This is a genomic window from Nocardia beijingensis NBRC 16342 (assembly GCF_001612785.1).
GTDB classification, from domain to species: domain Bacteria; phylum Actinomycetota; class Actinomycetes; order Mycobacteriales; family Mycobacteriaceae; genus Nocardia; species Nocardia beijingensis.
Genome location: NZ_BDBC01000020.1, coordinates 115,344 through 172,053, shown reverse-complemented (window position 1 = coordinate 172,053; position 56,710 = coordinate 115,344). Strand labels below are relative to the sequence as shown.

Sequence of the window (56,710 nt, the reverse complement as noted above, 5' to 3'; positions counted from 1 at the left end):
ACATCGTGGCCGACCGGCACGAGAAGATCATCATGGACTCCTCCACCTACGGCGTCGCGGTCAACTCGCCCGACGGGTACAAGACGCCGGTGGACTTCGCGACGCGCCTGTCCTACAGCGGCATCTTCTTCCACTCCGCGCCGTGGTCGGTGGGAGCCCAGGGGTACAGCAACACCAGTCACGGCTGCCTGAACCTCAGCCCGGCGAACGCGCAGTGGGTCTTCCAGAACGCCAAGCGCGGTGACATCACGATCGTGAAGAACACCGTGGGCGGCACCCTGTCCGGTGTGGACGGCTTGGGTGACTGGAACATCCCGTGGCCGGTCTGGAAGGCGGGTAACGCCGAGGACAACCGCTGAGCCGAAGCGAACGCCGAACGGGCCGCCGGAGCGAATCCGGCGGCCCGTTCGGCGTTCATGGTGCGGTCACGGCAGCATGTTGCAACCCAGGTGGGCGTCGCCCAGGATCGCGATAGCGCTGCCGGTGGCGGCGCACAGCAGCTTGCCGCCCGCCGAACCGGTGCCGGAGGAGCCGGTGGTGGCCAGGCCGCCCGCCGATCCGCTGGACGCCGAACCGGAGTCGGGCAGCGGGGGCAGTCCGATGCCCGCGACCGCGGTCCCGCTGGATCCGGTGACGAGGGTGGCGCCGACGAAGGCTGCGATTACCGCGGAACGCATCACGAGGTGTGTCTTTCTGGTCGAACCGGGAAGGCGCCCCAGCGACACCGTCCCACGTGCGCCGCAGTCTACGGATGAGCGGCGGATTCTGGATCGGATTTGTTTCACATTGCGGTGGGGCGCGGTGGAATGGGTTGGGGCGGTGCGAAAGTCATCGTGGCTCGGTGCCGCGGCAGCATTGGTGGTTGCCCGGCGAGCGCCGCCTGCGCATACGGCTGCGATCGGCCTGCTGGCGGGCGTTGCGGGTGGCCTGGGACATACCCTCGGAAAGCCGCTCGGCGCTGCGATCATACGCATGGCGTCGATCAGTCGTCCTGTGCCGACGACCATTTCGCGCCGTCGCCGACGCTGGGAGGATTCCGCGAAGCTTCCGCTGTGGCGGATGAACAGATTTAGGAAGAAGAGGCTGGTCCGGTGTGCGAACCGCCCTGGAGGACGGTTCGCACACCGCGACACCTGGGGTGAGCGACGGGACTCGAACCCGCGACAGCCAGGATCACAACCTGGTGCTCTACCAACTGAACTACGCTCACCATCGCCGGTGAAGAACCGGCGGGCTAGATATTAGCGTGTCGACCCGCCCTCTCCCTAATCGGCGTCCGGCGAGCTGTTGACCTGCGCCGATTCGGAGCGCTGCGCGGCGCTCTCGGACACCTCCGCGGCGATGGCGGCGATTTCGGTGGTAGAAGGGCCGGGCGGCGCGACGAACGCGGTGCGCCGGTAGTACTGCAGTTCCCGGATGGACTCCTGGATGTCGGCCAGGGCGCGATGGCTCAGCCCCTTCTCCGGCTGACCGAAGTAGATGCGCGGGTACCAGCGGCGGCACAACTCCTTGATCGAGCTCACGTCGACCATCCGGTAGTGCAGGTGGGCGTCCAGCAGCGGCATGTCCCTGGCGATGAAACCGCGGTCGGTGGCGATCGAGTTGCCGGCCAAGGGCACGGTGCGCGGGGTGGGGATGTACTGGCGGATGTAGTCGAGCACGCGCTGCTCGGCCTCTTCGAGGGTGACGGTGGAGCGGCGGACCTCATCGGTCAGCCCGGACCGCGCGTGCATCTCGGCGACCACGGCGGGCATCGCGGCCAGCGCGTCGTCGTCGGCGTGGATGACGATGTCCACGCCCTCACCGAGGATGTTGAGATCGCTGTCGGTCACGAGGGCGGCCACTTCGATCAGCTTGTCGCTGTCCAAGCGCAAGCCGGTCATCTCGCAATCCATCCACACCATGTATTTGTCGGACACCCGTGCAACATTAGCCGGGCGAAGGGCCGATGCCCGCGGTACGGCACGGCAACCCTGAAGCCGCCGAGGTGTCCAGGAACCCGACCGGTGGGGATACAGTTTCCTCCAGGTCTGAACCCGGCGTTTTCGGTGCCACAGCAAACAGCGAGTGAAGCATTCCGGTCGAGCCAGGACGGAGACGTGCGATGACCACTCCGCAGGAGAAGGCGGCCGCGGCGCGCAAAGCGGCGGACGAGGCGGCGCGGATCGCGGCGGAGGCGGCAGCCGCGGCGGAGGCCGCGGAACGCGAACTGGCCGAGCAGACGGCGGGCGGAGCCGGTGCGGCGGGGCGAGACGAACCGTCCGGAGGCCAGGCCGCCGCCCGGCAGATCGCCGCGGGCTACGCGTTCGAGGGCGCTGCACTGGACTTGGGCACCGTCGTGGTCGACGGGACGGTGGATCCCGGCGCGCGCATCCGTATCCCGATGCGGATGATGAACCGGCACGGTCTGGTCGCGGGGGCCACGGGCACGGGGAAGACGAAAACCCTTCAAAGCATCGCGGAGCAACTGTCGAGCGCCGGAGTTCCGGTGGTGCTGGCCGATGTCAAAGGCGACCTGTCGGGTTTGGCCGAGCCCGGCCGGACGAGCGAACGACTAACTACGCGCATCGCCGAGACCGGCGGGGACTGGGAGCCGGCCGGCTTCCCCACCGAGTTCGTCTCGCTGGGCACGACCGGGGCCGCGCTTCCGATCCGCGCGACGATCAGTTCGTTCGGTCCGGTGCTGCTGAGCAAGGTGCTCGGGCTGAACGAGACGCAGGAATCCACCCTGGGCCTGATCTTCCACTGGGCGGACCACAACGGCTTGGCGCTGCTGGATCTGAAGGATCTGCGCGCCGTGATCACCCATCTGACCAGCCCGGAGGGCAAGGAGGACCTGAAGGGCATCGGCGGTGTCTCCGTGGCTACGGCGAGCGTGATCCTGCGCGCACTGGCGAACCTGGAGGCCGACGGCGGCGACACGTTCTTCGGCGAGCCCGAGCTCGACCCGGCCGACCTGGTGCGGATGGTGGACGGGAAAGGGGTGATCACGCTCTTCGAGCTGGGCGCGGAGGCGGCGCGGCCGGTGATGTTCTCCACCTTCCTGATGTGGGTGCTGGCCGACCTGTTCCAGACCCTGCCGGAGGTCGGCGACGTGGACCGGCCCGTGCTGGTCTTCCTCTTCGACGAGGCGCACCTGTTGTTCTCCGACGCGTCCAAGGCGTTCCTGGATCAGGTGGAACAGACCGTCAAACTGATCCGGTCCAAGGGGGTCGGCGTGTTCTTCTGCACCCAGTTGCCCACCGACATCCCGAATCCGGTGCTGTCCCAGCTCGGCGCACGCATCCAGCACGCGCTGCGCGCGTTCACTCCGGACGATCAGAAGGCGCTGGCCAAGACCGTCCGCACCTACCCGACGACCGATGTCTACGACCTGGAACAGGCACTGACCTCGCTCGGCACCGGTGAGGCGATCGTGACGGTGCTCTCCGAGCAGGGCGCGCCGACGCCGGTGGCGTGGACCAGGATGCGGCCGCCCCGGTCGCTGATGGACACCATCGGCGCGGACGCGATCCGGTCGCGGGCGCTGTCCAGCCCGCTGGCTTCGAAGTACGCCCAGACCATCGACCGCGAGTCGGCCTACGAGCTGCTGGCCGCGAAGGTGGCCGGGGCAGCGCGGGAGCCGGAACCGGCGCCCGTCCCCGGCCGTAGCGCGACCCGCTCGGAGGAGGAGTCCGCCGCCGAGCGGATCATGCGGAATCCCGCGGTGCGCGGCTTCCTTCGCTCGGCAGCCACCGCGGCGGGACGTGAGATCACGCGCAGTCTGTTCGGCACCAGGCGCCGCTGAGCGGCCGGCCGGATCAGCGCCCGACCTCGCGGGCGAGCAGGTCGGCCGTCGTCTCCCTGCGCAGCAGTTCGCGGGCTCGGCCGTGGCGAACGGCGACGATCGGCGGACGCCCGACGCTGTTGTAGGTCGAGGCCAGGCTGTGGTGATAGGCGCCGGTGCACGGCACCGCCAGCAGTTCGCCGGGACGCAGGTCGGCGGGTAGTCGTACGTCGGCGGCGAGGATGTCGCCCGCCTCGCAGAAGCGACCGGCGACGGTCGCGGTCATCTGCGGACCGCACGGGTGACGGTTGGCGACAACGACGTCGTAGCGCGCGCCGTACAGCGCTACGCGCGGGTTGTCGCTCATCCCGCCGTCCACGGTGACGTAGGTGTGGCCGCCTTCGACGTGTTTGACCGACAGCACCCGGTACAGCGTCACCCCGGCTCGGGCGACGATCGCGCGGCCCGGCTCCAACGCGAGCACCGGGCGCGGGAAGTGATGGCGGGCGCAGCCGGCGTCGAGGGCGTCCTCCAGGATGTCGGCGAGTTCGGCGAGGTTCATTTCGGCGTCACCACCGCGATAGGCCACCGCGTGGCCGCCGCCCAGATCCAGCTGGGTCAAGACGACGCCGTGGTCCTGCCGCACCTGCGCCATCGCGGCGACCATGCGCCGCACCGCCTCGCCGTAGTGGTCGGGGTGGTGGATCTGCGAGCCCAGATGGCAGTGGAAGCCGGCCAGGGCGAGGTTCGGCCTGCGCAGCACCCGGTCGATCGCCTCCGCGGCCGAATCGCTGCCGAGCGGAAAGCCGAACTTCTGGTCGCGCACGCCGGTGCGCACCGCCGGATGACCGTGGACATCGATGCCGGGCGAGAGTCGCAGCAGCACCTGCTGCGGCGTCGTGGCCAGGGCGGACAGCAGCGTGATCTCGGTGTGCGAGTCGATCACGATGCGGCCGACCCCGCCGCGCACGGCGGCGGCCAGTTCGTCGAACGACTTCCCGTTACCGTGCAGGACGATGCGCGCCGGGTCCACACCGGCCGCCAGCGCGACGGCCAGTTCGCCCGCCGAGCACACGTCCACCGAAAGACCCTCGTGGGTAACCCAATCCAGCACCGCCCGGATCATCAGGGCCTTGCCCGCGTAGATGATCTCGGCCTCCGGGAAGGCCTTGCGATAGGCCCGGCAGCGCGACCGCACCTCCTGCTCGTCCAGGACATAGGTGGGCGTCCCGTACTGGTCGGCGATATCGGCGAGGGCGACGCCGCCGAGGGTGATCCCGCCGTCGGCGTCGTAATGCGTCTCCCGCGGCCAGACCGCGGCATCCAGGCGTGCGGGTGCTCCCGAACGCAGGGACGGGATGATGTCGAGCAGCGTCACGATGTTCTCCTGGGTCGCCCCCGCTTTCTCGAATTGCGGGGCCGATGCCAGGACTACGCCGGATACCGGGCCGGTGGGCACGCCGTTTGCGGATCCTTGACCACCGGGCGCCGCTTCTTGACAGCTCGCTGACGCGGTGGGCTCAGCTGCCGAGTTTCCGGTAGAACGCGCCCGCGATGGGAGCGGTGACCGCGCGCGGAGCGTACTGGCCTGCCACGCTCATTCCCTTGCTGATCAGGCCGGGGACCACACGCATCTTGTTGCGGGCGAGCGCGTCGATGGACACCTTGGCGGTGTACTCCGAGGACACCCACATGAAGTCGGGCACCATCCGGTCGACGATGGAGGCCTCGGCGGGGTCCGGGATCTCGGTGCGGACCGGACCGGGCGCCAGCAAGGTGACGTGCACCCCGGAACCTTTCAGCTCACCGCGCAGCGATTCGGAGAAGGTGTTGGCGAACGCCTTGCTCGCCGCGTAGGTGGCGTTGTTGGGGATCGGCATGTTGCCCGCGGCCGAGCCGCTGATCAGGATGCCGCCGCTGCCGCGGGCGAGCATGCCGGGCAGCACCGCCAGCGTCAGGTCGTGCACGGCGACGGCGTTGAGTTCCATCTGCGCGCGCTCGTAGGCCGGGTCGAGTTCGGCGATCGCGCCGAAGGTCGCGATACCCGCGTTGTTGCACAGAACGGCGATCTCGCGGGTCGCCAGTTCTTTCACCAGCTCACCGCGCTGGTCGCGGTCGGCCAGATCGACCGCGCGCACCTCGGCGGTGATGCCGTGGGCCAGGGTCAGCCGCTGCGCGAGCTCGGTGAGCAACTCCTCGCGGCGGGCGACGAGGATCAGCGAGTAGCCGCGGGCGGCGAGTTCGGCGGCGAGCGCGGTGCCGATGCCGGAGGAGGCGCCGGTGACGACCGCGCGGTTCTCGGAGGTGGGGGAGGGCAGGCTCACTCGATGCAGCCTAGGCGACGTGGCGCGGTGGTCCGCCGCACGATCCCCGGCTCGGCATCCGTGCCGTGGCCGAGGCGGCCGGGCGGATGGCCCGGCCGCCGCCCGCTCACAGCCGCGCGGCCAAGCGGGTGCCCTGGTCGATGGCTCGTTTGGCGTCCAGTTCGGCGGCCAGTTCGGCGCCGCCGATGAGGTGCGGGCTCATCCCGGCGGCGCGCAGCGGGGCCTCCAGGTCGCGCACGGATTCCTGGCCCGCGCAGACGACGACGTTGTCGACCGGGATCAGCTGGGGCCGTTGCCGTTTCTCGCCGAAGCTGATGTGCAAACCACTGTCGTCGATGCGTTCGTAGTTGACGCCGCCGATCTGCTCGACGCCCTTGGCCTTCAGCGCGGCGCGGTGCACCCATCCGGAGGTCTTGCCCAGGTCCTTGCCGAACGGCGTCGACTTGCGTTGCAGCAGAACGACTTCGCGCGCCGCCGGCGCGGGCCGGGGCGTGGTGAGCTGTCCGGGGACCTGCTCGTCGTCGGAGGTGACGCCCCACTCCTCCTTCCACTCGTCCAGTTTGAGCGTGGGATGGCCTTCCACGGTGAGGAATTCGCTCACGTCGTAGCCGATGCCGCCCGCGCCGATCACGGCGACGCGCTTGCCGACCGGCTTCTCCTCCCGCACCAGCTCGGCGTACGACAACACCATGGGGTGGTCGATGCCGGGGATGTCGGGGATCCGCGGTCGCACGCCGGTGGCGAGCACGATCTCGTCGTAGCCGCCCGCGATGAGCTCGTCCGCGCCGACGCGCTTGTTCAGATGCACCGTGACGCCGGTGAGCTCGAGCATCCGGGTGTAGTACCGGATCGACTCGCTGAACTCCTCTTTGCCGGGGATGCGGCGGGCGATGTCGAACTGGCCGCCGATCTTGTCGTCGGCCTCGAACAACTCGACGCGGTGGCCGCGTTCGGCGAGGTTCACCGCCGCGGAAAGCCCGGCCGGACCCGCGCCGACCACGGCGACGCGCTTGCTGCGGCGGGTCGGCAGCAGCTTCAGCTCGGTCTCGTGCCCGGCGCGCGGATTGAGCAGGCACGACACGGTCTTGTGCTGGAAGGCGTGGTCGAGGCAGGCCTGGTTGCACGCGATGCAGGTGTTGATCTCGTCGACGCGATCCTGCGCGGCCTTGTTCACCCATTCCGGGTCGGTGAGGAAGGGACGGGCCAGCGAGACCAACTGCGCGTCACCGCGGGTGAGGATCTCCTCGGCGACCTCGGGCATGTTGATCCGATTGGACGCGCACACCGGGATGGTCACCCGCGCGGAGATCTTGGCGGTGAATTCGACGAAGGCGGCGCGGGGCACCGAGGTGACGATGGTCGGCACCCGAGCCTCGTGCCAGCCGATGTCGGTGTTCAGGATGTTCGCCCCGGCGGCTTCCAGTTCGGTGGCCAAGGCGACGATCTCGTCGAAGGTCTGTCCCTTCTCCACCAGTTCGGCCATCGACAACCGGAAGACGATGATGAAGTCCGGGCCGACCGCGGCGCGGGTGCGGCGCACGATCTCCACCGCGATCCGGCGCCGGTTCTCCGGGGAGCCGCCCCACGCGTCGGTGCGCTTGTTGGTGCGCGGCGCGAGGAACTGGTTGATGAAATAACCTTCACCGCCCATGATCTCGCAGCCGTCGTACCCGGCGAACTGGGCGAGTTTCGCGCAGCGGGCGTAGTCGTCGATGGTGCGCTCGATGCCTTTCGCCGACAGCGCGCGCGGCCGGAACGGGTTGATCGGGGCCTTGATCGATGACGCCGACACGCTGCCGGGCATGTACGAGTAGCGACCGGCGTGCAGGATCTGGATGGCGATCTTGCCGCCGTGCTCGTGCACCGCCCTGGTGATCGTCCGGTGCCGGTACGCCTCGGTCTTGTTGGTCAGCTTCGCGCCGAACGGCAACAGCCAGCCCGCGCGATTCGGCGCGTAGCCGCCGGTGATGATCAGGCCCGCGCCGCCGCGGGCGCGTTCGGCGAAGTAGGCGGCCAGCTTGTTGGTGTCCCAGGCGCGGTCCTCCAGCCCGGTGTGCATCGACCCCATCACCACGCGATTGCGCAGGGTGGTGAAGCCGAGATCCAGCGGCTCGAGCAAATGGGGGAAGGAACTCATGGGTGTGGTCGCCTTTCTCCGTCCGCGTGCGGGGCTGTCGCGCGCGGGTGCAGTGCTTGCAGAACTTCGTCGCACCATTCGACGAATCCCGCCTCGACGCGGACGCCCGCGCGCAGGACGAGGTACTGGTGCAGGGCCGTCCCGGCGAGCCGGCCGGGGTCGGGGAAGTCGCGCTTCTCGATGCGCCGGTACAGCTCGAGCCGCTGGGCGTGCTGGTCGCGGTGGCGGGCCACCTCGGCGCGCAACGCGGTGACGTCGCCGTAGGCCGCGGCGCGGATCTTCACGGCGAGTTCGTTGCGCGGAGTGGCGGTATCGCTCGGCGCGGCGATCCAGCGCGCGAGTTCGGCGCGTCCGGTCTCGCTCACCGAGTAGACCTTCTTGTCCGGCCTGCCCTCCTGGACCACGGTTTCGCCGTCGACCCAGCCGGACTCTTCCATGCGCTTGAGGACGCGATAGATCTGCTGGTGGGTGGCGTTCCAGAAGTAACCGATGGATTTGTCGAAGCGGCGCGCCAGCTCATAACCCGAGCCGGCGCGCTCGGTCAGCGATACCAGCAACGCGTGCTCGAGTGCCATGCGGTGAGGATAGCCGTGACACTCGGTACTATGCAACTGGGTGCATAAGGATGTGATCGGTCCCGATTTCGGCCGGACTCGCGGCGGCCCGCGCATTAAGCTGCGCGGCATGACCGAGGTGAACGCCAGGGCGACCGTCGGGCAGGCCGCCGGGCGCGGGCAGGTGGTGGCGTGGGGGCTGTGGGATTGGGGGTCTTCGGCATTCAACGCCGTGATCCTGACTTTCGTCTTCTCGGTGTATCTCACCGACAAGGTCGGTGACGATCTGCCCGGCGGTGTCTCCGCCAGCGCGTGGCTGGGGTGGGCGCTCGGCATCGCGGGCCTGATCGTGGCGTTGACCGCGCCGGTCAGCGGACAGCGCTTCGACGCCTCGGCCAAACGCAAGGGCTCGCTCGGTGCGCTGACCGCGCTGACCATCGCGGCGATGACGCTGATGTTCTTCGTGCACGACGACTACCACGACCTGTGGTTCGGCCTGGTGCTGCTGGCGTTCGCGTCGGCCTGCTTCGAACTGGCGAACGTGCCGTACAACGCGATGCTGCGGCAGGTGTCCACGCCGCTGACCGTCGGCCGGGTCTCCGGATTCGGCTGGGCGATGGGCTATTTCGGCGGCATCTTCCTGCTGCTGATCTGCTACTTCGGCTTCATCGCCGGCGAGGGCGACAACCGCGGGCTGCTCGGCGTGCCCACCGACGAGGGGCTCAACATCCGCCTGGTCGCGGTGCTGGCCGCCGTCTGGTTCGCCGCCTTCGCGCTTCCGGTGCTGTTCGCGGTGCCCGAGCTGCCGCGCACCGACGCCGATCCCGGCGCGGCGAGTGCGGGCTTCCTCGGCTCGTACCGGGTGCTGTGGCGCGATCTGCGCGAACTGTGGCGCGTCGACCGGCGCACGGTCGGCTTCCTGGTGGCCAGCGCCGTTTTCCGGGACGGCCTCGCCGGGGTGTTCACTTTCGGCGCGGTCCTGGCGGTGCGGGTGTACGGGATCGCCGACTCGGATGTGTTGCTGTTCGGCATCGCCGCCAATGTCGTTGCGGCGCTGGGCGCGATCGTCGCGGGGCGCTTCGACGACCGGGCCGGGCCGAAGGTCGTCATCGTGGTGTCCCTGGCCGCCATGCTGGTGTGCGGGCTGGCGCTGCTCGTGGTGTCCGGACCGCTGATGTTCTGGATCTTCGGGTTGCTGCTCACCGTCTTCGTCGGTCCGGCGCAGGCGGCGGCGCGCTCGTTCCTGACCCGCCTCGCGCCGCCGGGCCGCGAGGGGCAGCTCTTCGGCTTGTACACGACCACAGGGCGGGCGGTGTCGTTCCTCGCGCCGAGTCTGTTCGGCCTGTTCGTCTGGCTGTTCGGCACGGACCGGGCGGGCATCGTCGGCCTGCTGGTGGTGCTCGCGGCCGGGCTCGCGGTGCTGCTGCCGGTGCGGTCGCCGGATCCGGTCGCCGCGGCGCGCGACGACGTCGAGCAGGCGCGGCCCGTCGAGTGAGCTAGCGCCGCTTCGGTGGCCGCCAGCCGCCCATGCCGAGCGCGATCAACCGCATCTGCTGGACGGTGCGATCGATGATCGCTTGCTCGTCGCGCGGTGCGGCCGACACGTAGGCAGCGATTCCGTCGGTCACCGTGGTGACCATCAGGTCGGCGGCGATCTCCAGGTCTCGCGGCGTCCAGGAGTCCAAAACCCGGATCCGGGACAGATCGGCGACCAGTTCGCGCACGATCAGCTGGATCTCCCTGGCGATGGCCGTGCGCAGCGCGGCGGACCCGCCGTGGCGCTCCCTGGTGAGGAAGCCGAACAGTTCCCGTTTGGGGCCGACTTGCGTGAACACGAAGCGCACCGTGTCCGACAGGCCCGCGTCGGCATTGCGGCGGACTTCCCGCAGCGCCAGCCGCAGCGCCGTGACGCCGTCGTCGACCAGGGTGGCGCCCAGGTCCTCCAGCGACGCGAAGTGCCGGTAGAAGGCCGTGGGCACGATGCCCGCCGAGCGGGCGATCTCCCGCAGGCTGAGCGCGGCGAATCCGCGCTCGGCGGCCAGCGCGAGGGTGCCGTCCAGGAGGGCCTGCCTGGTCCGCTCCTTGCGTTCGCCTCGGGTCGCTGCCTGCTCACTCATCCCGGTGAGCATACATCCGTTCACCATTCGACCTATCTCCAGATGTAGTTCGAGTCACATGTTTCACCGGTTGACACCTAGCCCCGGTCATCGGTCACACTAGTTGAGTGTACAGACGTGCACTGAAATTCGGTCGCACGTCGTCAGCCCGACAAGAGGCACGGAGAACTAATGGTGGATCTCATCAACCTGGTGCAGACCCTGACCTCGCCACACCCGCTGGATCGCTATCTGGAGCTGGTCCGCCCCACCCTCACGGTGCGGGACATGCGGGCCGAAATCACTCACGTGCGCCGCTCGGCGCCGGGTTCGGTCACGCTCACGCTGCGCCCGACCCGGCAGTGGAAGGGCCACGTCGCCGGACAGTACGTCCAGATCGGCGTGGTGATCGATGGCGTGCGGCACACGCGGTGCTATTCGCCGGTGAACCCGGAAGGCGATCGGGATCGCAGCATCCAGCTGACCGTGAAAGCGCATCCGGACGGCTTGGTGTCGCAATACCTCTACCGCAACGCCGTCCCCGGCATGGTGGTCGACCTGACGCCCGCCGACGGCGTGTTCCGGTTGCCGCGGCCGCGGCCGCGGCGCGTGCTGCTGATCAGCGGCGGTAGCGGCATCACGCCGGTGCTGTCCATGCTGCGCACGCTCGCCGCGGAGGAGCATCCTGGCGAGGTCGTCTTCCTGCACTACGCGAAATCGCCCGACGCGCTGCCGCATCGAGCGGAGCTGGACGCGATCGCGCGACGGCACCCGAACTTCCGCGTCGAACTGCGCTATCCGCGCCGCACGCAGGACCTGCCGCCGAAGGTGGATCCCGATGCGCCGTGGGTGGACATCGCCCAGCCGAAGGGCGACGGATATTTCGACTACGACGAACTGGAGCGCGTCGCGCCGTGGTTCGCCGACGCGGAAACCTTCGTCTGCGGCCCACCGGCGCTGATGGACGCGGTGCGCACGATCTACGAGGCCGAGCAACTCGCGGACCGGCTGCACTCCGAGGAGTTCACACTGTCGCTCGCGCCGGTGGACGCCGCCGACGCGCACGGCACCGTCAGCTTCTCGGCCAGCGGCGTGAGCGCGCCGAACAACGGCGCCACGCTGCTCGAGCAGGCCGAATCCGCCGGCCTCAGTCCCGAGTACGGCTGCCGCATGGGGATCTGCTTCTCCTGCACCGCGGTGCGCCGCTCCGGCTGCACGCGCAACCTGCGCACCGGCGAGACCGACACCGACCCCGACCAGCCGATCCAGCTGTGCATCAGCGCACCGGTCGGCGACGTCGACATCGACATCTGATTCACGAAGGGGAGCGAATCATGACCATCCTGACCGAAACCGAGAACGGACCGCTGGTCCTGAGCCCGGACCAGATCGAAGAGCTCGGCCGCGAACTCGACGAGCTGCGCGCCGCGATCGTCGCCGACCTCGGCGAACGCGACCGGGAATACCTCTACTCGATCATCAAGGCGCAGCGCGGATTCGAGATCGCCGGGCGCGGCCTGATGTATCTGGGCTTCCTTCCGCCCTTCTGGCTGGCCGCGGTGGCGGCGCTGAGTGTGTCGAAGATCCTGGACAACATGGAGATCGGCCACAACGTGATGCACGGCCAGTACGACTGGATGCGTGAGCCCGGCCTGAATTCCCGTGTCTTCGAATGGGACACCGTCTGCCCGGCCGACCAGTGGAAGCACTCGCACAACTACCTGCACCACACCTACACCAATATCCACAACAAGGACCGCGACATCGGCTACTCCATCCTGCGCATGGACGAGGCGCAGGAGTGGAACGTGCTGCGGCTCGGTCAGCCGCTGTACGCCTTCGTGCTCATGATGCTGTTCGAGTGGGGCGTCATGGGCCACGACCTCGAGGTCGAGAACATCCTGGCGGGGAAGAAGAAGTGGCCGGAGGTCAAGCGGCTGCTGCTCGGCCAGTGGCGCAAGGCCGGCAAGCAGGTGCTCAAGGACTACCTGGTGTTCCCCGCGCTGACCGGGCCGCTGTTCTTCCACACCTTGGCCGGTAACGTCACCGCCAACCTGGTGCGCAACGTGTGGGCCTTCGCCATCATCTTCTGCGGTCACTTCCCGACCGGCGTACAGACGTTCACCGAGGAGGAGACCGCGGACGAGACCCGCGGCGAGTGGTACATCCGGCAGATGCTCGGCTCGGCCAACATCACCGGCAGCAAGCTGTTCCACATCATGTCCGGGAATTTGTCGCATCAGATCGAGCACCATCTGTTTCCCGACCTGCCCGCCAGCCGTTATCCGGAGATGGCGCCGACCGTGCGCGCATTGTGTGAAAAGTACGGTTTGCCGTACAACACCGGCCCGCTCGGTAAGCAGATCGGCTCGGTGTGGAAGAAGATTTTCAAGCTGGCACTGCCGCCGCGCTGGGTCGAGAGCGAGCCGTCGCCCGGTGTTATCGTGATGCGTCAGCGAAAGGCGAGCGAAGCGGGCGTGTGAATGATCGGGAAATTCGAGAGCCGCAAGGATCTCATTCAGGAATTGACGTCCTCCGGCGCCAAGCACGTCGGCAATATCGCCAACATCATCACGGGGACCGTCTCCGAGGTCACCAGGGAGATCGGTGAGTGGATCACCGACGCCATCGAGATGAACGAGGCGGCGGCCGCGGCGCGCAAGGACGCGCAGGCGCAGCGGGATCTCGATCGTGACCTCGGCGACGAGGCCGAGGTCACGGTGCCGAAACCGCGGGCGGACGCGACGGAGGCGTTTCTCGACGCCGAGGTGGTCGAGCCCGAGGTGGACGAGCCGCGCTGATCACCACACCGGCAGCCTGCGCCGGTGCTGGAGGACGTCGGTGATCAGATCCTGATACCCGTCGAGCAGTTCGGCGAGCCTGGACCATTGCAGGTGGGCTTCCCCGCCCGCCTGCGCCGGGTGCGGCCCGCTCGTGATCTCCTCGTCCAAAGAGTGACGAGCGGCAACCCATTTGGCCGCGATTCGGTCGATGACCGCGCCGAGCGTCTCGGTGTGCAGGGAAGCACCTTCCCGGTGCTGCACGTTCGCGGCCACCCAGGCGTCGATCCGCGCGATCCATTCCGCGCGGCAGCCGTCGATGTTCTCCACTTGCTGGGTGCACGCCGCGACGCGGGTGCTGGATGCCTCCGGGGCGTGTGCCCGCTCCAGCGCCCGCTGCCGTCGCTCATGGCAGTCGACGAGTTTCCGCGCGGCGTGCAGCACGCTGTGCCGGTGCTGGTCGTCGCCTGGTTCGCGAATCGCGCGAAGGAGTGCGGACGGCGGCGGAAGCTCTTCGGCTCCGAAACTGCGCTGAGCGTATTGGGTGGGCATGACATACCTCTGCGACACGATGAATCCTGGATACGCCAGGGCCGAGGGGGATTTCGGGGAGGGGCGCCCCTCGGCTCCGGCGCAGTCCCGCACCCGGCTGCCATCCCACGTTCCACCGGCACGGCAGAGAAACCGGGAATTCCGCGACGATGCGAGAGAAGACGGTCCGAGAAATCGGGACACTTTCAGGAAAGCGCGGTAGCGGAAGCCACGCAACACTCTGGTCTGCGAATCCGAAAGCTGCCGGGAAATCGTTATGTTCCGTTACGGATAGGTCAACCGGCCACGCGCGGGGCCTGGCGTTCCGAGAATTGGCGAGCGTATGGGCAGCAACCGATTCCGCGTGAGCGCTGCGCGCCGCTGCCCGATCGGCTAGCCTCGGTATTCGTGCCCGCCTACGTGTCATCGCCGGAGCTGACATTCGGCTTCATGTTCGCACTGGAAGACCCTGAGCGAATCGCGGAGGTCGTGCGTAATCTGATCGTCCGCAAAACCGTCTCGGTCTTCCGGCTCGCCCGGCTCTCCGACGACGACGGCCCGCCGGAGCGCTACGTGGTCAACTGGGCGGTCATCCCGCAGATCTCGATCACCACCGCCGCGCCGGACGAAGAGGAACTGCGCACCACCCGCACCATGCTGGTCAACGCGTTTCTCAGCGAGGACGGCGAGGTCAGCCTGTATTCGGCGCAATCGAGCGGCCCGGCCTGAGGCCGGCCGTCCCGGATGACGCGCATCCGGGACGGCCGAACCGTTCAGCCGATCGGGACGGGAGCGTCGAGCCGTCCGGACCGGGCGAGTGAGAACAGCCCGCCCGCCGCGACAGCGCCGACGGCGACGAGCGCGGCCCACGCCAGTGCGGTCATCCCGGCTTCGCGCGTGCGGTCGAGCAGCGCTCCGATGCCCAGATTCCCGAGGAGGATGCCGATGCCGACGATGGTGTTGTAGAGGCCGTAGTGCGTCGCCACCAGACGGTTGCCCGACAGCGCGACCACGGTGTCCATCTCGAACGGAAACACCGCTGCCGCACCGATTCCCAGTACGGCGGCGGTGGCGAGCAGCGCGCCGATCGCGGGCCACACGCCGATGCCGGTGCCGGGGATCAGCACCAGCGGAACGAACGCGGACGCGAGGATCGCCATGCCCATTGCCAGGCTGTGCGCGCGGCCCCACCGCTGCCCGAACCAGCGGGTGATGCGCAGTTGCCCGGCGATCGCGATCAGCCCGGACAGCACGAACACCGCCGTCATCAGCATCGTCGCCGAGTCGCCCGCGATCCGCGCGGCGTGCACGGGCAACGCCAGGTAGACCTGGAAGGCCAGGACCGATGAGCTGATCATCGCCGCGGCGAACAGCAGGAACGGGCGGTTGGCCAGTACTACGCGCCAATCATCCAGCACCGAAGTGGTTTTCGGTTCGGCCCGGTGCTGCGGGAGCGCGCGCAATTGGGCGAGCGTCAGCACGCCGAACACCACGGCGGCGCCCGTGGCGGTCGCGCGGAAGTCGACGGCCATCAGCGCGAGTCCCGCGATCGGGCCGAACAGGATGCCCGCCTGGTAGAAGACGTTGAACACGGCGAACGCCTCCACCCGGCGCTCACCCGAATCCACCGCCAGATACGCGCGGACCGCGGGGTTGAACAGCGCGCCCGCGAAACCGGTCGCGGCCGAGGCCACCAGGAGCGCGGGCAGTGTGTCCGCGACCGCGAGCAGCGCGAAACCGCCGGTGCGCAGCAGACATCCGGCCACGATGAGCGGTTTGTAGCCGAGTCGGTCGGCCAGCGTGCCGCCGACGAGGAACATGCCCTGCTGGGCGAAGTTGCGGATGCCGAGGACCAGCCCCACCGCCCACGCGGCGAGCCCGAGCGGACCGGCCAGGTAACCGGCCAGGTAGGGCATCAGCATGTAGAAACCGGTGTTGATGGCGAACTGATTGACCATCAGCATGCGGCTGGGCCGGTTGAAGCCGCGGAAGGTGGTGATCAGGCCGGTCATCGCGTCCGCTCCCGCCCGGCGCCACGCGGATCGACCACCGTCGTGCATCGGGTCCACGAGACCGCGACGGCATCGCCGGGATGTGCGATGTGCCGCGGTGCGGCGGGCGGTGCGACGCCGAGCAGGCCGTGCTCGCGGCAGTAGTCGTCGTTGTACACCGTGTCGAAGTAGCGCAGCGGACCGTCGGGGAAGACCGCGGCGATCCGTGTGGCCGGATCGCCGGTGCGGGCCAGCCAGCCCGCGACCAGGGCTACCGCGCCGACGCTCCAACCGCCGCTGGCGTGGTGGGTCGCGGCGAGCCTGCGGCAAGCCCACACCGCCTCCGCGGGCGCGACCCAGTGGACCTCGTCGAACGCCGAATAATCGACGTTGTCCGGATGGATACTCGAACCCAGCCCGCGCATCAGCCGCGGCCCCGCGGGCTGTCCGAAGATCGTGGACGCCACGGTGTCGACGCCGACCAGGCGCAGGTGCGGGAAGTATCGGCGCAGCGTGCGCGTGATTCCCGCGGAATGGCCGCCCGTGCCGACCGAACAGACCAGGACGTCGATCCGCCCCAGCTGGGCGACCAGCTCGAGCGCCAGGGTCTGATAGGCGTCGCGGTTGTCGGGATTGCGGTACTGGTCCGGGCACCACGCCCGGGGTTCGCGCGCCAGCAGTTCGGCGACGCGGTCACGGCGCGCCTGCTGCCAGCCGCCGGTCGGGTGCGGCTCGGTGACCAGTTCCACCCGCGCGCCGTAGGCCGCGAGCATGCGATGCATGAGCGGTTCCATCCCGGGATCGGTGACCAGCGTGACCGGGTGGTGGTACACCATGCCCGCCAGCGCGAGGCCCAAACCCAGAGTGCCGCTGGTGGATTCGATGATCGGTGCGCCCGGAGCGAGGTCGCCGCGCGCGATGGCGCGTTCGACCATGTGCAGCGCGGGCCGGTCCTTCATCCCGCCGGGGTTGGCGCCCTCCAGTTTGGCCCAGAAGCCGCGACCGTCCGGTCGCGTCGCGCCGTCGAGCGGTTCGGTGATCCAGAGCACCGGAGTGTTGCCCACCATGGTGGCCGGACGCGGACAGCGCTGGGCCACCGTCAGGAGACTCGCCGGGCTGGCGAGCGGGGACGTCTCGCGTGGAGCTGGATCGGGCACAGCCGGGTTCTGCAGCGCAGAAGTCATGGGGAATCGTCGATTCTGTGCGGTCGCCGTGCGGCGACGGTGTGAGTGCGGACTTCGCACGAACACCGGCCGGGCCCCGGCAGGCTCCGGCCTGACGCTGACCGATCAGTTCCGATCGATGCCGAATCGAGTGAGTCTGTCTCTGCCCGGATACACCGGGAGGGTCGCGACCGGGGGTGCGCGCACACCGCCCTGGAGCGCGGACACGGGCGTCACCAGCAACACCGACACGGCCGCGAGCAGCACCAACAGCAGCAGCGAGACAGCGCGCGGCAGGGCGGCGAGCACCCCGTCGGCGGGCACGTGCCGGTCCGGCTCGGCGACGTGCTGATGCCGGTCGGCGAGGATCGCCGGGGAGACGGTGGAGACCATGCCCGGCCCGGACGCTTCGATGTGGGCGTGTGAGGCGACGACGTGGCCGAAGACGTGGCACTGGGGCACCGCCATGGCGACCACCCACACGGTGTACGCGAGTACCACGATCACCCGGATCACCGGTAGCCGCAGCGCGCCGAACGTCACGCCTTCCGATGGTACAAGTCCGTCCGCACCGGGATCGGCGGGTGGGATCGGCGCCGCGAGTGGCATCGGCTGCGGCGCAACGCGCCTCGTTTGCCGAAGACCGCCGTGCACCCCGATTCGTTGGCGTGTCGGTATCGGATGGTGCCGTTCGCGGGCGGCCGGATACGCGACAATCAGGACATCTATTGGTTGTGGCATGGATCACAGCAACCAAAGGAGCGTTGCTCATGGAACTCGAGAAGCCCGCCGCGCCGCCCAGCCCGATTCGTGTTCGAGGCGATCTGGACCCCGCGCTGTCCCGATGGCTGTGGCTGGTCAAATGGCTGCTGGCGATTCCGCACTACGTTGTGTTGTTCTTCCTGCACATCGCGTACGCGGTGCTGACGGTGGTCGCCTTCGTCGCCATCCTGATCACCGGCAGATACCCGCGTCGGCTGTTCGACTTCAACGTCGGCGTCATGCGCTGGGGATGGCGGGTGACCTTCTACGCGCTCTCGGTGCTCGGCACCGACAAGTACCCGCCGTTCAGCCTGCGACCGGACGGGGACTACCCGGCCGACTTGGAGATCGACTATCCGGAGACGTTGCATCGTGGTCTGGTGCTGGTGAAGTGGTGGTTGCTGGCGATTCCGCACTATCTGATCGTCGCCGCGGTGGTGAGCGGCGGCATCGCGGTCGCCGGGAGCGATGGTGACGACTGGGGCGGCGGCTCCCTCTCGTTGCTGAGCATCCTGCTGATCGTCGCGTTGATCGCGTTGTTGTTCACGGCGCGCTACCCGCAGGGGCTCTACGACTTCGTGATGGGCGTCAACCGCTGGATCATCCGGGTGCAGGCCTACGCCGGTCTGATGCGGGACGAGTACCCGCCCTTCCGGCTCGACCAAGGCGCTCGCGAGTCCGACTGAACCGGATATCGCCATCGAATTCGCCCGCCGAGGTCAGCGGGCGGATTCGTATATCCGCCGGACCACGTCCTCGATCTCGGGTTCTTCGATCGACAGGTCCCGCACTTCGGCGCGGTCGGACACCGCGGCGAGCAACTGCGCGGCCGTGATCTGCTCCGGATCGAAGGCCAGTCGCTGCCGCATGCCGTCGCCTTCGCTGCCGAGCAACTGGGCCGAGGGTAGATCGTCGAGGTCGGGCGACGGTTCGGCCAGGTCGACCACCAGCACCCGGCGCGCCCCGACGGTGGCCGCCAAGCCGGTCAGCGACCCGTCGTACACCAAACGGCCGTGGTCGACGACGAGCACACGCTCGCAGAGCCTTTCGATGTCGCCCATATCGTGGGTGGTGAGCAGCAGGGTGGTGCCGCGCTCGGCCCGCTCGGCGCGCAGGAACTCGCGCAATCGCTGTTTGGACAGCACATCGAGGCCGATCGTCGGCTCGTCCAGGATCACCAGCTCGGGCGAATGCAGCAGTGCCGCGGCGACTTCCGCGCGCATGCGCTGGCCCAGCGACAGCTGGCGCACGGGTGTGTCGAGCGTATCGGCCATTTCCAGCTGCTCGATCAGCTCGTGCGCGCGCTTGCGCGCCGCCTCTGGCTCCAACCGGTGGATCGCGCCGAGTATCGAGAACGATTCGCGCAGGGGCAGATCCCACCACAGCTGGGAGCGCTGGCCGAATACGACGCCGATCCGCCCGGCCAGTTCACGTCGCTGCCGCACCGGGTCCAGCCCGCAGGTGCGCACGGCGCCGGAGGTGGGCACCAGGATGCCGGTGAGCATCTTGATCGTGGTGGACTTGCCCGCACCGTTGGCGCCGATGTAGCCGACGGCGGCGCCCCGCTCGATCCGGACGGTCATCCCGTCGACCGCGGTGAGCGTCTCGCGGCGCCTGCGCCAGCGGCGGCCGTCCTTGCGATACAGGACGAACTGTCTGGTGAGACCATCCATCTCGATGATCGCCTCCGGGCTGCCGATCCGGTCGGTGTTCATCCGCCGCCTCCCTGGTAGTGCCGAGTGCCCGAGCGCCACAAACCCAGCGCCAGCAGCCAGACCCACAGCGCCGCCACCGGCGTGAGCCAGGCCAGCCAGGTGGGCAGCAGCGGCGGCCCTGGCAGGTCGAGCAGCGCGAGGGTGGGCAGGTAGGCGGTGAACGAGACCGGGATCGCGAACCCGAACAGCAGTCGCATGGGTGTGGGGAACACCGACGCGGGTTGCGTCGCAGCGAACGAGCCGCCGTAGGTGAAACTGTTGGTGAGTTCGGAACCGTCGATCAGATAGAACTGCAACCCCGCCGCGCAGACGAATACCCCACCGAACAGCGCGATACCTCCGACGAGCGTAAGTGTCAGCAGCGCGGTGGTTTCCGGGGTCCAGGCGATGTCGTTGCGCGCCGCACCGGCCGCGAGCGCGGCGATCGAGACCGAGGCCCGCGCGAACCGGCGCAGGGAGATGTCGCTGGTGATCAGTTGCAGCAGCAGCGGTTGCGGTCGCAGGTGGTATGCGTCGAGCTGGCCCATCCTGATCAGCACCGGCAGCGTGTCGAGATGGCCGAACAGCACTTGGGACAGCGCGAAACTCGTGTTGCTCAGACCGAACAACAGCAGCGCGGCGTCCAGGTCGAGCCCGCCGAGGACACGCGCGGTGCGGAAGATCAGCCACACTTCGGCCAATTCGACCAAGCCGACCAGGAACGCGCTCAAAAGCTCACTGGCGAAGGACAATCGGTAACTGCGCTGCGCCCGCAGCCGCGAGCGCAGAACGGCGACGTAGGGCGTCGACCACGACCCGGAGCGCGCGGTGGCGTCAACCACCCTGCACCTCCAGCCTGCGGCGGCCCGCGATCAGCAGCACGCGCCCCGCGATCGCGGTCACCACCACCCAGAACACCTGGACGCCGACGACCGACAGCGCCTCCGCGCCGGTGATCCGGCCCGAGAGCACGTCGATCGGGGATTGCAGCATCGATGGAAAGGGACTGGCCGCCGCGATGGCGGCCAGCCACGACGGGAACATGTGCACCGGCACGAACAGTCCGGCCAGGAACGTGCCTCCGGTGTAGTACAGCACCCGGATGCCACGGGTCTCCACGACCCAGAATCCGATCAGCACCACGAGGAACCGGAACAGGAACGAAACCACCACGGCCAGCACGACACTGACCGCTCCGAGCAGGTAGGGACCCGGCGTGACCGGCATCGCCAGCCCGAAGGTGAGCGTGCCCACCAGCACGCTCGGCACTCCGCGCGGCAGGAAAGTGCACGCCGCGCGCCCCAGATCGTCGGCGAGATAACCGCATTGGATGTCGACCGGGCGCAGGAAATCGATGGCGATGTCGCCGTTCTTCACCCGATCGTCCAGCGGCCCCAGCGGCCCCATGAACTGCAACGCGCCGAGCAGGCCCTGGGAGAGCCACACGTAGGCGCCCACGCTGCCACGGTCGTACCCGCCGAAGTCGCCAGCGGCGTCCACCGCCGCGGCGAGGACGGCCGCGCGGACGAACCCGAACACACAGTTGGTGAACAAGCCCGCGAACATGGCCGCCTTGTATTGCCACTGTCTGCGGAATCCGGCGCCCACGAGCGATGCGTACAGGGCGACGGCGCTGCTGAATCGTTCCTCGACGGCACGCTGTCCGCCCCCCTCCGGTCTGCCGCGCACAAGGAGTCGACTTTACCGGCCCCACGGGGATCGGGAAAGGCTTCGGCGCGGTTTGGGCAAAAGCCCACATCCGGGGCCCTCCGGTGTTAGAAACACTATCACTTCAGATTGTGGAGCGCTCGCGCACGACGAGTAAGGAACGCCGATGACCGTCGCCGAGATGACCGTTTTCGAGGCACTCGAATCGAACGTGCGCGGGTACTGTCGCTGCTGGCCCGCCGTCTTCGACACCGCCAGCGGGGCGTGGTTGCGCGACGAGACCGGCAAGGAATACCTGGATTTCTTCGCCGGGGCGGGCTCTCTCAACTACGGCCACAACAATCCCGTGCTCAAGCGGGCATTGCTGGACTACATCGCCGGGGACGGGATCACCCACGGGCTGGACATGTCGACCATCGCCAAGCGGCGACTGCTGGAAGCCTTGCGCGACAACGTCCTCACCCCGCGCGGGCTGGACTGGAAGGTGCAGTTCCCCGGGCCGACCGGAGCCAACGCGGTGGAAGCCGCGTTGAAGCTCGCGCGCAAGGTGACCGGGCGGCAGGCCGTGCTGTGCTTCACCAACGCGTTTCACGGGATGTCGCTGGGCGCGCTGGCGGTCACCGGGAACGCCGCCAAGCGGTCGGGCGCAGGGGTGCCGCTCGGGCACGCGATGCCGATGCCTTATGACGGGTATCTCGGTGACGCCGACGGCCTGCTCTGGATGCGGAAGGCGCTGGACGATCCGTCGTCGGGATTGGACAAGCCCGCGGCGGTGATCGTGGAGACGGTGCAGGGGGAAGGCGGCATCAAGGTGGCAAGGGCGGAGTGGTTGCGTGGGCTGGCCGAGCTGTGTTCGGCCCGCGGCATCCTGCTGATCGTCGACGACGTGCAGATGGGCTGCGGGCGTACGGGGCCGTTTTTCTCTTTCGAGACCGCCGGGATCACGCCCGATATCGTGACGTTGTCCAAGTCGATCGGCGGCTATGGTCTGCCGATGGCATTGGTGCTGTTCCGGCCGGAACTCGATCAGTGGGCGCCGGGGGAGCACAACGGTACTTTCCGGGGTAACAACGCGGCGTTCGTCACCGGGCGGGTCGCGCTCGAGCACTACTGGTCGGATTCCGCACTGGAACTCGCGACCGTGGCCAAAGGGGAGCGGATCGCGGAAGCATTGCGTGCGGTCGTCTCGGCCTTCCCCGGCGTCTCGACGCGGGGGCGGGGCCTGGTGCACGGCGTCGTGTTCGAGGACACCTCGCTGGCGGAGAAGGTCGGCCGGGCCGCTTTCGATCGTGGCTTGCTGGTGGAGACGTCCGGTTCGATGGACGAGGTGATCAAGGTGATGCCGCCCCTGACGATCGCCGACGACGAGATCGACCACGGCATCCGCCTGCTCGCCGCAGCGATGGAAGCCGTTTGCCGGTAGACGTTTTCCGGCATGTTGCGGAAGTATCTCAGCGCGGCTGTGGTGGCGGTGAGGGGCGAGTAATCGCGCTGCGACGGAGGCAAACGAGTCGCGACATCGCACTAATCCGGACGCAACAGTCCGGTGGTGTCCTGGTAGCCATGCGAATGCCCTCCTGGCTCGGGAAGAGCAAGACAACCAGCAGCATCTACGACAAGGTCGGCGGTCACGAGGCGCTCGAGATCGTCGTGGAGGATTTCTACACGCGCGTGCTCGCGGATGGAGAGTTGGCCGGGTTCTTCACCGGTACGAACATGTCGCGGTTGAAGGGAAAGCAGGTCGAGTTCTTCGCCGCCGCTCTGGGCGGGCCCACCCCGTACACCGGCGCCCCGATGAAGCAGGTCCACCAGGGCCGTGGCATCACCATGCACCACTTCGGCCTGGTGGCGGGTCATCTGGAGGCGTCGCTCACCGCGGCCGGGGTGCCGGCCGATCTGGTCGCCGAGATTCTGGGCGCCATCGCCCCGCTGGCCGACGACATCGCCTCCTCGCCGGCGAAGATCTAGCGGCCGCCCTGCCGTGTCATCCGTCGACGGCGTGCCCGCCGCGGTCGTGGCCGCAACCGCTTCGCAAGTTTCGGGAGAACATCGGCCGACTCACCGGACCCGCGCCCTGCTGAGAACGCCGGGACGAGAATCGCGTGTGTTTGAGCGGCGTGCGCCCCGGGTAATAGGACTGGAGACCCACAGCTGTAGCTGCGGGTCTCCAGTGTGCTGCGCCCCCGGCAGGAATCGAACCTGCGACCTAGGGATTAGAAGGCCCTTGCTCTATCCAACTGAGCTACGGAGGCAGCGGGTTCTACGATGGCCGACATTGGCCGTGCTGTCCAGCGAGTCGATTATAGCGACCGTCCAGGTGGCCGGATTCTTAGCGTTAGCAACGTTTCAGCCATCCCGAGACAGTAGTGACGCGCTGTGATGATCGGGGCAAGGATATCGGTACAAACCCGGCCGGGCCACGGAATACTCGCCGACTACGCTCAGTCGTATGTCGTCCGCCCCCACCTCGTCCGCCGCGCCCCGAGCCGAGGCCGCTCGCTCCGGGGCGACGTTCGCGACGATCACCGCGCTGGCCGGCGCCATCGCGGCCGTGGTCGCGGCGCTGGTGGTGGGATTGTCGGCGGCGCAGGCGCTGAGCCTGCTCGGCATCCCCGATCCCGGCGTCCCCACCACCTACGGCTTGCCCGCGGTCCGGGCGCTGGCCGATCTGTCGGCCGCGCTGACGGTCGGCTCGCTGTTGTTCGCGGCCTTCCTGGTACCGCCGCAGCCGAACGGACTGCTGGACGTCGACGGGTATCGCGCGGTGCGCAGGGCGTCGAATTTCGCGGTGGTCTGGGCCTGCTGCGCGGCGCTGCTGGTGCCGCTGACGGTGTCGGACACCACCGGACGGCCGGTGACCGACGTCCTGCGGCCGCAGGACCTGTGGCAGGCCATCGCCCGGATCGAACTGGCCGGAGCCTGGCGTACGACCGTCGTCTTCGCCCTGATCGTCGCGGTGGGCTGCCGGCTGGCGTTGCGCTGGGGCTGGACCCCGGTCCTGCTGGGTGGCGCGGTCGCCACCATGATGCCGCTGGCGTTGACCGGCCATTCCTCCTCGGGCGGGTCGCACGACGTGGCGACCAACAGCCTGATCCTGCACCTGATCGCGTCGGCCGTCTGGGTGGGCGGGCTGTTCGCGGTGCTGGCGCACGCGCTGCGCGGCGGGGCGCACACCGATGTGGCGGCGCGGCGGTTCTCGCTCACCGCCACCGTCGCGTTCGCCGTGATCGCGGTCAGCGGCGTGATCAACTCCTGGGTCCGCGTGCCGCTGGACGAACTGTTCTCCAGCACCTACGGCAGGCTGGTCCTGGCCAAGGCCGCCGCGCTGATGGTGCTCGGGGTGTTCGGCTACCTGCAGCGCCGCGCGGCGCTGCCCGCCTTGGCCGCCGACCCCGGCGACCGCTCGGCCCTGGTGCGGTACGCGGGCGTCGAGGTGCTGATCTTCGCCGCGACCATCGGCCTCGCGGTCGGGCTCGGCCGCACCCCGCCGCCCCCGCCGGACGCCGTTCCGACCCCCGTCGAAGTGGAGCTGGGCTACGACCTGGCCGGACCGCCCAGTTTCGCCCGCATGGTGTTCGACTGGCGGTTCGATCTGATCTTCGGCACGCTGTCGATCGTGCTCGCGGTGCTGTACCTGCTCGGCGTGCGACGGCTGCGGGTGCGGGGTGACGCCTGGCCGGCCGGCCGTACGGTCGCCTGGCTGTCCGGTTGCGCGGTGCTGCTCGTCGCCACCTCGTCCGGCGTCGGCCGGTACTCGCCCGCGATGTTCAGCGTGCATATGGGGGCGCACATGGCGCTGTCCATGCTCGCGCCCATCCTGTTGGCGCTCGGTGGCGCGGTCACGCTGGCGCTGCGGGCGCTGCCGCCCGCCGGCCGCGGTGGCGTGCCAGGTCCGCGGGAATGGCTGCTGGCCGCGGTGCACAACCCGGTGTCGCGGTTCCTGACCCACCCGATCGTGGCCTCGGCGATCTTCGTCGGCGGCTTCTACGCGCTGTACCTGGGCGGCATCTTCGACGCCTACGCCGACTCGCACGCGGCGCACCTGCTGATGAACGTGCACTTCGTGCTCAGCGGCTACCTGTTCTACTGGGTGGTGATCGGCATCGACCCCAAGCCGAGGCAGGTGGAGCCGCTGACCAAGCTCGGCATGGTGTTCGGCTCGCTGCCGTTTCACGCGTTCTTCGGCATCACGCTGATGAGCACGACCACGGTGCTCGGCGGCTGGTTCTACCGCGGCCTCGGCCTGGGCTGGAACGGTGATCTGCTCGGCGATCAGCGCACCGGCGGCAGCCTCGCGTGGGCCAGCGGTGAAGTGCCCCTCGTGGTGGTGATGCTGGCGTTGCTGATCCAATGGTCGCGCAGCGACCAGCGGCTCGCGCAGCGCACCGATCGAGCCGCCGAACGCGACAACGACGCCGCACTCGCCGCACACAACGCGATGTTCGCCGAACTGGCCAAGCGGGATGGAGAAGTGCGTAAGTGAGTGAACGCGCCACCACGGTCTACCCACACAGACCGGTCGGGCGGGTGGAACGGTCGCACGTGCGATCCGCACGCAGGCGGCTGGCCGGGCAGATCCGCAAGACGCCGGTCTTCCACACCTCCATCGCCAGCCCGTCCGGTCCCGTGCCGGTCACGATGAAGCTCGAGCATCTGCAGCACGGCGGAACGTTCAAAGTGCGCGGCAGCCTCAACGCGCTGCTCGAGTCGGGCGGCGGGGTCGATGAGGTGGTGATCGCCTCCGGCGGTAACGCCGGCATCGCGGCGGCGCTGGCCGCAGCGCGGCTCGGCAAGTCGTGCACGGTCGTCGTCCCGGAGACGGCGCCGCATACCAAGGTGGCCGCGATGTGGTCGCACGGCGCCGAGGTGCTCTGGCACGGCACCTCCTACGCCGAGGCCCTGCGGCACGCCACCGAGCTGGCCACCGAACGCGGCGCGCTGTTGCTGCACGGCTACGACCTACCCGAGGTGGTCGCCGGCATCGGGGTGGTCGGGCTCGAACTCGAGGAGCAGGTCCGTGGCCGTCCGCCGGTGCTGGCCGCGGTGGGCGGCGGCGGCCTGGTCGCCGGGATCGCGGCCGCGGTCGGGCGTCGTCAGCGGGTGATCGGGGTGGAGCCCGACGGCGCCGCGATCCTGCGCGCGGCATTGGCCGCGGAGGGGCCGGTGGACATCATCGGGTCCGGGATCACCGTGGACTCGCTCGGCCCGACGCGGATCGGTGACATCGCACTCGACCTCGCCCGCCGCCACGGCGTGCGTTCGCTGCTGGTCAGCGACGACGCGATCAGCGCGGCGCGGGAATATCTGTGGCGCGAGTTCCGCATCCTGGTCGAAGTGTCAGGAGCCACGGCGCTGGCCGCCGTGCACAGCGGCGCCTATGTTCCCGCCCCGGACGAGCGGCCGGTGATCGTCCTCTGCGGCGCGAATACCGACGTGGCGGTGTTCTGACCTCGCGCGGGAACGCTCGGTCTTCACATCTCGGGAAGTTGTCCACATTCCTGGATCGAATCGCTCGGGTCCAGGGAATCGGCGCACCCTGGAAGAGCCCTCCTGGAGGGGGAGGAATTTCCGGGCGATTCCGGATCCGAATGTGAAGGGGCGTGGATATGTACGAGGCGAATGCGACCGTGATCGGAACGATCGCCACCCATCCGGTCAAGCGCGACCTGACCAATGGCGACCAGGTGGTCACCTTCCGGCTGGCGAGCAATTCCCGCCGACTGGACCACACGTCGGGGCAATGGGTGGACAACGGCACCCTGTATCTCACCGTCAGCTGCTGGCGCAGGCTGGTGGCGAATGTCGACGCGTCCCTGCGGCGCGGCGATCCGATCATCGCCTACGGTCAGCTGCGCTCCCACGAATACCGCAGCAAGGACGGCGTGGAACGGCGGGACCTGGAGATGCGCGCCACCGCGCTCGGACCGGACCTGGCGCGCTGTGTCGCGCAACCGACGCGGTTGTCCGACCCGTCGGCGCGGAATACTTCCGGGGTCGTGAGCGCTGAAGGTCGGGTGCCGGTCGCCGACGCGCCGGGGGAGAATAACGCTGCCGTCGGTTCGGCACCGCCACGCGGCAGCGCACCCGAGCCCGTCGACGCCTGATCCCGCGACCGCTTTTCGTCCCGGCGGCAGGGTAGCTCTGCTTCGTCCTCCCATCTCTCGCACCGATAGGCTTCACACTTATGGCTGAGTTCATCTACCAAATGAAGAAGGTTCGCAAGGCGCACGGCGACAAAGTCGTGCTCGACGATGTCACCTTGAACTTCCTTCCCGGCGCCAAGATCGGCGTCGTCGGCCCGAACGGCGCGGGTAAATCCAGCGTGCTGAAGATCATGGCCGGACTGGACCAGCCCAACAACGGTGACGCGTTCCTCGCCGCGGGCGCCACCGTCGGCATCCTTCAGCAGGAGCCGCCGCTCAACGAGGAGAAGACCGTCCGCGGCAACGTCGAGGAGGGCATGGGCGAGATCAAGGTGAAGCTGGATCGCTTCAACGAGATCGCCGAGCTGATGGCCACCGACTACTCCGACGAACTCATGGAGGAGATGGGCAAGCTGCAGGAGGACCTGGACCACGCCGACGCGTGGGATCTGGACTCCCAGCTCGAGCAGGCGATGGACGCGCTGCGCTGCCCGCCGCCGGACGAGCCGGTCACCAACCTCTCCGGTGGTGAGCGCCGCCGCGTCGCGCTGTGCAAGCTGCTGCTGAGCAAGCCCGACCTGCTGCTGCTCGACGAGCCGACCAACCACCTCGACGCCGAGAGCGTGAACTGGCTCGAGCAGCACCTGGCGCAGTACCAGGGCGCCGTGCTCGCGGTCACCCACGACCGGTACTTCCTGGACAACGTCGCGCAGTGGATTCTGGAGCTCGACCGCGGCCGCGCCTACCCGTACGAGGGCAACTACTCCACCTACCTGGAGAAGAAGGCCGAGCGGCTCGAGGTGCAGGGCAAGAAGGACCAGAAGCTGCAGAAGCGGCTCAAGGAAGAACTCGCCTGGGTCCGTTCCGGCGCCAAGGCCAGGCAGGCCAAGAACAAGGCCCGCCTCGGCCGGTACGAGGAGATGGCGGCCGAGGCCGAGAAGATGCGGAAGCTGGACTTCGAGGAGATCCAGATTCCGGCGGGCCCGCGCCTGGGCAACGTGGTGGTCGAGGTCGAGCACTTGGACAAGGGCTTCGGCGACCGTCAGCTGATCAAGGACCTGTCGTTCACCCTGCCGCGTAACGGCATCGTCGGCGTGATCGGGCCCAACGGCGTCGGTAAGACCACCCTGTTCAAGACCATCGTCGGGCTCGAGTCGCCGGACAGCGGCGAGGTGAAGGTCGGCGAGACGGTCAAGCTGAGCTACGTCGACCAGAATCGCGCTGGCATCGACCCCAAGAAGACGGTGTGGCAGGTGGTCTCCGACGGCCTCGACTACATCGAGGTCGGCCAGCAGGAGATGCCGTCGCGCGCCTACGTGAGCGCGTTCGGCTTCAAGGGCCCCGACCAGCAGAAGCCCGCGGGCGTTCTGTCCGGCGGTGAACGCAACCGGCTGAACCTGGCGATGACGCTCAAGCAGGGCGGCAACCTGATCCTGCTGGACGAGCCGACCAACGACCTCGACGTCGAGACCCTCGGCTCGCTGGAGAACGCGCTGGAGAAGTTCCCCGGCTGCGCCGTGGTCATCTCCCACGACCGCTGGTTCCTGGACCGCACCTGCACCCACATCCTGGCGTGGGAGGGCGACTCCGACAACGAGGCCAAGTGGTTCTGGTTCGAAGGCAACTTCGAAGCGTACGAGGCCAACAAGGTCGAGCGGCTCGGCCCGGAAGCGGCTCGCCCGCACCGGGTTACGCACCGCAAGCTCACCCGCGGCTGAGTTCGTCCGCACGGGGCGGGTGCGCGGTTCGGTCGCACCCGCTCTGTGCGACGCATTGCCTGGATTTTCGGGGCGGCGCGAGCCCGGGATGTTGGTGGCCGCGTTCGAGGTCGTTCGGCGAAGGACCTCGAACGCGGAGGTGCCGGGCCGAATCGCTGGCTTGACGGAGGCAGTGCGTATTGGGGGTTGATAGGGGGCAAGACGAGGGCATGTGACGCGTATTTCCAGGCCGGTGCGCGCGGGGCCGCATTCGCATTGCGGCTGAGTGAGCCTGGTCTGACGAAATGGGGGCTGTGCTCCGGCTCTGTTTTCGTGACCATCGCCGGCGGCTGTGTGACCGATGGTGCCGCCGCTATACCTGCGGAGATCGCTGCGTGGGGTACGGGCGGAGGCGTTCGTCGAGACAGTGCCTGCGGGCGGCGGCTCCGGGCCTGATATCGACGAGGTTCGCCTCGCATGGGTGCCGCTGCCTGCTACGACGAGCGGGCGCTGCCTGTCATTTGCTGATGTGCCGTGCGGCGGGGTGAGCCCGGAAATTCGGGTCGGAAGTGGGGGAGGAGTGCTGTGGTGGGGTGGCGCGAAAAGTCTTTCCGTGGAACGCGGAACAGGAGTGACACCTACCCGCGCGTAGCTCGCTAGGGTGGGAGTCGTGAATGCGCAGGCGCAGTTCGAGCAATCGGTGGCATCGACCGCCGACGCGGTGGCCGAGCTGACCCGAGGTACCGGTGCGGCGCCGCTGCCGCCGCGGATACGACCTGTAGCGCTCACCTGACTTTCGCGGGTCCGACTTCTGTGCTGTGCCCGAGGTTGTCGCGTGCGATCTCGGCATACGAACGGCGAACTCTGCCGTCGTGGTGAACCACCGGATGTGAAAGGGAATTCACCCACGCGTCATCGGCGCACAGTTACCCTCGGACCGGCGTCACTTTGTTACGGAACCGATATCCGAGGGAGTTGGCGAAAAATGACCGTCTCGTCCGAATTGTCCAGCGCGGCGTGGGCCGCGGGTTTGCCGCAGTCGCTGCGCGGCGAACTCGCGACGCTCGAGGAGGCGTACTTCCGCCACGTCGACGCGGGCGATGTGGACTGTGCGATCACCGGCATCACCCAGATCTTCCGAAGGCATCTGGAGTTGGCCGTGACGCGCCGCCCCGGTCGCGCCCTCGTGCGGGTGTATCACCCGGACGACCGCTCCGGTATCGGGGCCGCGGTGCAGATCGTCACCGACGACATGCCGCTGCTGGTCGAGTCGATCAGTTCGTCGCTGAGCCGCCTCGGTGTCAGTGTCAGCGAGATCATCCACCCGATCTTCGAGGTGGAACGAGATGAAGACGGGCGGCTGACGCACGCCGCCGCGCACGAGGTGGACGGCACCGGTGGCGCGGGGCTGCGGGAGTCCTGGATGCACGTGCAATTGCACCCGTCGACCAGTGCGGCGCTGCTGGCCAAGGTGGAGTCCGCAGTGCCGGACGTGGTGGACGACGTGCGTCAGGTGATCGGTGACACCGAGGCCATCGAAGAGGTGCAGAGCAAGCTGGCCGACGACCTGGAACTGGCCGCGCGATCCGGGTCCGCGCCTTTCCCCGCGACCGAACTGACCGACACCGCCGCCCTGCTGCGCTGGCTGGCCGGGGGGAACTTCACCCTGCTCGGATACGCGCGCTACCGGCTGAGTTCCGACCAGGGCCGGGAGATGTCCACCGTCGTGCCCGACACCTGCCTCGGCGTGCTGCGGCCGGACGTCGGCACCGACTTCCACGTGCCGGTCAACGGCGGTGACCGTCCGCTGCTCACCCTGACCCAGGGTCTGGTACCCGCGACCGTGCACCGTGCGGTGTATCCGTACTTCGTCGGCGTCGCGGATTTCGACGCCGACGGAACGATCGTCGGCGAACACCTGTTCATCGGCGTCTTCACCGTCACCGCCGTGCACGAGAACGTCTTGGACATCCCGGTGATCGAACGCCGGGTCCGCTCCGCGATCGAGGAGAGCGGATTCGACCTGGACTCGTTCTCCGGTCAGGCCATGCTCGAGGTCATCCAGTCCTTCCCGCGCACCGAACTGTTCTCCGCCGACGGTGACACGCTGCGCCGCACCGCCACCGCCGTGCTGAGCGTCGGCCTGCGGCGCCAGGTGCGGCTGTTCCTGCGCGCGGACACCTACGGCCGCTATGTCGCCTGCCTGGTCTATCTGCCGCGTGACCGGTACACCACCAGCGCACGGCTCGAGATGCAGGAGATCCTGGTCCGTGAACTGGGCGGCGTGTCCATCGACTACTCCGCGCGGGTGGGCGAAAGCGAATTGGCGCGTGTGTATTTCACCGTGCGCATGCCGGAGGCCGAGCTCGGCGTCCCGCGTCGTATGCCGCCCGGCGCCGATACCTCCGAGCCCAACCGGCTGCGTTTGCAGAACCTGCTCGCCGAAGCCAGCCGCACCTGGGACGACCGGCTGAACGACGAGGTGAGCACGTCGACGGTGCTCGATCCCGCGGTGGTGCAGCGGTACGCGGAAGCCTTCCCCGAGGGCTACAAACAGGATTTCGCCGCGGCCCGCGCGCTGAAGGACATCGTGCGCCTCGAGCGTCTGCGCGACGGCGACATCGACCAATTCCTGTATCGGAAGCCCGATTCCGCGCCGGGTTCGTGGCGTTTCACGCTCTACGTCGGAGGCAGCGGCATCTCCTTGAGCCAGGTGCTCCCGCTGTTGCAGAGTCTCGGCGTGGAGGTGGTCGACGAGCGGCCGTACCAGATCGAACTGGAGGCCGCGGCCGACGGCGCAGGCGGTGAGCGGTGGATCTACGACTTCGGCCTGCTCGCTCGCCCGGAGCTGCTGCGCAGTTCGCTCGATCGCGATCTGGACGCCGAACTGCTCGAATCCGCCAAACGCGCCGACGTGCTGGAGGCGGAGGTGCGCGGGCTGCGGGAACGGTTCGTGGAAGCCTTCGAGGCCATGTGGTACGGCCGCGCGGAGGCGGACGGCATGAACGAGCTCGTGCTGCGTGCCCGGTTGCCGTGGCGCGCCGTGTCGATCCTGCGCACCTACGCGAAGTACTTGCAGCAGGCCGTCTTTCCGTACAGCCAGGCCAATATCTGCCGCGTGCTGCTCACCTATCCGGATATCGCGCGCCTTTTCGCCGACCTGTTCGCGGCGCGCTTCGATCCCGACACCGTGTCCGCCGAGCATGCCGCGGAGCTGGAAACCCAGGTGCGCGGGCGGATCGACGAGGTGGTCAGCTTGGACGCCGACCGCATCCTGCGTGCGATCCTCGGTCTGATCAAGGCGACCTTGCGGACCAATTACTACGTGACCGACGCGGAGGGCAGGCCGCGCGATTTCGTCTCGGTGAAGGTCGAACCACGAGAGATCGCCGAACTGCCGAAGCCGAAGCCGCAGTTCGAGATCTTCGTCTACTCGCCGCGGGTGGAAGGCGTGCATCTGCGCTTCGGACCGGTAGCCCGTGGTGGCTTGCGGTGGTCGGACCGGTTGGAGGATTTCCGCACCGAGATTCTGGGCTTGGTGAAGGCGCAGGCGGTGAAGAACGCGGTGATCGTGCCGGTCGGCGCCAAGGGCGGTTTCGTGGTGAAGCAGCCGCCCGCGTCCACGGGTGATCCGGTCGCGGACCGGCAGGCGTTGGGTGCGGAGGGTGTGGCGTGCTATCGCACGTTCATCTCCGGTCTGCTCGATGTCACCGACAACGTGGATCGGGCGAGTGGGGAGGTGCTGCCTCCGGCCCGGGTGGTGCGGCGGGATGGTGACGACACCTATCTGGTCGTCGCGGCGGACAAGGGGACCGCGACGTTCTCCGACATCGCCAACGACGTGGCCAAGAGCTACGGTTTCTGGTTGGGTGACGCTTTCGCCTCCGGTGGTTCGGCGGGGTATGACCACAAGGCGATGGGCATCACCGCCAAGGGTGCGTGGGAGAGCGTCAAGCGGCATTTCCGTGAGATGGAGATCGACACGCAAACCCAGGACTTCACCGTGGTCGGTGTCGGTGACATGAGTGGTGATGTGTTCGGCAACGGGATGTTGTTGTCGGAGCACATTCGTCTGGTGGCCGCTTTCGACCACCGTCACATCTTCCTCGACCCCGACCCGGACGCGGCCCGCTCGTATCGGGAGCGGCAGCGGATGTTCGCGTTGCCGAGGTCGTCGTGGGCCGATTACGACACCTCGCTGATCAGTCCCGGTGGCGGGGTGTGGGATCGCACCGTGAAGGCCGTGCCGATCAGTCCCCAGGCCAGGGCTGCCCTCGGACTGGGCGACGACGTCGTGTCGCTGTCGCCGCCGGATCTGGTTCGCGCCATCCTGCTGGCTCCGGTCGATCTGCTGTGGAACGGCGGTATCGGCACCTACATCAAGGCGAGCACGGAGACCAACGCGGAAGTAGGCGACAAGTCCAACGACGCCGTCCGGGTCAACGGGAACCAACTGCGGGTCAAGGTGGTCGGCGAGGGCGGCAACCTCGGCGCCACGGCGCTGGGCCGCATCGAGTTCAATCGCAACGGCGGCAAGATCAACACCGACGCGCTGGACAACTCCGCGGGTGTGGACTGCTCCGATCACGAGGTCAACATCAAGATCCTGCTCGACGCCGTGGTCTCCGGCGGCCAGCTGCCGCAGGAGGAGCGCAATCCGCTGCTTGCCTCGATGACCGACGAGGTCGCCCGGATGGTCCTGCAGGACAACGTGGCGCAGAACTTCCTCATGGGCCTCTCGCGCACCGAGGCGCAGCAGATGCTGAGCGTGCAGATGCGGCTGATCGAGGAACTCGAGCAGCGTCGCGGCCTCGACCGCGAACTCGAGGCGCTGCCGTCGGATCAGGAGATGAAGCGCAGGCTGGAGGAAGGCTCCGGACTGGCCTCACCGGAACTGGCCAATCTGATGGCGCATGTGAAGCTGTCGCTCAAGTCCGACCTGCTCGGGTCGGATCTGCCCGACAGCCAGTACTTCGCGGCCCGGCTGCCGGAGTACTTCCCCACACCGCTGCGGGATCGTTTCGCAGCGGCGATCAAGCGGCACCGGCTGCGCCGGGAGATCGTCACCACGATGATCGTCAACGAGATGGTGGACTACGGCGGCATCACCTACGCGCACCGGTTGAACGAGGAGGTCGGGGCGACCACCACCGACGCGGTGCGCGCTTTCGCCGCGGCGAGCGGGATCTTCGACCTGCACGAGCGATGGGCGCGAATCCGCGCCTGCGACGCGCCGACCCCGGTGCGCGACCTGCTGGAACTGGAGACGAAGCGGACGCTGGACCGCGCGTCCCGGTGGCTGCTGAGCAACCGGCCGCAGCCGATCGCGGTGGGCTCCGAGATCAGCCGGTACCGCACCGACGTGCGCGAACTCGCACCCAAGGTGCCGGGATGGCTGCGCGGGCACCACGTGTTCACGCTGACCGACCGGTCCGCCGAGCTGATCGCTCGCGGCGCGCCGACCGACCTGGCCACCGAGGTCTTCGGCCTGCTCCATCTGTTCCCCCTGCTGGACATCGTGGATATCGCCGACATCACCGACCGGGACGGTGACGAGGTCGGTTCGCTGTATTACGCGCTCAACGATCACCTCAAGATCGACTGGCTGTTGCAGGCGGTCAGCCATCTCGAACGCGGCGACCGCTGGCACGCGCTGGCGCGGCTGGCCCTGCGCGACGACATGTACGGGTCGCTGCGCTCGCTCACGCTCGACGTGCTCTCCGGCGGCGACCCCGAGGAGACGGCGGACGAGAAGATTGCATACTGGGAGTCGAAGAATCAGTCCCGCCTCGGGCGAGCCAGGGCGGCGCTGTCGGAATTGTTCGAGTCCGGAACCCACGATCTCGCCACGTTGTCGGTTGCAGCGCGGCAAGTGCGGAGCATGGTGAGCGGGGTGGGCGCTCAATCGGAGGTACCACGTTGACGAGTTCGGTGCGGGGAAGCGGGAAGGCCGCGGGCAGCCTGGTGCTGCCGAGGCGGTTCCACGCCAAGGTGGACGTCAGGTGGTCGGACATGGACGTGTTCCAGCACGTGAATCATGCTCGGATGGTGACGCTGCTGGAAGAGGCGCGGATCCCGTGGCTGTTCGAGGACGGCCGCCCGACCGCGCCGCTGCGCGAGGGCTGTGTCCTCGCCGATCTGCGGGTCCGCTACCGCGGTCAATTGCGGCACGAGGACACGCCGCTGGACATCGCCATGTGGATCGAGCAGTTGCGCGCGGTCGACTTCACCATCGGCTACGAGGTGCGCGCGGCGGGCGCGCAGCCCGACTCGCCCGCCGCCGTGGTGGCGTCCACGCAGATCGCGGCGTTCGACATGCGTGCGCAGCGGTTGCGCAGGCTCACCGACGCCGAGCGTGATTACCTGTCGGAATGGATGGAGTGAGCGACCGCGCGTCGATGGTGACCGAGTGCTGACGGCGGAGCAGCCGTGATGACGGGACAACGAGTGCTGCACGTGCCCGATCCGGCGGAGCGGGAGAATCTCGCGACGTTCCTGACCAGGGCCGTGCGGCTGGACCCAGCGGCGGTGGTGCGCCTGCGCCGCCGCGGGGACGAGTACGTCTCGGCGTGGGTGGCGACGGGCTTCGAGGCGCTGGCGATGCGCACCGTGGTCGCCGAACTCGGCGTCGATGATGTGACGGTCGGCGCCGATGTGGTGCTCGCCGGTTCGGCCACCGGCGGTCCGATCGACCTCGGCTATTCGATGGACTCCGCCTGGCGCGGCGCGCTGCCACCCGTCGACGGTTTCGCGCACGTCGACGATGTGCCCGCGCGCACGCTGGTCGAACTCGCCGAGCAGGGCGCGCAGCTGGCGAAGGAACACGGCAGCGGTCACGGTCCGCCCGCCTCGTTGCTGGATCAGGCGGTGCTGACCGTGTCCGGCGCGAGCACGCGGGTGGAGGTGCCGATGCGCGTGGTCTTCGCGCTCACGGCGATGGACTTCATCCCGCACTCGGGGGAGAAGGCCGACCCCCGGCGTATTCCACCCGCCGAGATCGTCCGCGTCCGCGCGACCAGAACGTGGCTGCGGCTCGACGCCCGCTATGGTTCGGTGGCCCGTCGGCTCGGCGGTGGGATTCCTCTGCTGCCGCAGTGACTTTCCCGAGGGCGGTCGGGCGCATGCCGGGCGGGTGATTCGCGCGCCGGAGCAGGGAACGCCGGTGGGCTCGACCGTGCGCGCAATGGCGCGGCCGCCACCAATCGGCCGGTATCGCCGACGATCCGGCAGGCCGACCGTGCGCCCAGCATCGTGCGGGGGCGCAAGCAGTCCGACGATCCGGCAGGCCGACCGTGCGCCCAGCATCGTGCGGGGGCGCAAGCAGTCCGACGATCCGGCAGGCCGACCGTGCGCCCAGCATCGCGCGGGGGCGCAAGCAGTCCGACGATCCGGCAGACCGACCGCCCGCCTCGCATCGTGCGGGGCCACAAGCACTTCGACGTGCAAGTGGCTGGTGGATAGTTTCCTCGGCCCGGCCGACTCAACCCACGAGCGATAGCCGGAGGCGACGCAGGCGTTGCCTTCTCGTGACGTGCCGCGCGCCGGAGAAGGTCTGAACGGCGCAGAATGCGAGGTCGAGGTCGGCAGGTTCCGGCGGCGTTGGTCCCGAGAGTCCTCCCAGCCGGTCGAGGGTTGGATTCAAGCGGCGCAACGGCTTTCGCAGTGGGAGGTCCCACTGTGATTTCTCGAGTAGCAAACAATTGCTCGGAAGCGATCGATGGATAGGCGGCGCCGTCGGCAGGAGGGGACGGCGCCGCCTGCCTCCGCGCGAAACCGGTTGCCGAGCATCCCGTCTGCTCAAGAGATGCCGAGCAGGCGGATGAATGCCGTTGTCGCGGCGGCGGCGAGGATCACCAGCAGAATGGGTCGCCGGAACCAGGCCACCAGCCCGCCGGCGAGAACGCCTGCGGGCATGGCGAATCCGAGGTCGGCGGTGCCCAGCGGCAGGGTGGTGACGGCCACGAGCGCGGTGAGCAATACGACGGCGCCGATCTCCAGCAGTCGCACCACGCGGGCGGGCAGGCGTACTCGGTCGCGGAGCGCGGGTCCGGCCCAGCGGAAAACGTAGGTGCCCGCGGCGAGTGCGACGACTCCGGCGGCCAGCATCACGCCGCTCCCGTCGCGGTCGCCGGTTCCGGCTTTTCCCGCGCCGCGACCAGCACCCCGGACAAGGCGAGCAGCACCGGCAGCCCCGTGGGCAGGAACGGCGCGCTGACCAGCGCGATCGCGGTGCCGACAGCCACCGCGGCGAGCGTGGTGCGCTCCCGCAGCGCGGGCAGCACCAAGGCCAGCAGAACGGCGGGGAACACGGCATCGAGTCCCAGCGCCGAGGTATCGGTGACCACCGATCCGATCAGCGCGCCGACGGCGGCGCCGCCCGGCCAGGCGAGCAGCACCCCCGCGCCGGTGATCCAATAGGCCGCGCGCCTGCGTCGCGCGTCCGGCTGCGCGATGGTCATCGCGACGGACTCGTCGTTCATGAGATGGACGCCCAGCGAGCGCCGCCAACCCGTGCCGACTGCATCGGGAACCGACAGCCCGTACGGCACATGCCGGGCGTTCACCAGCAAGCCCGCCAGCACCGCCGCGATCGGACTGCCCCCGGCCGCGACGATCCCGAGAAACAGGAACTCCGAACTCCCGGCGAGCACCACACACCCGAGCAGCACCGGCAGCCAGACCGGAAAGCCCGCCGCGACCGCGGTAGCCCCATAGGAAACCCCGATCACCCCGACAGCGAGACAGACCGCCCCGATCCCGAGCAGCGCATCCCGATCCAGTGTTCGCCATATCGAACGCATGTTGTTTATAGTGAACATGGCGCCCCGCTTCGTCAATATGGTTTCCCCGGCGCGGCTCCATCCGGGCAAGCCCCGGCGGCCGGGCCATTCTGCGGCAGGCGTGTCGCGGAGGATGGCGCCAGGGAGCCGGATCATCGGCGGTGCGCGAGAAGGGTGGTTGCGAGATGCCCGGTGCTTACACGACGACCTGGTCCGGGGCGAGCCTGATCAGCACCGTGGGGGCCTCGCCCGTCCCGCTGCCTCGGTCACGCGGTTCTGGGTCGCAGGGCAACCAAGGATCGCGCCGCAACCGAGCCAGGCCGCCCAGCGCAACACCAAGCCGTCGGCGCAACAAGAAGCCGCAGCGGCGACAGTCCCTCGCGCAGCAAGTCCCTCGCTCGGCAACAGGTCGTTCGCAACAGCAGGCCGGTGGTGCGACAGCGGGTGGTTTCGCACGGCAGGCGTTCCCGCCGAAGCGTCAGCGCCGGGTGGAACCGCACGACGAGACCGCACAGCCCAACCGCAGGTTTCGAGCGAAGCGAGACCTAGCATTGTCGGTTCGCGGCCCGGCTCGCGAACACGCCGCGACGAGGTCGCGGCCGAACAAGCACAGCGAACACCCAGCGTCGCAGGCGCTGGAAGAACCAACGGAGCGGGAGATGACGCAGCAAGACGCGACGACGACCCCCAAGGCGGTGATCGCCGCCGCCCTCCGCCGCGAGCGCACTCGGGCCGGACTGTCGTTGAGCGAGGTCGCCAGCCGAGCCGGCATCGCGAAATCCACCCTCTCGCAACTGGAATCGGGAACCGGAAACCCGAGCCTGGAGACCTTGTGGGCGTTGTGCGTCACGCTGGACATGCCGTTCTCCCGCTTGCTCGATCCGCCGCGCCCGAGCGTGCACGTCATCCGCGCCGGTGAGGGGCCGGTGGTGGCGGCGGAGCAGTCGGAGTACCGGGCGACGCTGCTGGCGGCCGGACCGGCCAATTCCCGCCGCGACCTGTTCCGCATCACCGCCGAACCGGGGCATGCCCGCCGATCGGATCCGCATAGCGTAGGCGTGATCGAGCATGTGCTGCTGGCGGAAGGGCGCGCACTGGTCGGCCCCGTCGACGCGCCTGTCGAATTACACCCGGGCGATTACATCGCGTACCCGGGTGACCAGCCGCATGTCTTCGAAGCGCTGGCGTCGTCGACCTGGGCGACGCTGGTGGTGGAGTACACCTGATCGGTCAGGCGGCGCCTTCGCCCAGGTACTGCAACCACACCGGGTCGAGTTCGGCGGTGGTGGACAGCAGGCGCCAGTGCGGGCCTTTCGGGGAGACCAGCGGGGCGCGCAGCGTCCAGCCCAGCTCGCTGAGCAGTTTGTCGGCTTTGCGATGGTTGCACGGCGCGCAACTGGCGACGCAGTTCTCCCAGGAATGTTCCCCGCCGCGGCTGCGCGGGATGACGTGGTCGATGGTCTCGGCCTTGCCGCCGCAGTAGCCGCAGCGGTAGCGATCCCGGTGCATGAGGGCGGCGCGGGTCATCGGCACCCTGGCGCGATACGGAACGTGCACGTAGGTGCGCAGGCGGATCACCGAGGGAATGGTCACCGACGTATCGGCGGAGTGCACTACCGGTCCTTCGTCGTTGTGGTGAACGGCGTCGGCCTTGTCGCAGATGAGCAGGACGATCGCGCGGCGCGCGGACAATGCGGTGAGCGGCTCGTAGGTGGCGTTCAACAGCAGCACCCTGGTCTTGAGCCAGTTCGTGCCCTCGGACGGCGGGGCGGTGGGGCGGGGTCCGTGGTCGTGATGGCCACGATGTCCACCCGGATATCGTTCGGACAAGATGTGCAGCGGAGTAGCCCCCGACCCACGATTGTGGACGTCGGCGGGCTGGAGTTGTCGGTGCGCTCGCGCCTCTGATCGGGCGCCGTGCCGCTGCTTCATCTCGACCTCGATTTCATGATTGGCAGGATCATGTGGTATCTGCAAAGCAGAGACTGTCACCCAGTTGACCATGGAATGTCGGGCATTGCACGGTGATTTTCGACAATGTCCGGTTAACTGTGGCTGAAGTGCCATTTCGGCGCGATGTTCCGGTTGCCGATCGGCGATGTGAGGGCGGTGCGGCGGCGGCGCCGGGGCGCGGGCACAATGGACAGCGGCGCATCCGGTGAAGCGAGAGGGTCTATGACTTCGGGCGAGCAAACGGCGACGTCGTTCTATGAGGCGATCGGTGGGGCGGAGACGTTCCGGCGGCTCGTCGCGACGTTCTATCGCGAAGTGGCCGCCGACGAAGTGCTGCGTCCGCTGTATCCGGAAGAGGATCTCGGTCCGGCGGAGCGTCGTTTGCGGATGTTCCTGGAGCAGTATTGGGGCGGTCCGCGCACTTACTCCGACGAGCGTGGTCACCCCCGGCTCCGCATGCGGCACATGCCGTTCACCATCGGTCCGATCGAGCGGGACGCGTGGCTGCGGTGCATGCATATCGCGGTCGCCGAGATCGAGCCGGAAACCCTCGACGACGAGCACCGCAAGGCGCTGCTCGACTATCTGGAGATGGCGGCCAACTCCTTGGTGAACGCACCGTTCTGACCACGCGCGCAGCACCGCGGCGATGGTGTGTTTTCTACCGCGTTGTGATGGCGAAGTATTCGCTGATGAACAGCAGGTGACCGGAGGTTTGCCGGTGAGAGGTGGAGCGGAGCACTGTTTTTCGTCTCTCCCGCTGGCTGTGCTGAGTATTTGCCCGCCATTCGAAACGGTGGGACGCCTGAAGGCTTGCGCGTCGAAACTTTGGCACTATTGCGGATGTGAGTGATGCACCAGCCTTAACGGCGTCGGTGGATCGTGCCACGCAGTCGTGGTGGCGGTCGGCCGTGTTCTACCAGGTTTATCCGAGATCTTTCGCGGACGCGAGCGGAGACGGGATCGGCGATCTCGGGGGAGTCCGGGACAAACTGGGCTATCTCGAACTGCTCGGCGTGGATGCCCTGTGGATCTGCCCCGTGATGCGTTCGCCGATGGCCGACGGTGGCTACGACGTTGCCGATCCCCGCGACATCGATCAGCTCTTCGGCGGGCTCGCCGCGATGGACGCGCTGATCGCCGAGGCGCATGCCCGCCGGATCAAGGTCACCATGGACTTGGTGCCCAATCACACCAGCGACCAGCATCCGTGGTTCCGCGCGGCGCTGGCGGCGGCTCCCGGCAGCCCGGAGCGCGACCGGTACATCTTCCGTGACGGCCGTGGACCCGGTGGCGCCGAGCCACCGAACAACTGGCCGAGCATCTTCGGCGGCCCCGCCTGGACCAGGATCACCGAGCCCGACGGCACGCCCGGCCAGTGGTACCTGCACCTCTTCGCCCGGGAACAGCCCGACCTGAACTGGTCGAATGCCGAGGTCGCCGCCGACTTCGAACAGACGCTGCGGTTCTGGCTCGACCGCGGGGTGGACGGGTTCCGGATCGACGTCGCGCACGGCATGGCCAAACCCGACGGTCTGCCGGACATGCCGGAACTGTCCGTCTCGGCCCTGCTCGCGCACGACGACAGCGACCCGAGGTTCAACAATCCCGCCGTGCACGACATCCACCGCCGGATCCGCAAGGTGGTCGACGAGTACCAGGACGCGGTGCTCATCGGCGAAGTGTGGGTCGACGACAACACCCGCTTCGGCGAGTACGTGCGCGCCGACGAACTGCACCTGGCGTTCAACTTCCGCCTCGCGGAATCGGCGTTCGACGCCGACGCGGTGCGCGACGCCGTCGACAACTCGCTGGCCGCCGTCGCGCCGGTCTTCGCCGTGCCGACCTGGACCCTGTCCAACCACGACATCGAGCGGGAGGTCACCCGGTACGGCGGCGGCGCGCTCGGCGTCGCGCGGGCGCGGGCGATGATCCTGTTGGAACTCGCGCTGCCTGGCGCGGTGTTCATCTACAACGGCGCCGAACTGGGACTGCCCAATGTCGACGACCTGCCGGACGAGGTCTTGCAGGATCCGGTGTGGGAGCGCTCCGGCCACACTCAGCGCGGCCGCGACGGCTGCCGGGTTCCGCTGCCGTGGGAGGGCGCCGCGCCGCCGTACGGGTTCACCACCGGGACGCCGTGGCTGCCGATTCCGGCCGACTGGGCGCCGCTGACCGTCGAAGCCCAGCTCGAGGAGCTGGGGTCGACCCTGTCGCTGTATCGCCTCGCGATCGAGCTGCGTGCCCAGCGGCCGGAGTTCGCGGGGGACCGGATCGAGTGGTACGGCAGCCCGCCGGGTTGTCTGGCGTTCCGCAGGCCGGGTGGGCTGGTGTGCGTGCTCAACGCCTCGGACCTGCCCATCCAGCTACCGCCCGGAGACGTGCTGCTGTCAAGCGCGCCGACCGACGGCGGCCAGCTGCCGCCGAACGCGGCTGCCTGGTTGGTCTGAGGAGCACCGGAAAACCCCAGCTCACGGTGGGTGAACCGGACACGGACGGCACTCCGGCTCGACCGGACGGAGAACTACTACAGAGGATCGTCTACCTTTGATCCGTGAGCATTCTCGAGACAGTGCTGATCTTCGCCGGCATACCGCTGGTGATCTACGGCATCATCGCCGGATTGTCGTTCCTCGGTAAGCCGCTGCCTGGCGAGAAGCCGGTCCACTTCACCCTCGGTCAGAAGTGGACCGCGTCGCCGGTGCTGTGGAGTGCCACCGAAGAGGTGATCGGTTCGGGTCACCACTTCGCGGATACACCGCATGAACCGCATGCGGCCATCGAGTCCACCGCGGTGGAGCTGATCGGAGGACGGGCAAGTGGCAGGTTCTAAGTGGCCCGCGGTGGTCGAAGCCGATTTGCCGCACGGATACGCGATCACCAGTAGCGGCCGCGTCTCCGGCGTGCACGAGGCGGGCGACGTGTTCAAGGAAGCGCCGTTCACCGACGTCGAGCGGCTCACCATGGACAACGTGCTCACCGAGGCGACCCGCGCGACGAAGGTGCGTTTCAACGTCTACATCGGCGATCTGGGCGATGACCCGGCCGCATCCGCGGACGCGATCTTTCCCGGCACGCCCGAGGCGGCGCACTCGGTGCTCATCGCCGTCTCGCCGAACGAGAAGGCGATCGAGGTGCGCTCCGGCCGGGCCGTCGCCGACCGTGCGAACGATCGCGTCTGCCAGCTCGGCGTCACCGCCGCGCTGAGTTCGTTCCGGCAGGGGCAGCTGATCGATGGTGTGGTCTCCGCCGTCCGCGTGATGGCCGCCGCCATCGGCAGGTAGGGAAACGCAGCACCGGCGCGTCCACCCACCCAGGGTGGACGCGCCGGTTTCCGTTCTACGGCTGGGCGTCGAAGGCGCGGGCGCGCAGCGAGCGTTCGATGCCCGCCTTGCCCTCGCTGACCAGCCGGCGCAGCGCGGGCGGGTGATCGCCGGCCAGGAACTTGTCGGCGACGGCCACCGCGTCCTCGCTGATCGCCCAGTGCGGATAGAGGCCGACCACCACGGTCTGGGCGACCTCGCTGGAGCGCCGCTCCCAGACGCCGGGCACCTCGGCGAAATACCGCTCCACGTAGTCGGCGAGCAGTTCACCCTGCCCGGCGGGCGCGAAGCCGCTGACGATCGAGCGTGCGGTGACGTTGGGCACCGAGTCGTCGCCCATCACCGTCGTCCACGCCTGCTCCTTCACCTCGGCGATCGGGCGCGCCGTCGCCGCGGCGGCCGCCTGCCGCTTGCCCGCGGCCGTGGGATCGTTGGCCAGTTCCTCGTCGATGACCGGCGTGTGCAGCCCCTCGGCGTCGATCTCGCCCGCCGCCGCGAGCGCCGTCACGATCCGCCAGCGCAGGTCGGTGTCGACCACCAGGCCGGGCAAGCCGACCTTCGCCGGGTCGCCGTCGCGCAGCTCGCTGAGCACCTCGGTGTGCCAGGCCGACAGCTTCGCGCCGGTCAGCGCGTTGACGAAGGCGAGCTGGTGGTCGGAGCCCGGCTCGGCTTCGCGCGCCAGTTCCAGCAGCCGGTTCGCGTATTCCGGCCAGCCGGTGGTGGCGGCCCATTCCGGCTCGGCGTAGCTGCCCAGCGCGGTGTTGGCCTGCATCAGCAAGCGCTGCACCACACCGATCTCGCTCTCGGCGCCGACACCGCGCTCGACCAGCGCGACGAAATCGCGGGCGCGGAACTCGGCCTGGCGCGTCATCTCCCAGGCCGCCGACCAGGCCAGCGTGCGCGGCAGCGGCTCGGCGATGTCGGCGATGCGGTTGACCAGCACGTCGAGCGAATCGGCGTCGAGGCGGATCGAGCAGTAGGTCAGGTCGTCGTCGTTGACCAGCACGAACTGGCCGCGCGGGATGCCGACCAGCTCGGGCACCTCGGTGCGCTCGGCGGCGTCGAGGTCGAGTTCGACGCGCTTAGTGCGCACCAGTTTTCCGTCCTGATCGTCGTAGACGCCGATCGCGAGACGGTGCACGCGCCGCTCGCCCGCGCCCGGCTGCGCGCCCTCCTGCACGACCGCGAACGAGCTGAACCGGCCTTCGGCGTCCACCTCGAAGTCGGGGCGCAGGATGTTGAGGCCGGTGGTCTTGAGCCACTGCGCGCCCCAGGTGGACAGGTCGCGGCCGGACGACTTCTCCAGCGCCGACAGCAGATCGTCGAAGGTGGCGTTGCCGTAGGCATGGTCGGCGAAGTACGCGCGCAGGCCGGCCAGGAACGGCTCCAGGCCGACGTAGGCGACGAGCTGCTTGAGCACGCTGGCGCCCTTGGCGTAGGTGATGCCGTCGAAGTTGACCTCGACCGCGGCGAGATCGGGGATGTCCGCGGCGATCGGGTGCGTGGACGGCAGTTGGTCCTGCCGGTAGGCCCAGGACTTCTCCACGTTCGCGAAGGTGGTCCATGCGCTGGTGTACTCGGTGGCCTCGGACTGGCACAGCACCGAGGCGAAGGTGGCGAAGGACTCGTTCAGCCACAGGTCGTCCCACCACTTCATGGTGACCAGGTCGCCGAACCACATGTGCGCCATCTCGTGCAGCACGGTCTCGGCGCGGCGCTCGTAGGACGCCCGGGTGACCTTGGACCGGAAGACGTAGTCCTCCAGGAAGGTCACCGCGCCCGCGTTTTCCATCGCGCCCGCGTTGAACTCGGGAACGAACAATTGGTCGTACTTGCCGAACGCGTACGGGACGCCGAAGTTGCGGTGGTAGAAGCCGAAACCCTGCTTGGTCTCGGTGAACAGCCGTTCGGCGTCCATGTGCTGGGCCAGCGAGGCGCGGCAGTAGATGCCGAGGGGGATGTCGCCGTGCTCGTCGGTGTAGACGTCGGTCCACTGCGCGTACGGACCGGCGATGAGCGCGACGAGGTAGGTGCTCATCTTCGGGGTGGTACGGAAGACGTGCTTGCCCGGCTCCGCCACGAGCGGCTGCACCACGGCCGCGTTGGAGATGACCTGCCAGTCCTCCGGTGCGGTGACGGCGAGGTCGAAGGTGGCTTTGAGGTCCGGCTGGTCGAAGCAGGCGAACATCCGCTTGGCGTCGGCGGTTTCGAACTGCGAGTACAGGTAGACGGCGTCGTCGGCCGGGTCGACGAACCGGTGCAGGCCCTCGCCGGTGTGCGAGTACTCGCAATCGGCTTCCACCACCAGCTCGTTGCGCTCGGCGAGGTCGTTCAGCGTGATCCCGGTCGACTCGTCGTAATCGGAGACGTCCAGCGCGGTCCCGTTGAGCACCGCCGAGCGCACGCCGCGCGCCACGATGTCGATGAACGTGCTCGCGCCCGGTTTCGCGGTGAAGGTCACGGTGCTGCGGGAGAAGAAGGTCTGCTCGCCCGGCCTGCCCGCGCCGTCGGTGAGGTCCAGTTCGACGCGGTAGTTCTCGACCGACACCGTCGCGGCGCGTTCGATCGCCTGGTCGCGAGTGAGATTGGGTGCGGACATAAGGCTCCTTCGTGGTCGAAGAACTGGCACGGGCGACACCCACGATGCCATTCGGCGTGGCAGTTCGCGCGGGAGTTTCCCGATCAACCCTAGTGTTCGCGGGCACCTGCGCGCCGGTTCGGCGGCGTGACCACGACGGCGCGGCGGCCGCGCTCGGGGGCGGCGGTATTGTGCCTGGTACAGCGCAGGTTCACCCCACGGATTCGGAGGCTCGACGTTGAAGCATGTGCACGCCGGGAAGGTGCGTGACCTGTACGAGGACGGCGACACGCTGCTGCTGGTCGCCTCCGACCGGGTGTCGGTGTACGACGTGGTGCTGCCGACGCCGATCCCGGACAAGGGCGCCCTGCTCACGCAGCTGTCGAACTGGTGGTTCGAGTACTTCACCGACGTGCCCAACCATGTCGTCTCCGCCACCGATGTGCCCGCCGAGTTCGCCGGTCGCGGCATCCGGGTCAAACCGCTGAAGATGGTCCAGGTGGAGTGCATCGCGCGCGGCTACCTGACCGGGTCCGGGCTGGTGGAATACCGGCAGACGGGCTCGGTGTGCGGGATCGCGCTGCCGCCCGGCCTGCGCGAGGGCGACAAGCTGCCCGAGCCGATCTTCACGCCGACCACCAAGGCGTCCGAGGGGCACGACGAGTCGATCACCTTCGCCGACGTGGTGAACCAGGAGGGGCGTGCGGTCGCCGAGCGGCTGCGCGAGCTGACCCTGCACATCTACGCCCGGGGCGCCGAGCACGCGGCCGAACGTGGTGTGATCGTCGCCGACACGAAGGTCGAATTCGGCTGGGACGGTGATGTGCTCACCCTCGGCGACGAAGTGCTGACGTCGGATTCGTCGCGGTTCTGGCCCGCCGACGAGTGGGAGCCGGGCCGCGCGCAACGCTCGTTCGACAAGCAGTTCGTCCGCGACTGGGCCACTTCCACCGGCTGGAACAAGGAGGCGCCCGGCCCGGAGATCCCGGCCGACATCGTCGCGGCGACCCGCCAGAAGTACGTGGAGGCCTACGAACTCGTCACCGGCCGGAGCTGGGCGGACCTGCCGCGATAACGGTCAGTCCGCGAGCAACTCGGCCAGCCGGTCCAGACACGGCCGTTGCCCCGCGACGAGCTTGTCCCGGGCGGTGTGCGCATCGAACCATTCCGCGCGGTCGACCTCGGGGAACTCCGCGAGGCGGCCGGAACGCGGCGGCCATTCCAACTGGAATGTTCCCGGTACTACCGCGGCGGGATCGAGGTCGCCTTCGACGGCCCAGACGGTGAGAACCTTCTTGCTGTAGCGCACCTCGCCCAACGGCAGCCATCTGCCGGCCGGGACCGGCAGCCCGAGCTCCTCGGCGAACTCCCGGCTCGCCGCGGCCTCGGCGTGCTCCGCCTCCGGCTCGTACTCGCCCTTCGGAATCGACCACGCGCCGAGGTCTTTTCGCGCCCAGAACGGACCGCCCATGTGTCCGAGCAACACCTCGACGGCGCCATCGGGGTTCCGGCGGAAGAGAAGGACTCCCGCACTGTGTTTGCCTGCCACACCGCGTAGTCTGCCCGGTCACGTTCGGCCGAGCGTTCTCGCCCACTGCCACGCGGGCACTCGCTCACCCCGTGACGTTCGCCCTCGCCTCCTGGCGCAGCCGTGCCGCGCGGAGCGTGAGATAGTCGCGCTCGGGGACGCTCGTCGTGCGGGCGGCGGCCTTGGTATAGCAGCCGATGGCCGCGTCGACCGCACCGGCCATCTCGTGCAGATGGCCGCGCACCGCGTCGAGCCGGTGCGTGCCCGACAGGTGGTCGTCCAGCGTCTCGACCAGCGCGAGACCCGCTTCCGGCCCCGCCACCATGGCCGTGGCCACCGCGCGGTTGAGCGTCACCATGGGGTTGTCCGAGAGCCGTTCGAGCCGGTCGTACAGCGCGAGGATCTTGGTCCACTCGGTGTCCTCCGAGCGCGGAGCCTGCGCGTGCAGGACCGCGATGGCCGCCTGGATCTGGTACGGCCCGCGCAAGCCGCCCGCGAGCGTGCCGGTGACCAAGGTCGTCCCCTCGGTGATCAGCGCACGATCCCACCGCGCGCGATCCTGCTCGGCCAGCGGGATGAGTTCGCCGTGCGCGCCGGTGCGCGCGGCGCGACGGGCATCGGTGAGCAGCATCAACGCGAGTAGACCGGTGACCTCGCTGTCGTCCGGCAACAGCCGGTGCACCGCTCTGGTGAGCCGGATCGCCTCGTCGGACAGGTCCGTGCGCTGCAATGCGTGCCCCGAGCTGCTGGTGTGGCCCTCGTTGAAGATCAGGTACAGCACGTGCAGCACCGCGCCGAGCCGCTCACGCCACCGCTGGTCACCCGGCTGCGCGAAGGGACGCTCGACCGTGGCGAGTTTCTTCTTCGCCCGCGTGATGCGCTGCGCCATCGTCGCTTCCGGCAGCAGGAAGGCGCGGGCGATCTGTTCGGTGCCGAGACCGCCCACCGCGCGCAGCGTCAGCGCGATGGCGGCGGCGGGCGTCAGCGCCGGATGACAGCACAGGAACAGCATGGTCAGGGTGTCGTCGTGGTCGACGGGCACGGCGTCGGTGACCTCGCGGTCGAAAGCCGTGGTCTCCCTGCGCCGCCGGGCCACCTCCGCACGCACGGCGTCGGCCATGCGGCGCTGCGCCACCTGGACCAGCCAGGCCCGAGGATTGTCCGGCAGGCCCTCGCTCGGCCACTGGGTCGCGGCCGCGAGCAGCGCTTCCTGCAGCGCGTCTTCCGCGGTGTCGAAGTCACCGAACCGGCGGACGAGCGTTCCGAGGACCTGCGGCGCCGAAGTGCGCAGCAGGTCCTCGGTGCTCGCCGGGAGCGGTGTGTCGTCGGGCACCGCACTCCGGTCGCTCATTGCTCGGTGGCGGGGGCGCCCATCACCGCGCGAACTTCGATGTACTCGCCGATCGGTTTGCCGCCGGGGCCGGGGGCGGCGGAGGCCTGGGCGGCGATCTCGTAGGCCCGCTCGGGGCTGTCCACGTCGACGATCCAGTACCCCGCCAAGAACTCTTTGGTCTCCGGGAAAGGCCCGTCCGTGACCACCGGCGCCGACCGGCCGTCCGAACTGACGATCCGCGCCTGCTCCGGACCGGCCAATCCCTGCGCGTCCACCAACTCGCCCGCCTCGGCCAGTTGCGCACCCAGCGCGCGCTGGAAGTCTATGTGCGCCCGGATCTCTTCCGGGGACCATTCGTCGATCGGTGTGTCGCAGTAAGCGGTCGGCCCGTAGGTCTTCAGCAGCATGTACTTCATGGTCGGTTTCCTCTCCGGCGTTCGGTCGCGTGCGGCGCCTCGGTGACGCTCGCGATGAGGTCGAGGCGCGGCGCGCGCATTCGACACATCGCGGCGGTGATCCGCGTCACAGTGGAGACGACGTGTCGGCCAGCCGATCGGGATCCACCGGTTCGCCCGCCAGGATCAATTCCTTGATCCGGTCGGTCACGTCCCAGACGTTCACGTTCATCCCGGCGAGCACGCGGTTGTCCCCGTCCAGCCAGAACGCCACGAACTCGCGGGCCGCCTTGTCGCCGCGCACGACGACCCTCGCGGCTTCGCCCGGCGCGGCGAACCCGGTGTATTCCATGCCCAGGTCGTACTGGTCGGTGAAGAAGTAGGGCAGCCGGTCGTAGGAAGCCTGCTTGCCGAGCATAGTCGCGGCGGCGACCGCGGGCTGGTTGAGCGCGTTCGCCCAGTGCTCCACCCGGACCCGCCTGCCGAGCACCGGGTGCTGCTGGGCGGCGATGTCGCCGACCGCGACGATATCCGGATCGCTGGTGGCCAAGCGCTCGTCGACGAGCACGCCGTCGTCCACGGCGAGGCCCGCGTCGGCGGCCAGTTCCACGTTCGGGCGCGCGCCGACGGCGACCAGCACCGCGTCGGCCTCGATCGTGCTGCCGTCGGCGAGCCGGACGCCGTTGGCGACCGCGGTCGCGATGGCGTCCTCGGTGGTGATCGCCTCGACCTGAGCGCCGAACCGGAAGTCGACGCCGTTGGCCCGGTGCAGATCGGCGAACACCTCGCCCATCTCCGGCCCGAGCACCGCGAGCAGCGGCAGGTCGGCGCGTTCGACGATGGTTACCGCCACGTCCGCCGCCCTGGCCGCGGCGGCGACCTCCAGGCCGATCCAGCCCGCGCCGATGATGACCAGCCGCCGCGTCGCGCCGCTGAACAACTCGATCAACGTGTCGGAGTCCTCGATGGTGCGCAAGGTGTACACGTTGGGCGCGTCGGCGCCGGGAACGGGCAGGGTCCGTGGCGTGGAGCCGGTGGCGAGCGCGAGCTTGTCGTAGGGGAGCGTGGAACCGTCGGGCAGGGTGACCGTCTTGGCCGCGGGGTCCAGCGCGGTGACAGTGGTGCCGAGCTGGATCTCGATGTGGTGATCGCGGTACCACTGGCCCGGATCGACCGTGAACTCCGGCAGCGCCTTCTTCCCGGCCAGATGCTCCTTCGACAGCGGCGGTCGATCGTAGGGCAGGTGCTCCTCGGCGCCGATCAGCGTCACGCATCCGTCGAAGTCGTTGGCGCGCAACGCTTCCGCGACCTTGGCCGCGCCCAGTCCGCCGCCGACGATGACGAAACGCTGGTCAGAACTCATCGCGGACTCCTTCTCCGAAGGGAACCAAGCTCCTGCCGGTCAACCCTACTGGCAGCCGTGCGCGCGGCTCGGGAAAACGGGCGCCGCGGGTGGGAACGAATCACGCGCCGCCGTGGTTGGTCGGTAGGGCGGCGCAGTGTGCCGCCGCTCTACCGCATGCGATCGAGAGGAAGCCGCCCGTGACCGACGAAGCCACCAAGGACGTCGCCGATTTCTGGTTCGACCCGCTGTGCCCGTGGTGTTGGATCACGTCGCGCTGGATCCTGGAGGTCCAGCAGGTCCGCGACATCGAAGCCCGATTCCACGTGATGAGCCTGTCGGTGCTGAACGAGGGCAAGGATGTGCCGCCGCAGTACCAGGAACTGCTCGAGACGGGGTGGGGGCCGGTCCGCGTCGCGATCGCCGCGGCGCAGGAGCACGGCGACAAGGTGCTGTCGCCGCTGTACACGGCGCTCGGCACGCGCATCCACAATCGGCGGGCCGAGTACGAACGCGAGAGCCGCAAGGAGACGCTCGCCGCGGTGATCGCCGACGCGCTGGCGGAGGTCGGCCTGCCCGCCGAGCTGGCCGCGGCCGCCGAGAGCACCGACTACGACGAGGCGCTGCGCAAGAGCCACCACGAGGGAATGGACAAGGTGGGGCCCGACGTGGGCACCCCGACCATCCACATCAACGGCACCGCGTTCTTCGGACCGGTCCTGTCCCGGATTCCTCGCGGCGAGGAGGCGGGCAAGCTCTGGGACGGTGCGGTGGCGCTGGCGTCCTACCCGCACTTCTTCGAGCTGAAGCGCACGCGGACCGAAGATCCGTCGTTCGACTGAGCACCGTGCCCGGGTGCCGTCGCGCGGCACCCGGCCGGGTCACACGACGGACTTCGGCGGGTCCGCGGGCACCTGGCCGTAGGAACTCGCGTAGCCGCCCGCGGGCACAGCGGCGCCCGCCGGCGGCGCGGGGCGCAGGAACAGCTTCCCGTGCCTGCTGCGATCGCGCAGCGCCCACATGCGCCAGGTGAGCACCGGGTGGCTGGACAGAGCGTTCACCATCCAGACGAAGAACCCCTTCTCGACGGCCGCCCGATCGGCCATCTCGTCGAAGCCGACCAACCTGTTCATGTACTTGCCCGCGGCGAGGGTCCCCATGGCGGCGGACGCGCCGGTGTGGCGATTGCAGAAGCCGTGATTGTCGGCGGTGTACTCCTGCGCGCGGATCAGGCTGTTGCCGATGATCGGCAGGAACGGCACGAGGAACATGCCCAGCTGCCGCCAGTACGACGTGTGCCCGGCCGCGATGTGACCGACCTCGTGGCCGATGATGAACGCCAGCGCGTCGGGTTCCCGTGCGGCGCCGCCGATCTCGAACAGATCGCTGTAGACCACCACGTAGCGCCGGAACCCGTGCCCGCTGGCGAACGCGTTGATCTGGCCGTTGCCGAGCACCACGTACGCGTCCGGCACCTTCGCCATGCCGAAGCGAGCGGCGGCGTCCACCACCATCTGATAACCCTCGGGGAACTGCGTTGGCGACATCTTCACGCCGTTCACCCGCTGGCCCGCGTAGTTGATGCCACGACCGAACCACAGCAGCAGCGGGGCGGCCGCGAACGCGAGGACGTACTGGTCGAAGTTTCCGGTGGCGAGCAGCAGCAGCGCGATCAGATACGCGAGCACGGTGAGCACCACCACGACGACGAGCATGGGGATCTCCCAGCTGTGCCGGGCGGGCATGCCGAACGGTGACAGGCCGCGCGGCTGCCGCTGCGGCGGCGCCACGGGCGGCACCGGGGCGCCGGGGTAGGACCCGTAGGGCGCCGGGTACGCAGCCGGGGGCGCGGACGGATACGAGCCCGAGGTGTACTGCTGGCCGTAGGATGCGGCAGGCGTGCTCTGAGCCGGGACCCACCCACCCTGCGGGGCATACGGGTCGGCCTGTCGGCCCGCCTGGTCGGACGGCTGGGGTTCGAACGGCTGCATGGGATGAACTCTATTCAGTTGCCGGGAAGTGGGTCGGCGCGTCGGCCGTGTACGCGGGCGCTGTGGCCGTGAACACAACTGGCGCATCAGTCGATTCGCGCCGGCCCGCCGCGGTGTTAATGGCGGGGCAAACCCTCTCGCCACCGCGGCGCGGTCACCTGACACAATGCCTGGCATGCGCGTTTACCTGGGTGCCGACCATGCCGGTTTCGAACTGAAGAATCACGTCAAGGCCCATCTGGAGCAGGCGGGCCACGAGGTCGTCGACTGCGGCGCGCTCGAGTACGACGCGCTGGACGACTACCCCGCCTTCTGCATCGAGGCGGCCCGCCGGACCGTCGCCGACCCCGGCAGCCTCGGCCTGGTGTTCGGCGGCAGCGGCAACGGCGAGCAGATCGCCGCGAACAAGGTGCCCGGCGCCCGCTGCGCGCTGGCCTGGAGCGTGGAGACCGCGAAGCTGGCCCGCGAGCACAACAACGCGCAGCTGATCGGCATCGGCGGCCGCATGCACTCGACCGAGGAGGCGCTGGCCATCGTGGACGCGTTCGTCACCACCGCGTGGTCGGGCGAGGAGCGCCACCAGCGGCGCATCGACATCCTGGCCGAGTACGAGAAGACCGGCGTCGCCCCGGCGGTTCCCGCGTACTGAGCGCACCGGGATCGTAACCGGCTGTGCCGGAAGGACATACGCTGCACCGCCTCGCGCGGCTGCATCAGCGTCGCCTCGCGGGCGGTGTGGTGCGCGTATCGAGCCCGCAGGGCAAGTTCGCCGCGGGCGCTGCCCGGGTGGACGGGCAGGTGCTGATCAGAGCCGAGGCGTGGGGCAAGCACCTGCTGCACCACTACGACTCCGGCTTGGTGGTGCACGTGCATCTCGGCCTGTACGGCACGTTCACCGAATCCGCGCTGCCGATGGGGGAGCCGGTCGGGCAGGTCAGGATGCGCCTGTTCGGGCAGCGGGACGGGCAGCCCGGCTTCGGCACCGATCTGCGCGGACCCACCGCGTGCGAGATCCTGCTTCCGCCCGAGGTGACGGCGCTCACCGACCGGCTCGGGCCCGATCCACTGCGGCGCGGCGCCGATCCGGACCGGGCGTGGCGGCGCATCCATCGTTCCGGTAGGCCGATCGGCGCGCTGCTGATGGATCAGCAGGTGGTCGCCGGGGTCGGCAACGTCTATCGCGCGGAATTGTTGTTCCGCCACCGGATCTCGCCCCACCGTCCCGGCACGGAACTGTCCGCGCGCGAATGGGCCGACATGTGGTCGGATCTGGTCGCGCTCATGCGGGTAGGGGTGCGCGTCGGAAAAATGGTCGTGGTGCGGCCAGAACACGATCACGGCGAGCCCTCCTACGCCCCGGATCGCCCGCGCACCTACGTCTATCGCCGCCAGGGCGCCCCGTGCCGTCTGTGCGGCACGCCGATCGCCCATCAGGTGATGCAGGCGCGGAATCTCTTCTGGTGCCCCAGCTGTCAACCCGGCTGACCCCGCCGGCCGCGTGGCGGCCCGGATCAGCCGGCGACGGCGGTATCGATGTCCGGCTGGTCCGCCAGCGCGAAGCGGCGGCCACCGGCCGTCTTCGCGGAGTACATCGCGCGATCGGCGCGGCGGAGCAGATCGGTGAAATCGAGCGGGCTGCCCGGCGGGTTGTAGGCGGTGCCGACGCTGGCCGACACCGGAACGGGCCCGGCCGACGACCAGACGGGGTCGCGCAGCGCGGCCACGATCCGGTGCGCGAGGTCACCGAGGTTGTTGTGGTGCGGGTTGGTCGCGAGCACGAATTCGTCGCCGCCGTATCGGCAGATCACCGTGTCCGGCGGACACGCTTCGCGCAGCCTGCCCGCCAGTTCGACCAGCACTTCGTCACCGATCGCGTGCCCGTAGCCGTCGTTGATCTGCTTGAACCGGTCCAGGTCGATCAGCAGCAGCCCGACGCCGCGCGTCGGGTCGGTGGCCATCAAGCGCACCTTGTCCTGCAGCAGCGTCCGGTTGGCCAGATCGGTGAGCGCGTCGTGGGTGGCCTCGTGGCGCAACCGGTGCTGCAGCGCTGCGATCTCCTGCACACGCAACGACACCTTGGCCGACAGGTTCTGCTCCTGTTGCGCGAGAGCGCGCTCCTGGAGCGCCTGTGCGTAACTATCGATGGCCTGGCTGGCGATGAAGGGCCAGCGTGTGGCCACCAGCGAACCGGGAGTGCCGGAGGGGAAACCGAGCAGCCAGCGCGTGGCCTGCGCCAGCATCCGGATGCGGTCGAACGGCGCCTCGGCCAGTCGCGCGCCGAGCATCCGTGCTTCCGGGACCGGAAACGGCTCGGACCTGGCGAGCGTGAGCAGGCGCTCGACGATCTCGATCAGCACCGGTTCCAACTGCTGGGGCGCGGCGCCCGAACCGGGCTCGGCGCAGACCGCACGGGCCCATGCTCGGGCCATGGCGGCTACCGGGGGCTCGATGTCGGTCGACATCGGACTCACCCGGTGTGGGCGACGTCGGTACCCGGGTGCCCTGTAGTCACACAGGCGCCGGCGTCACCCTGATCGTTCCCACTGCTACGCGGTTGTGTCCACCTGGTTCGGCGCACGGTCACCGCCCCCTTTCCAGATACCCCCGTCCGGCAAAAAGGATCCTAGCAAGCCACTCGGCATCGAAAAGCGGCGATCTGCAACGTGTTCTCGACGCCGGGCGAATGGCGATCGGGTATGTGATCGTTCCCGTCGCGTTGGTGTTACACCGAATTCCGGTTCGCCGCAAAATCGCGCCGCGACGCGCTGGCGACACGCGGTACGAGGTGTGCGGAGAGTGGCGCACGAGCCGCGGTGGCGGTCCGGACCGGCCCCGCGCTGCCTGCTCCACGAGAATCGGTTCTCGCACGCGACGTCCTCGTCTTCCTCGTCGAGTCGCCAATGGTTGTTCCGGGCGTGTTGCGGGTCGTCCGCTCGCGGTCGTCCGGCCGGATCGGCGCGGGTGCTGTCCGCCGGACGAACTCCGCGCCGCGCGCCGCCCGGTGTGGCGGCCATGGCCGCGCCGGACGCCGAGCGCGTCGGCTGTGGCGGCGAGTCCTGCGGTCCTCATCGGAATTCCCTCAAGCGAAGTTCCTGGCGTGACATGTGTGTCATTCGAGTTTCGCCCACCGGAATCCGACACGCCAGAGTTTCAATGAAAAATTACCTTTAAAATTTCCCGTCGGCGCGGTAGCGCGTACCGGAGGGCCCCGGCGTGCGACACTGGGGCGGCAACCCCGGAGCGCTCCGACGGGCAACCTGCGAGATCGCGCTGCGCGGGGGGCTGATTGGCGTTTCGCAAGCCGGGTTCGGTACAGTCGGATCGCACACGACATCGTGGCGATCCCATCGGTGTCGTATGCCTGCGGGTGTAGTTCAATGGTAGAACCTCAGCCTTCCAAGCTGATGGTGCGGGTTCGATTCCCGTCACCCGCTCCACGGAGTATTCATCCTTCGCCGGCGGTTCCGGTCGCCGACGAAGGGCCACGGGGTGTAGCGCAGCTTGGTAGCGCATCCGCTTTGGGAGCGGAGGGTCGCAGGTTCAAATCCTGTCACCCCGACCATCGTTCGGGGGAGGTTCGCGCAGGGGGATCGACCGTCGGCGGTGGCGTCGCATCGCGGTCATCGCGGCGTCGGCCGTTCTCGGATCGGTATGCCTACGTATCCCCCGGGTTTCACGCGGGCGGCCACAGCGGCGATGGGGGGAGGACAGGAAGCCGCGGAGCGCCGCCCGGATCACCGCTTCCGCCATGGGGCCGGTCGCTGGGCATCCTGTGGCAACCCTTCAGCATCGGTCCTGCTCAGGCGAGTTCGGCGATTCGCCGGCCGTCGCGGTCGACGCGAGAGGCCGGGATAGGAGCCATTCGGTCCGCCGTCACGGGCGCGCTACTCGAAAGGCTCGAAGACATTTGTCTACTTAAGTATTAGACGGTGCCGGAGGGAATTACGAGAACGGTCGGTTCGCGGCTCGCGCCGTCACTGTTCCGCTTGCGCCTGCGGGGCGGTCGCCACCGGCGGCAGCTCCGAGTGCCGGGCGAATGCCTGATCGATCAGTTCCGAAGTGGCGCGGGTGACGATCAACCGGGCGATCGCCAGGTCGGTCTCCAGCTTGGTGCGGTCCCGCGGGGTGCGTGCGGACTCCTCGTAGTTCTGGCCGGCCAAGCGGAAGAACAGCTCGGTGGC

52 protein-coding genes and 4 tRNA genes (2 of these 56 only partly in view) are annotated in these 56,710 nt (G+C 68.7%); 29 read left to right on the top strand and 27 right to left on the bottom strand.

Translation table 11 applies throughout. The annotated features are described in order from the left end of the window. On the top strand, nt 1-359 hold the end of the coding sequence (locus NB3_RS14880; protein WP_067802670.1) for a L,D-transpeptidase. The gene continues 880 nt to the left of window position 1, outside the view; 359 of the gene's 1,239 nt are visible here — the last part of the coding sequence; the start codon falls outside the window, past its left edge; the stop codon is at nt 357-359. A gap of 66 nt (nt 360-425) precedes the next feature. Here NB3_RS14880 and NB3_RS14875 read toward each other — a convergent pair whose 3' ends face one another. From NB3_RS14875 to orn, 3 genes are all read right to left on the bottom strand, one after another. After that, nucleotides 426-677 (bottom strand): hypothetical protein, encoded by a 252-nt coding sequence (locus tag NB3_RS14875; RefSeq protein ID WP_067802667.1) that lies wholly within the window; start codon nt 675-677, stop codon nt 426-428. A 457-nt stretch (nt 678-1,134) separates the two neighbouring features. After that, nucleotides 1,135-1,210: transfer RNA gene (locus NB3_RS14870), tRNA-His, on the bottom strand. 55 nt (nt 1,211-1,265) lie between these two features. After that, nucleotides 1,266-1,904, bottom strand: coding sequence for an oligoribonuclease (gene orn, locus NB3_RS14865; protein WP_371855905.1), 639 nt, complete (start codon nt 1,902-1,904; stop codon nt 1,266-1,268). A 200-nt stretch (nt 1,905-2,104) separates the two neighbouring features. On the opposite strand from orn, the gene NB3_RS14860 reads away from it, so the two are divergent. Next, nucleotides 2,105-3,787: a helicase HerA-like domain-containing protein gene (locus NB3_RS14860; RefSeq protein ID WP_157111802.1), complete on the top strand. Its 1,683-nt coding sequence runs from the start codon at nt 2,105-2,107 to the stop codon at nt 3,785-3,787. 13 nt (nt 3,788-3,800) lie between these two features. On the opposite strand, the gene lysA is transcribed toward NB3_RS14860, so the two are convergent. The 4 genes from lysA to NB3_RS14840 all read right to left on the bottom strand — a co-directional run bounded on the left by lysA (nt 3,801) and on the right by NB3_RS14840 (nt 8,802). Continuing rightward, a complete protein-coding gene (lysA, locus tag NB3_RS14855; RefSeq protein ID WP_067802827.1) occupies nt 3,801-5,144 on the bottom strand; it encodes a diaminopimelate decarboxylase in 1,344 nt (447 codons plus the stop codon). A gap of 142 nt (nt 5,145-5,286) precedes the next feature. Next, nucleotides 5,287-6,090 carry a mycolate reductase gene (gene cmrA, locus NB3_RS14850; RefSeq protein ID WP_067802657.1) on the bottom strand — a complete coding sequence of 268 codons (804 nt, stop codon included), beginning with the start codon at nt 6,088-6,090 and terminating at the stop codon, nt 5,287-5,289. Between the two features lie 106 nt (nt 6,091-6,196). After that, on the bottom strand, nt 6,197-8,227 hold the full coding sequence (locus tag NB3_RS14845; protein WP_067802654.1) for an NADPH-dependent 2,4-dienoyl-CoA reductase: 2,031 nt from the start codon (nt 8,225-8,227) through the stop codon (nt 6,197-6,199). After that, nucleotides 8,224-8,802: a PadR family transcriptional regulator gene (locus tag NB3_RS14840; protein WP_067802650.1), complete on the bottom strand. Its 579-nt coding sequence runs from the start codon at nt 8,800-8,802 to the stop codon at nt 8,224-8,226. The genes NB3_RS14845 and NB3_RS14840 overlap by 4 nt, the downstream gene beginning before the upstream one ends. A 109-nt stretch (nt 8,803-8,911) precedes the next feature. Between NB3_RS14840 and NB3_RS14835 the strand changes: the two genes are divergently transcribed. After that, nucleotides 8,912-10,276, top strand: coding sequence for an MFS transporter (locus NB3_RS14835; RefSeq protein ID WP_067802824.1), 1,365 nt, complete (start codon nt 8,912-8,914; stop codon nt 10,274-10,276). 1 nt (nt 10,277) lies between these two features. On the opposite strand, the gene NB3_RS14830 is transcribed toward NB3_RS14835, so the two are convergent. Beyond that, complete coding sequence (locus NB3_RS14830) at nt 10,278-10,898, bottom strand: TetR family transcriptional regulator (RefSeq protein WP_228827304.1); 621 nt, start codon at nt 10,896-10,898, stop codon at nt 10,278-10,280. A 171-nt stretch (nt 10,899-11,069) separates the two neighbouring features. Here NB3_RS14830 and NB3_RS14825 point away from each other — a divergent pair, with 171 nt between their 5' ends. The 3 genes from NB3_RS14825 to NB3_RS14815 are packed head-to-tail and all read left to right on the top strand — an operon-like array spanning nt 11,070 to nt 13,678. Beyond that, complete coding sequence (locus tag NB3_RS14825; RefSeq protein ID WP_067802644.1) at nt 11,070-12,191, top strand: ferredoxin reductase; 1,122 nt, start codon at nt 11,070-11,072, stop codon at nt 12,189-12,191. A gap of 20 nt (nt 12,192-12,211) precedes the next feature. Further along, the gene (locus tag NB3_RS14820; protein ID WP_067802641.1) at nt 12,212-13,360 is read left to right on the top strand and encodes a fatty acid desaturase family protein; all 1,149 of its coding nucleotides are present in this window, start codon (nt 12,212-12,214) and stop codon (nt 13,358-13,360) included. Next, nucleotides 13,361-13,678 (top strand): hypothetical protein, encoded by a 318-nt coding sequence (locus tag NB3_RS14815; RefSeq protein ID WP_067802638.1) that lies wholly within the window; start codon nt 13,361-13,363, stop codon nt 13,676-13,678. Here the strand turns inward: NB3_RS14815 and NB3_RS14810 are convergent, their stop codons facing one another. Then, nucleotides 13,679-14,209, bottom strand: coding sequence for a DUF4254 domain-containing protein (locus NB3_RS14810; RefSeq protein WP_067802636.1), 531 nt, complete (start codon nt 14,207-14,209; stop codon nt 13,679-13,681). Between the two features lie 429 nt (nt 14,210-14,638). On the opposite strand from NB3_RS14810, the gene NB3_RS14805 reads away from it, so the two are divergent. Further along, on the top strand, nt 14,639-14,917 hold the full coding sequence (locus NB3_RS14805; RefSeq protein WP_244891911.1) for a hypothetical protein: 279 nt from the start codon (nt 14,639-14,641) through the stop codon (nt 14,915-14,917). Nucleotides 14,918-14,961: 44 nt separating this feature from the next. Here the strand turns inward: NB3_RS14805 and NB3_RS14800 are convergent, their stop codons facing one another. From NB3_RS14800 to lpqS, 3 genes are all read right to left on the bottom strand, one after another. Continuing rightward, a complete protein-coding gene (locus NB3_RS14800; RefSeq protein WP_067802821.1) occupies nt 14,962-16,200 on the bottom strand; it encodes an MFS transporter in 1,239 nt (412 codons plus the stop codon). Continuing rightward, nucleotides 16,197-17,363, bottom strand: a complete 1,167-nt coding sequence (locus NB3_RS14795; protein ID WP_067802630.1) for a PLP-dependent cysteine synthase family protein — start codon at nt 17,361-17,363, stop codon at nt 16,197-16,199. Before NB3_RS14795 ends, NB3_RS14800 begins: the two co-directional genes overlap by 4 nt. A 105-nt stretch (nt 17,364-17,468) precedes the next feature. Next, the gene (lpqS, locus tag NB3_RS14790) at nt 17,469-17,885 is read right to left on the bottom strand and encodes a putative copper homeostasis (lipo)protein LpqS (RefSeq protein WP_157111801.1); all 417 of its coding nucleotides are present in this window, start codon (nt 17,883-17,885) and stop codon (nt 17,469-17,471) included. Between the two features lie 227 nt (nt 17,886-18,112). Here lpqS and NB3_RS14785 point away from each other — a divergent pair, with 227 nt between their 5' ends. Beyond that, nucleotides 18,113-18,790, top strand: coding sequence for a DUF4389 domain-containing protein (locus tag NB3_RS14785; protein WP_067802623.1), 678 nt, complete (start codon nt 18,113-18,115; stop codon nt 18,788-18,790). 33 nt (nt 18,791-18,823) lie between these two features. Here the strand turns inward: NB3_RS14785 and NB3_RS14780 are convergent, their stop codons facing one another. Genes NB3_RS14780 through NB3_RS14770 form a run of 3 tightly spaced genes read right to left on the bottom strand, consistent with a single transcriptional unit; the run spans nt 18,824 to nt 21,406 of the window. Further along, nucleotides 18,824-19,819, bottom strand: coding sequence for an ABC transporter ATP-binding protein (locus tag NB3_RS14780; RefSeq protein ID WP_067802620.1), 996 nt, complete (start codon nt 19,817-19,819; stop codon nt 18,824-18,826). Continuing rightward, nucleotides 19,816-20,640, bottom strand: a complete 825-nt coding sequence (locus tag NB3_RS14775) for an ABC transporter permease (protein ID WP_067802617.1) — start codon at nt 20,638-20,640, stop codon at nt 19,816-19,818. Before NB3_RS14775 ends, NB3_RS14780 begins: the two co-directional genes overlap by 4 nt. Next, on the bottom strand, nt 20,633-21,406 hold the full coding sequence (locus tag NB3_RS14770) for an ABC transporter permease (protein WP_244891910.1): 774 nt from the start codon (nt 21,404-21,406) through the stop codon (nt 20,633-20,635). Before NB3_RS14770 ends, NB3_RS14775 begins: the two co-directional genes overlap by 8 nt. Nucleotides 21,407-21,632: 226 nt before the next feature. On the opposite strand from NB3_RS14770, the gene ectB reads away from it, so the two are divergent. Further along, complete coding sequence (gene ectB, locus NB3_RS14765) at nt 21,633-22,889, top strand: diaminobutyrate--2-oxoglutarate transaminase (RefSeq protein ID WP_067802611.1); 1,257 nt, start codon at nt 21,633-21,635, stop codon at nt 22,887-22,889. 146 nt (nt 22,890-23,035) lie between these two features. Further along, nucleotides 23,036-23,434, top strand: coding sequence for a group I truncated hemoglobin (locus NB3_RS14760; protein WP_157111812.1), 399 nt, complete (start codon nt 23,036-23,038; stop codon nt 23,432-23,434). 210 nt (nt 23,435-23,644) lie between these two features. Here NB3_RS14760 and NB3_RS14755 read toward each other — a convergent pair. After that, a tRNA-Arg gene (locus NB3_RS14755) sits at nt 23,645-23,718 on the bottom strand. Nucleotides 23,719-23,915: 197 nt separating this feature from the next. Here NB3_RS14755 and NB3_RS14750 point away from each other — a divergent pair. From NB3_RS14750 to NB3_RS14720, 8 genes are all read left to right on the top strand, one after another. Continuing rightward, the gene (locus NB3_RS14750) at nt 23,916-25,949 is read left to right on the top strand and encodes a bifunctional copper resistance protein CopD/cytochrome c oxidase assembly protein (protein ID WP_067802605.1); all 2,034 of its coding nucleotides are present in this window, start codon (nt 23,916-23,918) and stop codon (nt 25,947-25,949) included. Then, nucleotides 25,946-26,914 carry a serine/threonine dehydratase gene (locus tag NB3_RS14745; RefSeq protein ID WP_084486242.1) on the top strand — a complete coding sequence of 323 codons (969 nt, stop codon included), beginning with the start codon at nt 25,946-25,948 and terminating at the stop codon, nt 26,912-26,914. Before NB3_RS14750 ends, NB3_RS14745 begins: the two co-directional genes overlap by 4 nt. 158 nt (nt 26,915-27,072) lie before the next feature. Beyond that, nucleotides 27,073-27,570 carry a single-stranded DNA-binding protein gene (locus tag NB3_RS14740; RefSeq protein ID WP_084486241.1) on the top strand — a complete coding sequence of 166 codons (498 nt, stop codon included), beginning with the start codon at nt 27,073-27,075 and terminating at the stop codon, nt 27,568-27,570. An 80-nt stretch (nt 27,571-27,650) separates the two neighbouring features. After that, a complete protein-coding gene (ettA, locus tag NB3_RS14735; RefSeq protein WP_039796561.1) occupies nt 27,651-29,327 on the top strand; it encodes an energy-dependent translational throttle protein EttA in 1,677 nt (558 codons plus the stop codon). A 649-nt stretch (nt 29,328-29,976) separates the two neighbouring features. Continuing rightward, on the top strand, nt 29,977-30,099 hold the full coding sequence (locus tag NB3_RS36565; RefSeq protein ID WP_267465347.1) for a hypothetical protein: 123 nt from the start codon (nt 29,977-29,979) through the stop codon (nt 30,097-30,099). A 192-nt stretch (nt 30,100-30,291) separates the two neighbouring features. Further along, nucleotides 30,292-35,229, top strand: coding sequence for an NAD-glutamate dehydrogenase (locus NB3_RS14730; RefSeq protein ID WP_067802602.1), 4,938 nt, complete (start codon nt 30,292-30,294; stop codon nt 35,227-35,229). After that, a complete protein-coding gene (locus NB3_RS14725; protein WP_067802599.1) occupies nt 35,226-35,690 on the top strand; it encodes an acyl-CoA thioesterase in 465 nt (154 codons plus the stop codon). The genes NB3_RS14730 and NB3_RS14725 overlap by 4 nt, the downstream gene beginning before the upstream one ends. A gap of 48 nt (nt 35,691-35,738) precedes the next feature. Beyond that, a complete protein-coding gene (locus NB3_RS14720; RefSeq protein WP_067802596.1) occupies nt 35,739-36,404 on the top strand; it encodes a DUF8185 domain-containing protein in 666 nt (221 codons plus the stop codon). A gap of 699 nt (nt 36,405-37,103) precedes the next feature. Here NB3_RS14720 and NB3_RS14715 read toward each other — a convergent pair. Next, a complete protein-coding gene (locus NB3_RS14715) occupies nt 37,104-37,412 on the bottom strand; it encodes an AzlD domain-containing protein (protein WP_067802593.1) in 309 nt (102 codons plus the stop codon). Next, on the bottom strand, nt 37,412-38,107 hold the full coding sequence (locus tag NB3_RS14710) for an AzlC family ABC transporter permease (protein ID WP_067802590.1): 696 nt from the start codon (nt 38,105-38,107) through the stop codon (nt 37,412-37,414). The genes NB3_RS14715 and NB3_RS14710 overlap by 1 nt, the downstream gene beginning before the upstream one ends. 638 nt (nt 38,108-38,745) lie before the next feature. Between NB3_RS14710 and NB3_RS14705 the strand changes: the two genes are divergently transcribed. Continuing rightward, entirely contained in the window at nt 38,746-39,312 is a 567-nt protein-coding gene (locus NB3_RS14705) for a helix-turn-helix domain-containing protein (protein WP_067802587.1), read from the top strand. 4 nt (nt 39,313-39,316) lie between these two features. Here the strand turns inward: NB3_RS14705 and NB3_RS14700 are convergent, their stop codons facing one another. After that, on the bottom strand, nt 39,317-40,018 hold the full coding sequence (locus NB3_RS14700) for an HNH endonuclease (RefSeq protein ID WP_174553203.1): 702 nt from the start codon (nt 40,016-40,018) through the stop codon (nt 39,317-39,319). 243 nt (nt 40,019-40,261) lie between these two features. Here NB3_RS14700 and NB3_RS14695 point away from each other — a divergent pair, with 243 nt between their 5' ends. From NB3_RS14695 to NB3_RS14680, 4 genes are all read left to right on the top strand, one after another. After that, nucleotides 40,262-40,666 carry a globin gene (locus NB3_RS14695; RefSeq protein WP_067802585.1) on the top strand — a complete coding sequence of 135 codons (405 nt, stop codon included), beginning with the start codon at nt 40,262-40,264 and terminating at the stop codon, nt 40,664-40,666. Between the two features lie 218 nt (nt 40,667-40,884). Next, nucleotides 40,885-42,489 (top strand): glycoside hydrolase family 13 protein, encoded by a 1,605-nt coding sequence (locus NB3_RS14690; protein WP_067802582.1) that lies wholly within the window; start codon nt 40,885-40,887, stop codon nt 42,487-42,489. A gap of 104 nt (nt 42,490-42,593) precedes the next feature. Beyond that, a complete protein-coding gene (ctaJ, locus tag NB3_RS14685; protein ID WP_067802579.1) occupies nt 42,594-42,872 on the top strand; it encodes an aa3-type cytochrome oxidase subunit CtaJ in 279 nt (92 codons plus the stop codon). Next, nucleotides 42,859-43,323 (top strand): DUF5130 domain-containing protein, encoded by a 465-nt coding sequence (locus NB3_RS14680; RefSeq protein WP_067802576.1) that lies wholly within the window; start codon nt 42,859-42,861, stop codon nt 43,321-43,323. Before ctaJ ends, NB3_RS14680 begins: the two co-directional genes overlap by 14 nt. Before the next feature lie 55 nt (nt 43,324-43,378). Here NB3_RS14680 and pepN read toward each other — a convergent pair whose 3' ends face one another. Next, nucleotides 43,379-45,961: an aminopeptidase N gene (pepN, locus tag NB3_RS14675; RefSeq protein WP_067802573.1), complete on the bottom strand. Its 2,583-nt coding sequence runs from the start codon at nt 45,959-45,961 to the stop codon at nt 43,379-43,381. Nucleotides 45,962-46,178: 217 nt separating this feature from the next. Here pepN and NB3_RS14670 point away from each other — a divergent pair, with 217 nt between their 5' ends. After that, nucleotides 46,179-47,015 (top strand): phosphoribosylaminoimidazolesuccinocarboxamide synthase, encoded by an 837-nt coding sequence (locus NB3_RS14670; RefSeq protein ID WP_067802570.1) that lies wholly within the window; start codon nt 46,179-46,181, stop codon nt 47,013-47,015. A 3-nt stretch (nt 47,016-47,018) separates the two neighbouring features. On the opposite strand, the gene NB3_RS14665 is transcribed toward NB3_RS14670, so the two are convergent. From NB3_RS14665 to NB3_RS14650, 4 genes are all read right to left on the bottom strand, one after another. Beyond that, nucleotides 47,019-47,489, bottom strand: a complete 471-nt coding sequence (locus tag NB3_RS14665; protein ID WP_067802567.1) for an NUDIX hydrolase — start codon at nt 47,487-47,489, stop codon at nt 47,019-47,021. A 64-nt stretch (nt 47,490-47,553) separates the two neighbouring features. After that, nucleotides 47,554-48,819 (bottom strand): RNA polymerase sigma factor, encoded by a 1,266-nt coding sequence (locus NB3_RS14660; RefSeq protein ID WP_067802564.1) that lies wholly within the window; start codon nt 48,817-48,819, stop codon nt 47,554-47,556. Then, complete coding sequence (locus NB3_RS14655) at nt 48,816-49,217, bottom strand: YciI family protein (protein WP_067802561.1); 402 nt, start codon at nt 49,215-49,217, stop codon at nt 48,816-48,818. Before NB3_RS14655 ends, NB3_RS14660 begins: the two co-directional genes overlap by 4 nt. Nucleotides 49,218-49,323: 106 nt before the next feature. Beyond that, nucleotides 49,324-50,559: an NAD(P)/FAD-dependent oxidoreductase gene (locus NB3_RS14650; protein ID WP_067802557.1), complete on the bottom strand. Its 1,236-nt coding sequence runs from the start codon at nt 50,557-50,559 to the stop codon at nt 49,324-49,326. A gap of 179 nt (nt 50,560-50,738) precedes the next feature. Here NB3_RS14650 and NB3_RS14645 point away from each other — a divergent pair, with 179 nt between their 5' ends. Beyond that, nucleotides 50,739-51,380, top strand: coding sequence for a mycothiol-dependent nitroreductase Rv2466c family protein (locus NB3_RS14645; protein WP_084486239.1), 642 nt, complete (start codon nt 50,739-50,741; stop codon nt 51,378-51,380). 39 nt (nt 51,381-51,419) lie between these two features. On the opposite strand, the gene NB3_RS14640 is transcribed toward NB3_RS14645, so the two are convergent. After that, nucleotides 51,420-52,283: a M48 family metallopeptidase gene (locus NB3_RS14640; RefSeq protein WP_084486251.1), complete on the bottom strand. Its 864-nt coding sequence runs from the start codon at nt 52,281-52,283 to the stop codon at nt 51,420-51,422. 421 nt (nt 52,284-52,704) lie between these two features. Between NB3_RS14640 and NB3_RS14635 the strand changes: the two genes are divergently transcribed. Together NB3_RS14635 and NB3_RS14630 are read left to right on the top strand one after the other, a co-directional pair. Beyond that, complete coding sequence (locus NB3_RS14635) at nt 52,705-53,178, top strand: ribose-5-phosphate isomerase (protein ID WP_067802552.1); 474 nt, start codon at nt 52,705-52,707, stop codon at nt 53,176-53,178. A 23-nt stretch (nt 53,179-53,201) separates the two neighbouring features. Further along, nucleotides 53,202-54,014 (top strand): Fpg/Nei family DNA glycosylase, encoded by an 813-nt coding sequence (locus tag NB3_RS14630; protein ID WP_067802545.1) that lies wholly within the window; start codon nt 53,202-53,204, stop codon nt 54,012-54,014. 26 nt (nt 54,015-54,040) lie between these two features. Here NB3_RS14630 and NB3_RS14625 read toward each other — a convergent pair whose 3' ends face one another. Then, nucleotides 54,041-54,991, bottom strand: coding sequence for a GGDEF domain-containing protein (locus NB3_RS14625; RefSeq protein ID WP_067802542.1), 951 nt, complete (start codon nt 54,989-54,991; stop codon nt 54,041-54,043). 901 nt (nt 54,992-55,892) lie between these two features. On the opposite strand from NB3_RS14625, the gene NB3_RS14620 reads away from it, so the two are divergent. Then, nucleotides 55,893-55,966 (top strand) — tRNA-Gly (locus NB3_RS14620). 48 nt (nt 55,967-56,014) lie between these two features. Beyond that, nucleotides 56,015-56,091 (top strand) — tRNA-Pro (locus NB3_RS14615). 412 nt (nt 56,092-56,503) lie between these two features. Here NB3_RS14615 and NB3_RS14610 read toward each other — a convergent pair. Then, on the bottom strand, nt 56,504-56,710 hold the final stretch of the coding sequence (locus NB3_RS14610) for a MerR family transcriptional regulator (protein ID WP_067802538.1). The gene runs 510 nt beyond the window's last position; the window shows 207 of its 717 coding nt (coding positions 511-717); the start codon falls outside the window, past its right edge; its stop codon occupies nt 56,504-56,506.

Excerpts from the sequence above, each read along its gene's own strand:
- NB3_RS14640 (WP_084486251.1), bottom strand. The coding sequence starts at position 52,283 with ATGCCCGCCCGGCACAGCTGGGAGATCCCCATGCTCGTCGTCGTGGTG.
- ectB (WP_067802611.1), top strand. The coding sequence starts at position 21,633 with ATGACCGTCGCCGAGATGACCGTTTTCGAGGCACTCGAATCGAACGTG.
- NB3_RS14845 (WP_067802654.1), bottom strand. The coding sequence starts at position 8,227 with ATGAGTTCCTTCCCCCATTTGCTCGAGCCGCTGGATCTCGGCTTCACC.
- NB3_RS14700 (WP_174553203.1), bottom strand. The coding sequence starts at position 40,018 with ATGAAGCAGCGGCACGGCGCCCGATCAGAGGCGCGAGCGCACCGACAA.
- NB3_RS14780 (WP_067802620.1), bottom strand. The coding sequence starts at position 19,819 with ATGAACACCGACCGGATCGGCAGCCCGGAGGCGATCATCGAGATGGAT.
- NB3_RS14710 (WP_067802590.1), bottom strand. The coding sequence starts at position 38,107 with ATGCGTTCGATATGGCGAACACTGGATCGGGATGCGCTGCTCGGGATC.
- NB3_RS14820 (WP_067802641.1), top strand. The coding sequence starts at position 12,212 with ATGACCATCCTGACCGAAACCGAGAACGGACCGCTGGTCCTGAGCCCG.
- NB3_RS14815 (WP_067802638.1), top strand. The coding sequence starts at position 13,361 with ATGATCGGGAAATTCGAGAGCCGCAAGGATCTCATTCAGGAATTGACG.
- NB3_RS14835 (WP_067802824.1), top strand. The coding sequence starts at position 8,912 with ATGACCGAGGTGAACGCCAGGGCGACCGTCGGGCAGGCCGCCGGGCGC.
- NB3_RS14650 (WP_067802557.1), bottom strand. The coding sequence starts at position 50,559 with ATGAGTTCTGACCAGCGTTTCGTCATCGTCGGCGGCGGACTGGGCGCG.
- orn (WP_371855905.1), bottom strand. The coding sequence starts at position 1,904 with ATGGTGTGGATGGATTGCGAGATGACCGGCTTGCGCTTGGACAGCGAC.
- NB3_RS14655 (WP_067802561.1), bottom strand. The coding sequence starts at position 49,217 with ATGAAGTACATGCTGCTGAAGACCTACGGGCCGACCGCTTACTGCGAC.
- NB3_RS14830 (WP_228827304.1), bottom strand. The coding sequence starts at position 10,898 with ATGAGTGAGCAGGCAGCGACCCGAGGCGAACGCAAGGAGCGGACCAGG.
- NB3_RS14625 (WP_067802542.1), bottom strand. The coding sequence starts at position 54,991 with ATGTCGACCGACATCGAGCCCCCGGTAGCCGCCATGGCCCGAGCATGG.
- NB3_RS14785 (WP_067802623.1), top strand. The coding sequence starts at position 18,113 with ATGGAACTCGAGAAGCCCGCCGCGCCGCCCAGCCCGATTCGTGTTCGA.
- NB3_RS14660 (WP_067802564.1), bottom strand. The coding sequence starts at position 48,819 with ATGAGCGACCGGAGTGCGGTGCCCGACGACACACCGCTCCCGGCGAGC.
- NB3_RS14730 (WP_067802602.1), top strand. The coding sequence starts at position 30,292 with ATGACCGTCTCGTCCGAATTGTCCAGCGCGGCGTGGGCCGCGGGTTTG.
- NB3_RS14695 (WP_067802585.1), top strand. The coding sequence starts at position 40,262 with ATGACTTCGGGCGAGCAAACGGCGACGTCGTTCTATGAGGCGATCGGT.
- NB3_RS14720 (WP_067802596.1), top strand. The coding sequence starts at position 35,739 with ATGACGGGACAACGAGTGCTGCACGTGCCCGATCCGGCGGAGCGGGAG.
- NB3_RS14840 (WP_067802650.1), bottom strand. The coding sequence starts at position 8,802 with ATGGCACTCGAGCACGCGTTGCTGGTATCGCTGACCGAGCGCGCCGGC.
- NB3_RS14800 (WP_067802821.1), bottom strand. The coding sequence starts at position 16,200 with ATGACCGGCCTGATCACCACCTTCCGCGGCTTCAACCGGCCCAGCCGC.
- NB3_RS14635 (WP_067802552.1), top strand. The coding sequence starts at position 52,705 with ATGCGCGTTTACCTGGGTGCCGACCATGCCGGTTTCGAACTGAAGAAT.
- pepN (WP_067802573.1), bottom strand. The coding sequence starts at position 45,961 with ATGTCCGCACCCAATCTCACTCGCGACCAGGCGATCGAACGCGCCGCG.
- NB3_RS14875 (WP_067802667.1), bottom strand. The coding sequence starts at position 677 with ATGCGTTCCGCGGTAATCGCAGCCTTCGTCGGCGCCACCCTCGTCACC.
- NB3_RS14805 (WP_244891911.1), top strand. The coding sequence starts at position 14,639 with ATGTTCGCACTGGAAGACCCTGAGCGAATCGCGGAGGTCGTGCGTAAT.
- NB3_RS14810 (WP_067802636.1), bottom strand. The coding sequence starts at position 14,209 with ATGCCCACCCAATACGCTCAGCGCAGTTTCGGAGCCGAAGAGCTTCCG.
- NB3_RS14825 (WP_067802644.1), top strand. The coding sequence starts at position 11,070 with ATGGTGGATCTCATCAACCTGGTGCAGACCCTGACCTCGCCACACCCG.
- NB3_RS14715 (WP_067802593.1), bottom strand. The coding sequence starts at position 37,412 with ATGCTGGCCGCCGGAGTCGTCGCACTCGCCGCGGGCACCTACGTTTTC.
- NB3_RS14860 (WP_157111802.1), top strand. The coding sequence starts at position 2,105 with ATGACCACTCCGCAGGAGAAGGCGGCCGCGGCGCGCAAAGCGGCGGAC.
- NB3_RS14705 (WP_067802587.1), top strand. The coding sequence starts at position 38,746 with ATGACGCAGCAAGACGCGACGACGACCCCCAAGGCGGTGATCGCCGCC.
- NB3_RS14795 (WP_067802630.1), bottom strand. The coding sequence starts at position 17,363 with ATGACTTCTGCGCTGCAGAACCCGGCTGTGCCCGATCCAGCTCCACGC.
- NB3_RS14760 (WP_157111812.1), top strand. The coding sequence starts at position 23,036 with ATGCCCTCCTGGCTCGGGAAGAGCAAGACAACCAGCAGCATCTACGAC.
- NB3_RS14750 (WP_067802605.1), top strand. The coding sequence starts at position 23,916 with ATGTCGTCCGCCCCCACCTCGTCCGCCGCGCCCCGAGCCGAGGCCGCT.
- ettA (WP_039796561.1), top strand. The coding sequence starts at position 27,651 with ATGGCTGAGTTCATCTACCAAATGAAGAAGGTTCGCAAGGCGCACGGC.
- NB3_RS14740 (WP_084486241.1), top strand. The coding sequence starts at position 27,073 with ATGTACGAGGCGAATGCGACCGTGATCGGAACGATCGCCACCCATCCG.